General features: G+C 68.9%; 46 protein-coding genes and 2 pseudogenes (1 of these 48 running past the window's edge). 23 read left to right on the plus strand and 25 right to left on the minus strand.

The window, feature by feature from the left end; translation table 11 throughout:
* The 3 genes in view from cobT to cobC are tightly spaced (each overlapping or abutting the next) and all read left to right on the plus strand, a layout consistent with a single transcriptional unit that may run on beyond the window.
* Positions 1–589, plus strand: partial view of a nicotinate-nucleotide--dimethylbenzimidazole phosphoribosyltransferase gene (gene cobT / locus ACV22Z_RS16935; protein WP_448077439.1) — the 3' portion only. The gene continues 464 nt to the left of window position 1, outside the view; the window shows 589 of its 1053 coding nt (coding positions 465–1053); its start codon lies beyond the left edge, outside the window; its stop codon occupies positions 587–589.
* Positions 579–1355 (plus strand): adenosylcobinamide-GDP ribazoletransferase, encoded by a 777-nt coding sequence (locus tag ACV22Z_RS16940; protein ID WP_448077440.1) that lies wholly within the window; start codon positions 579–581, stop codon positions 1353–1355. The genes cobT and ACV22Z_RS16940 overlap by 11 nt, the downstream gene beginning before the upstream one ends.
* The gene (cobC, locus tag ACV22Z_RS16945; RefSeq protein ID WP_448077441.1) at positions 1340–1942 is read left to right on the plus strand and encodes an alpha-ribazole phosphatase; all 603 of its coding nucleotides are present in this window, start codon (positions 1340–1342) and stop codon (positions 1940–1942) included. Before ACV22Z_RS16940 ends, cobC begins: the two co-directional genes overlap by 16 nt.
* A 40-nt stretch (positions 1943–1982) precedes the next feature.
* Here cobC and ACV22Z_RS16950 read toward each other — a convergent pair whose 3' ends face one another.
* From ACV22Z_RS16950 to cobU, 4 genes are read right to left on the minus strand one after another with little or no spacing between them, the layout of a single operon-like run.
* Entirely contained in the window at positions 1983–2903 is a 921-nt protein-coding gene (locus tag ACV22Z_RS16950) for a cobalamin-binding protein (protein ID WP_448077627.1), read from the minus strand.
* Between the two features lie 2 nt (positions 2904–2905).
* Positions 2906–3925, minus strand: a complete 1020-nt coding sequence (cobD, locus tag ACV22Z_RS16955; RefSeq protein WP_448077442.1) for a threonine-phosphate decarboxylase CobD — start codon at positions 3923–3925, stop codon at positions 2906–2908.
* Entirely contained in the window at positions 3918–4862 is a 945-nt protein-coding gene (cbiB, locus tag ACV22Z_RS16960; protein WP_448077443.1) for an adenosylcobinamide-phosphate synthase CbiB, read from the minus strand. The genes cobD and cbiB overlap by 8 nt, the downstream gene beginning before the upstream one ends.
* The gene (gene cobU, locus ACV22Z_RS16965; RefSeq protein WP_448077444.1) at positions 4856–5410 is read right to left on the minus strand and encodes a bifunctional adenosylcobinamide kinase/adenosylcobinamide-phosphate guanylyltransferase; all 555 of its coding nucleotides are present in this window, start codon (positions 5408–5410) and stop codon (positions 4856–4858) included. Before cobU ends, cbiB begins: the two co-directional genes overlap by 7 nt.
* A 60-nt stretch (positions 5411–5470) precedes the next feature.
* Between cobU and ACV22Z_RS16970 the strand changes: the two genes are divergently transcribed.
* The 4 genes from ACV22Z_RS16970 (at position 5471) to ACV22Z_RS16985 (ending at position 8596) form a co-directional block, all read left to right on the plus strand.
* Positions 5471–6988: a cobyric acid synthase gene (locus ACV22Z_RS16970; protein WP_448077445.1), complete on the plus strand. Its 1518-nt coding sequence runs from the start codon at positions 5471–5473 to the stop codon at positions 6986–6988.
* Between the two features lie 113 nt (positions 6989–7101).
* Positions 7102–7236, plus strand: coding sequence for a hypothetical protein (locus tag ACV22Z_RS16975; RefSeq protein ID WP_448077446.1), 135 nt, complete (start codon positions 7102–7104; stop codon positions 7234–7236).
* 161 nt (positions 7237–7397) lie between these two features.
* Positions 7398–7811 (plus strand): DoxX family protein, encoded by a 414-nt coding sequence (locus ACV22Z_RS16980; RefSeq protein WP_448077447.1) that lies wholly within the window; start codon positions 7398–7400, stop codon positions 7809–7811.
* Positions 7812–7945: 134 nt separating this feature from the next.
* The gene (locus ACV22Z_RS16985; RefSeq protein ID WP_448077448.1) at positions 7946–8596 is read left to right on the plus strand and encodes a ParA family protein; all 651 of its coding nucleotides are present in this window, start codon (positions 7946–7948) and stop codon (positions 8594–8596) included.
* A 203-nt stretch (positions 8597–8799) separates the two neighbouring features.
* Here ACV22Z_RS16985 and panD read toward each other — a convergent pair whose 3' ends face one another.
* The 4 genes from panD to ACV22Z_RS17005 form a co-directional block, all read right to left on the minus strand.
* Entirely contained in the window at positions 8800–9192 is a 393-nt protein-coding gene (gene panD, locus ACV22Z_RS16990) for an aspartate 1-decarboxylase (protein ID WP_448077449.1), read from the minus strand.
* 44 nt (positions 9193–9236) lie between these two features.
* A complete protein-coding gene (panC, locus tag ACV22Z_RS16995) occupies positions 9237–10076 on the minus strand; it encodes a pantoate--beta-alanine ligase (RefSeq protein WP_448077450.1) in 840 nt (279 codons plus the stop codon).
* Positions 10077–10322: 246 nt separating this feature from the next.
* Complete coding sequence (locus ACV22Z_RS17000) at positions 10323–11240, minus strand: segregation and condensation protein A (protein ID WP_448077451.1); 918 nt, start codon at positions 11238–11240, stop codon at positions 10323–10325.
* Between the two features lie 4 nt (positions 11241–11244).
* Positions 11245–11433, minus strand: coding sequence for a DUF3460 family protein (locus tag ACV22Z_RS17005; RefSeq protein WP_448077452.1), 189 nt, complete (start codon positions 11431–11433; stop codon positions 11245–11247).
* A 256-nt stretch (positions 11434–11689) separates the two neighbouring features.
* Here ACV22Z_RS17005 and ACV22Z_RS17010 point away from each other — a divergent pair, with 256 nt between their 5' ends.
* Together ACV22Z_RS17010 and ACV22Z_RS17015 are read left to right on the plus strand one after the other, a co-directional pair.
* Positions 11690–13507, plus strand: coding sequence for an autotransporter assembly complex protein TamA (locus tag ACV22Z_RS17010; protein WP_448077453.1), 1818 nt, complete (start codon positions 11690–11692; stop codon positions 13505–13507).
* A 23-nt stretch (positions 13508–13530) separates the two neighbouring features.
* Complete coding sequence (locus tag ACV22Z_RS17015) at positions 13531–17604, plus strand: translocation/assembly module TamB domain-containing protein (RefSeq protein ID WP_448077454.1); 4074 nt, start codon at positions 13531–13533, stop codon at positions 17602–17604.
* A gap of 158 nt (positions 17605–17762) precedes the next feature.
* On the opposite strand, the gene metG is transcribed toward ACV22Z_RS17015, so the two are convergent.
* Complete coding sequence (gene metG, locus ACV22Z_RS17020; RefSeq protein ID WP_448077455.1) at positions 17763–19934, minus strand: methionine--tRNA ligase; 2172 nt, start codon at positions 19932–19934, stop codon at positions 17763–17765.
* A gap of 390 nt (positions 19935–20324) precedes the next feature.
* Positions 20325–20972 (minus strand): OmpA family protein, encoded by a 648-nt coding sequence (locus ACV22Z_RS17025; RefSeq protein WP_448077456.1) that lies wholly within the window; start codon positions 20970–20972, stop codon positions 20325–20327.
* A gap of 357 nt (positions 20973–21329) precedes the next feature.
* On the opposite strand from ACV22Z_RS17025, the gene apbC reads away from it, so the two are divergent.
* The 5 genes from apbC (at position 21330) to ACV22Z_RS17050 (ending at position 27089) form a co-directional block, all read left to right on the plus strand.
* Positions 21330–22421 carry an iron-sulfur cluster carrier protein ApbC gene (gene apbC, locus ACV22Z_RS17030; RefSeq protein ID WP_448077457.1) on the plus strand — a complete coding sequence of 364 codons (1092 nt, stop codon included), beginning with the start codon at positions 21330–21332 and terminating at the stop codon, positions 22419–22421.
* 131 nt (positions 22422–22552) lie between these two features.
* The gene (locus tag ACV22Z_RS17035; RefSeq protein WP_448077458.1) at positions 22553–23089 is read left to right on the plus strand and encodes a superoxide dismutase family protein; all 537 of its coding nucleotides are present in this window, start codon (positions 22553–22555) and stop codon (positions 23087–23089) included.
* A 190-nt stretch (positions 23090–23279) separates the two neighbouring features.
* Positions 23280–23849 carry a dCTP deaminase gene (gene dcd / locus ACV22Z_RS17040; protein ID WP_124597744.1) on the plus strand — a complete coding sequence of 190 codons (570 nt, stop codon included), beginning with the start codon at positions 23280–23282 and terminating at the stop codon, positions 23847–23849.
* Positions 23850–23937: 88 nt separating this feature from the next.
* A complete protein-coding gene (locus ACV22Z_RS17045; RefSeq protein WP_448077459.1) occupies positions 23938–26217 on the plus strand; it encodes an Orn/Lys/Arg family decarboxylase in 2280 nt (759 codons plus the stop codon).
* Between the two features lie 26 nt (positions 26218–26243).
* Positions 26244–27089, plus strand: coding sequence for a lysozyme inhibitor LprI family protein (locus tag ACV22Z_RS17050; RefSeq protein ID WP_448077628.1), 846 nt, complete (start codon positions 26244–26246; stop codon positions 27087–27089).
* Between the two features lie 169 nt (positions 27090–27258).
* On the opposite strand, the gene ACV22Z_RS17055 is transcribed toward ACV22Z_RS17050, so the two are convergent.
* The 3 genes from ACV22Z_RS17055 to ACV22Z_RS17065 all read right to left on the minus strand — a co-directional run bounded on the left by ACV22Z_RS17055 (position 27259) and on the right by ACV22Z_RS17065 (position 30502).
* A complete protein-coding gene (locus ACV22Z_RS17055; RefSeq protein WP_448077460.1) occupies positions 27259–27939 on the minus strand; it encodes an HAD family hydrolase in 681 nt (226 codons plus the stop codon).
* Between the two features lie 108 nt (positions 27940–28047).
* Positions 28048–29457 (minus strand): argininosuccinate lyase, encoded by a 1410-nt coding sequence (argH, locus tag ACV22Z_RS17060; RefSeq protein WP_448077461.1) that lies wholly within the window; start codon positions 29455–29457, stop codon positions 28048–28050.
* A gap of 235 nt (positions 29458–29692) precedes the next feature.
* Positions 29693–30502, minus strand: a complete 810-nt coding sequence (locus ACV22Z_RS17065) for a helix-turn-helix transcriptional regulator (RefSeq protein WP_448077462.1) — start codon at positions 30500–30502, stop codon at positions 29693–29695.
* Positions 30503–30696: 194 nt separating this feature from the next.
* Between ACV22Z_RS17065 and ACV22Z_RS17070 the strand changes: the two genes are divergently transcribed.
* Entirely contained in the window at positions 30697–31449 is a 753-nt protein-coding gene (locus ACV22Z_RS17070) for a class I SAM-dependent methyltransferase (protein ID WP_448077463.1), read from the plus strand.
* Positions 31450–31708: 259 nt separating this feature from the next.
* Here ACV22Z_RS17070 and ppc read toward each other — a convergent pair whose 3' ends face one another.
* On the minus strand, positions 31709–34732 hold the full coding sequence (gene ppc, locus ACV22Z_RS17075) for a phosphoenolpyruvate carboxylase (protein ID WP_448077464.1): 3024 nt from the start codon (positions 34730–34732) through the stop codon (positions 31709–31711).
* A gap of 209 nt (positions 34733–34941) precedes the next feature.
* On the opposite strand from ppc, the gene hemC reads away from it, so the two are divergent.
* From hemC to ACV22Z_RS17090, 3 genes are read left to right on the plus strand one after another with little or no spacing between them, the layout of a single operon-like run.
* Complete coding sequence (gene hemC, locus ACV22Z_RS17080) at positions 34942–35928, plus strand: hydroxymethylbilane synthase (RefSeq protein WP_448077465.1); 987 nt, start codon at positions 34942–34944, stop codon at positions 35926–35928.
* Positions 35928–37922: a fused uroporphyrinogen-III synthase HemD/membrane protein HemX gene (hemDX, locus tag ACV22Z_RS17085; protein WP_448077466.1), complete on the plus strand. Its 1995-nt coding sequence runs from the start codon at positions 35928–35930 to the stop codon at positions 37920–37922. Before hemC ends, hemDX begins: the two co-directional genes overlap by 1 nt.
* A 2-nt stretch (positions 37923–37924) precedes the next feature.
* A complete protein-coding gene (locus ACV22Z_RS17090) occupies positions 37925–39112 on the plus strand; it encodes a heme biosynthesis HemY N-terminal domain-containing protein (RefSeq protein WP_448077467.1) in 1188 nt (395 codons plus the stop codon).
* A gap of 212 nt (positions 39113–39324) precedes the next feature.
* On the opposite strand, the gene ACV22Z_RS17095 is transcribed toward ACV22Z_RS17090, so the two are convergent.
* The 3 genes from ACV22Z_RS17095 to ACV22Z_RS17105 all read right to left on the minus strand — a co-directional run bounded on the left by ACV22Z_RS17095 (position 39325) and on the right by ACV22Z_RS17105 (position 43011).
* Positions 39325–40629, minus strand: a complete 1305-nt coding sequence (locus tag ACV22Z_RS17095; RefSeq protein ID WP_448077468.1) for an MFS transporter — start codon at positions 40627–40629, stop codon at positions 39325–39327.
* Positions 40630–40716: 87 nt separating this feature from the next.
* A complete protein-coding gene (locus ACV22Z_RS17100) occupies positions 40717–41475 on the minus strand; it encodes an SDR family oxidoreductase (protein WP_448077469.1) in 759 nt (252 codons plus the stop codon).
* A gap of 96 nt (positions 41476–41571) precedes the next feature.
* Entirely contained in the window at positions 41572–43011 is a 1440-nt protein-coding gene (locus ACV22Z_RS17105) for an aldehyde dehydrogenase family protein (protein ID WP_448077470.1), read from the minus strand.
* A gap of 276 nt (positions 43012–43287) precedes the next feature.
* Between ACV22Z_RS17105 and ppa the strand changes: the two genes are divergently transcribed.
* Positions 43288–43815, plus strand: coding sequence for an inorganic diphosphatase (ppa, locus tag ACV22Z_RS17110; RefSeq protein ID WP_010091037.1), 528 nt, complete (start codon positions 43288–43290; stop codon positions 43813–43815).
* Positions 43816–43873: 58 nt separating this feature from the next.
* On the opposite strand, the gene ACV22Z_RS17115 is transcribed toward ppa, so the two are convergent.
* Positions 43874–44731 (minus strand): GIY-YIG nuclease family protein, encoded by an 858-nt coding sequence (locus ACV22Z_RS17115; protein WP_448077629.1) that lies wholly within the window; start codon positions 44729–44731, stop codon positions 43874–43876.
* Between the two features lie 62 nt (positions 44732–44793).
* Positions 44794–45825, minus strand: a complete 1032-nt coding sequence (locus ACV22Z_RS17120) for a helix-turn-helix domain-containing protein (RefSeq protein ID WP_448077471.1) — start codon at positions 45823–45825, stop codon at positions 44794–44796.
* A 208-nt stretch (positions 45826–46033) separates the two neighbouring features.
* On the opposite strand from ACV22Z_RS17120, the gene ACV22Z_RS17125 reads away from it, so the two are divergent.
* On the plus strand, positions 46034–48292 hold the full coding sequence (locus ACV22Z_RS17125; protein WP_448077472.1) for a glycoside hydrolase family 3 C-terminal domain-containing protein: 2259 nt from the start codon (positions 46034–46036) through the stop codon (positions 48290–48292).
* 119 nt (positions 48293–48411) lie between these two features.
* Here ACV22Z_RS17125 and ACV22Z_RS17130 read toward each other — a convergent pair whose 3' ends face one another.
* Positions 48412–49590, minus strand: coding sequence for a GNAT family N-acetyltransferase (locus tag ACV22Z_RS17130; RefSeq protein WP_448077473.1), 1179 nt, complete (start codon positions 49588–49590; stop codon positions 48412–48414).
* Positions 49591–49714: 124 nt separating this feature from the next.
* Between ACV22Z_RS17130 and ACV22Z_RS17135 the strand changes: the two genes are divergently transcribed.
* Positions 49715–51433: an NAD+ synthase gene (locus ACV22Z_RS17135; protein ID WP_448077474.1), complete on the plus strand. Its 1719-nt coding sequence runs from the start codon at positions 49715–49717 to the stop codon at positions 51431–51433.
* A 65-nt stretch (positions 51434–51498) separates the two neighbouring features.
* On the plus strand, positions 51499–51837 hold the full coding sequence (locus tag ACV22Z_RS17140; protein ID WP_448077475.1) for a P-II family nitrogen regulator: 339 nt from the start codon (positions 51499–51501) through the stop codon (positions 51835–51837).
* 218 nt (positions 51838–52055) lie between these two features.
* Here ACV22Z_RS17140 and ACV22Z_RS17145 read toward each other — a convergent pair whose 3' ends face one another.
* On the minus strand, positions 52056–53129 hold the full coding sequence (locus tag ACV22Z_RS17145; protein ID WP_448077476.1) for a porin: 1074 nt from the start codon (positions 53127–53129) through the stop codon (positions 52056–52058).
* 536 nt (positions 53130–53665) lie between these two features.
* Positions 53666–54394: pseudogene (locus ACV22Z_RS17150) on the minus strand (LysR substrate-binding domain-containing protein); the annotation flags it as partial.
* Between ACV22Z_RS17150 and ACV22Z_RS17155 the strand changes: the two are divergent.
* A pseudogene (locus tag ACV22Z_RS17155) lies at positions 54380–54724 on the plus strand (N-acetyltransferase family protein); the annotation flags it as partial. The pseudogenes ACV22Z_RS17150 and ACV22Z_RS17155 sit on opposite strands and share 15 nt — an antisense overlap.
* Before the next feature lie 79 nt (positions 54725–54803).
* Here the strand turns inward: ACV22Z_RS17155 and ACV22Z_RS17160 are convergent.
* The 3 genes from ACV22Z_RS17160 to ACV22Z_RS17170 are packed head-to-tail and all read right to left on the minus strand — an operon-like array spanning position 54804 to position 57001.
* Entirely contained in the window at positions 54804–55583 is a 780-nt protein-coding gene (locus ACV22Z_RS17160; protein WP_448077477.1) for an ABC transporter ATP-binding protein, read from the minus strand.
* An 18-nt stretch (positions 55584–55601) separates the two neighbouring features.
* Positions 55602–56315, minus strand: coding sequence for an ABC transporter permease (locus ACV22Z_RS17165; RefSeq protein WP_448077478.1), 714 nt, complete (start codon positions 56313–56315; stop codon positions 55602–55604).
* Positions 56312–57001 carry an ABC transporter permease gene (locus ACV22Z_RS17170; RefSeq protein ID WP_448077479.1) on the minus strand — a complete coding sequence of 230 codons (690 nt, stop codon included), beginning with the start codon at positions 56999–57001 and terminating at the stop codon, positions 56312–56314. Before ACV22Z_RS17170 ends, ACV22Z_RS17165 begins: the two co-directional genes overlap by 4 nt.
* Positions 57002–57135: the final 134 nt, after the last annotated feature.

Genomic DNA, 57135 nt, shown 5'->3' on the forward strand with positions numbered 1-57135 from the left:
CGCCGCCCGCGTGCGCCATCACGCGGCGCTCGGCACCAACGTGATCGGCTTCGGCGAGATGGGAATCGCGAACACGTCGTCGGCCGCCTGCCTGATGAGCCGCCTGCTCGACGTGCCGATCGACGCATGCGTCGGACGCGGCACGGGGCTTGACGATCAGGGGCTCGCGCACAAGCGCGCGGTGCTCGGGCGTGCGCTCGCGCGGCATTCGCACGCGATCGAGCCGCTCGATGTACTCGCGACGTTCGGCGGCTTCGAGATCGCGATGATGACGGGCGCGTTTCTGGCGGCGGCGAGCGAGCGCATGACGATCCTCGTCGACGGCTTCATCGCCACCTCGGCGTTGCTCGTCGCGGAGCGGCTCGCGCCGGCCGTGCGCGATTACTGCGTGTTCTCGCACACGTCGAACGAAGCGGGGCATCGCCGCATGCTCGAGCATTTCGGCGCGAAGCCGCTGCTCGCGCTCGACCTGCGGCTCGGCGAAGGCACGGGCGCGGCGCTCGCGCTGCCGCTCGTGCGCGCAGCGGCCGCGTTCATGACCGAGATGGCGAGCTTCGATTCCGCCGGCGTCGACAATCGTGACGCCTGAGCGCGCGCGCGGCCTGCGCGCCGAGCTGCGCTACTTCTTCGTCGCGCTCGGCTATTTCACGCGCGTGCCCGTGCCGCGCGCGATCGGTTACGCCTCCGGCGATCTCGACCAGGCCGCGCGCTACTTTCCGCTCGTCGGCGCGTGCGTCGGCGCGTGGGGCGCGCTCGTCTACCTCGCGGCGCTGCGCATGCTGCCGGCGTCGATCGCGGCGGGCCTGTCGATCGCCGCGACGCTGCTCGCAACCGGCGCGTTCCACGAGGACGGGCTCGCCGACAGTTGCGATGCGTTCGGCGGCGGCTACACGCGCGACGACGTGCTGCGGATCATGCACGACTCGCGGATCGGCACGTTCGGCGCGGTCGCGCTCGTGATCGCGCTCGGCCTGAAATGGCAGGCGCTTGCCGCGCTGCCGCCGCTGCGCGCTGCGTGGACGATGGTTGCCGCGCACGCCGCGAGCCGCGCGATGGCGGTGAGCCTGCTGATGTCGCTCGATTACGTGCGCGCCGAAGGCAAGGCGAAGCCGGTCGCGCAGCGGATGGGGCCGCGTGCGGCGCTCGTCGCGGCGGCGTTCGGCCTGCCCTGGCTGTTCTGGCCGGACTGGCGAGCTGGCGTGGCCGCGTTCGCGGCGCTCGTGCTGCTGCGCGCATGGCTCGCGCGCTATCTGGTGCGGCGCATCGGCGGCTACACGGGCGACTGCCTCGGCTTCGCGCAGCAGTTGGGTGAACTGACGATCTATCTCGTGGTGCTCGGATGGACGTCGTCCTGATCCGGCATCCGGCGGTCGATGTCGATGCGGGCGTGTGCTACGGGCGCAGCGACGTGCCGCTCGCGGCGCCGGCGGAGGCCGGCGCGCAGGCCGTGCATGCGCGTGTCGCGGCGTTGCGTGCGCCGCTGCCGGAACGTATCGGGTGCAGCCCGCTGACACGTTGCGCGTCGGTTGCGGAATGCCTCGCGCATGCGCTCGGCGTGCCGCTGCAGCGCGACGCGCGCTGGCAGGAGATGGATTTCGGCGCATGGGAGATGCAGCGCTGGGACGACATCGACCGCGCGGCGCTCGATGCGTGGGCGGCGGACCTGATGCATGCATGCGAGCACGGCGGCGAGAGCGTCGCACGTTTCGCTGCGCGGGTTGCGCAGATGGTCGACACGGTCGCGCAGAACGGCGCGCCGCAATGGGTGATCACGCATGCAGGCGTGATCCGTGTGTTTGCGTCGCAGGTGTTACGGATGCCGCTCGACTCGCTGTTGTCGCGGCCGGTGCCGTATGGCGGCATTGTGTGGCTGCGCAGGTGCGATGCATCCGGTGCGTGGGAGATGGTGCACTGGGACGATCAGGGCCCGCTATTGACGTGAACAGGCGTTGACGTGAACCGGCCCTGCGCGCGCGCTTGCGTCAGCGCGCAGGCCGCCGCTTGCGTGCAAGGTCGAGATCCTCGCAGAGTGCCGCTGCGCCTTGCGCGATGCGCGGCGACGCGCGCGTCAGCAAGTCGCCGTCGATCGCGAACAGGTTGTCGCGCGCGACGGCCGTCAGCGCCGGCCACGCGCGCCAGCGCGCGAGGCTCGGTAGCGGCTCGCGCGACGCCGTTGCGCCGGCGCTTGTCGTCACGATCGCTTCCGGATTGGCCGCGAGCACGGCTTCGTCCGTGACCGTCGGCACGAGCGGCTTCTGCGACGCGAACACGTTGCGGCCGCCGCACAGCGCGATCACGTCGCTGATCAGATGCGTGCCGTTGAGCGTCATCAGCGGCCGGTCCCACACCTGGAAGAACACCGTGACGGGCGCGCGCGCCGCATAGCGTGCACGCAGCGCGTCGACGTCGCGCGTGAACGCCGCAGCGGCCGTGTCGGCCACGGGCTGCGTGCCAAGCAACGCACCGAGCTGGCGCAGCGATGACGCGATGTCGTCGAGATGCTGCGGCTCGCTGAAGAACAGCGGAATGTGCAGCGCGCGCAGCGCGTCGGTCTGCCGCTCCGCATTGCCGTGTCGCCAGATGACGATCAGGTCGGGCTTCAGCGCGGCGATCCGTTCGAGATCGAGCGCCTTGTTGTCGCCGACGCGCGGCACGGCTTTCGCGGCGCCCGGATAGTCGCTGTACGTGACGGTGCCGACGAGCTTCGCGCCGCCGCCGGCCGCGTAGATCAGCTCGGTTGCGTGCGGCGCGAGGCTGACGACGCGTTGCGCGGGCGCGGGCAGCGTAACCGCGTTGCCTGCATCGTCGCGTGCGCTGACGTCCGCGCGCGCAGGCGGCGCGCTGCCGAGCGCGAGCAGCGCGAACAGGGCGGTTACCGGCAGCAGGCGCGCGAGCGGACGCATCGTCAAAGCGCTGTTCCATCCAGTCCGGGAGCGCATCGTGCGAGCGCGTCTGCGAGGCGCTGCCATTCCGCTTCGTTGCCCGGCAAGCCCACGCGCATGCTCGACGGTTGCGCGAAGTGCCGCGTCCAGATGCCGTGCCGTGCAAGCGCCGCATGCAACGCCCCGGCGCGCGGATCGGCGGTCCAGCTGAACAGCGGCGTTGCGTGCACGACGTAGCCGTGTCCGCGCAGCAGCGCGGCGAGCCGTTCGCCGTCGGCGGCGAGCCGCTCGCGGGCCGCCGTCTGCCACGCGCGGTCGGCGAATGCGGCCGTGACCGCGTGACGGGCGGGGCCGCTGACGGTCCACGCGCCGAGCGTGTCGCGCAGCGCGGCGATCAGTTCGGGATGCGCGAGCACGAAACCGGCACGGATGCCCGCCAGCCCGAAGAACTTGCCGACCGAGCGCAGCACGACGAGACCCGGACGATCGACGCAGGCGGCAAGCGAGCCGGCCGTGCCCGTGTCGGCGAATGCCTCGTCGACGATCAGCGTGCCGCCGCGCGCCGACAGCTGCGCATGCCAGCCGAGCAGGCGCTCGGCGGCGACGCGCTCGGCGGTCGGGTTGTTCGGATTCCCGACGATGACGTGACGCAGCGTCACCGGCAGCGTGTCCGTGCCGATGTCGAGCGGTTCGATGCGGTGGCCGTGGCGCGCGAACGCGGGCCCGTATTCGCCGTACGCGAGCGCGGCGACGCCTGCCGCGCCGTGCGGCAGCAGCGCGGGCAGCGCGCGGATCGCGGCCTGGCTGCCGGCGACCGGCAGCACGTGCGCGGCGTGCGGGGCGCCGTAGTAGCGGGCTGCGCCCGCGGCGAGCCCGTCGCCGTCGTCGGGCAGCCGGCGCCACGCGTCGGCGGGGACGGGCGGCACCGGGTAGCCGGCCGGATTGATGCCGGTCGACAGGTCGAGCCACGCGTCGTACGGGATGCCGTGGCGGCGTGCGGCTTCGTGCAGGTTGCCGCCGTGCGTGATGCGGGTGTCAGACATGCTGGGTGCCCATGACGAGTGCGGCGCTCGCGACGAGCAGCGCGAGCCACAGCGCGAGGGTGCGCATGACGAGCGACAGCGCGGCGACGATGTGCGCGGCGCTCGCGGGCGCGCCGCTGCCGAGTTGCGGACGGTTTTCGATTTCACCGTGATACACGGCCGGGCCGCCGAGCTGCACGTTCAGGCTGCCCGCGCCCGCGGCCATCACCGGGCCCGCGTTCGGGCTGTCCCAGTGGCGCGCCTGCGTGCGCCAGCAGCGCCATGCGTTCGCGGTGTCGCCGAGCAGCGCATAGCTCGCGGCCGTGAGGCGCGCGGGAAGCCAGTTCAGCGCGTCGTCGATCCGTGCGGCGGCCCAGCCGAACGTCAGGAAGCGCGGCGTGCGGTAGCCCCACATCGCGTCGAGCGTGTTCGCGAGCCGGAACATCAGTGCGCCGGGGCCGCCCGCGACGACGAACCAGAAGAGGGCGCCGAAGATCGCGTCGTTGCCGTTCTCGAGCGCCGATTCGACGGCCGCGCGCGACAGCGCGCCCTCGTCCGCGTCGCTCGTGTCGCGCGACACGATCCGCGCGGTCAGCGTGCGCGCGCCGGGCAGGTCGTGCCGCAGCAGCGCGGCGGCGATCGGCGCGAGATGGTCGGCGAGACTCTTCGCGCCGAGCGCGAACCACAGCAGCGCGACGTGCAGCGCGGCCGCGAGCGGGCCCGGCAGCGCGGCGGTCAGCGACGCGGCGAGCACGACCGGCGGCGCGACGGCCGCAAGCCATGCGGCGATGCCCGCGAGGCGGCCGCGCCGGCCGGTGTTCAGCGCGGCTTCGATCCGCGCGGCAAGCCGCCCGAATGCGACGAGCGGATGCGCGGCCGACGGCTCGCCGAGCACGCGATCGACGATCACGGCGACGATCGCGAGCAGCGCGAGCGCGGGCAACGACAGCATCAGCATGACGCGGGCTCCGTCTTGATTGCGACCGGCAGCCCGGCGACGAGCAGCGTGACGCGCGTGGCGAGCGCGGCCACGCGCTGGTTGAGGCGGCCGAGCTCGTCGACGTAGCGGCGCGTGATCGAGCCGAGCGGCACGACGCCGAGCCCGATCTCGTTGCTGACGACGATCACCTTCGCGCGCGCGTTGCGCAGCGCCGCGTCGAGCGCCGCGACGCGCGCCGCGTACTGCGCGTCGTCGAGCGGTTCGCCTTCGGCCGGACACAGCAGGTTCGTGAGCCACAGCGTCAGGCAGTCGACGAGCAGGCACGCATCGGGATCGTCGAGCCGCGCGACGGTTTCGGCGAGCGCGACGGGGGCGTCGGCGAATCCCCAGCTCGCCGGCCGGCGCGCGCGATGATGCGCGATCCGTTGCGCGAATTCGGCATCGCCCGCATACGCGGTCGCGATATAGGTGACGGCGCGGCCGCTGTCGGCCGCGAGCCGCTCGGCGTACGCGCTCTTGCCCGAGCGCGCGCCGCCGAGGACGAAGGTGAGATCGTGCGGAATCATCGCGTGATTGTAACGGCGCAGGCGATAATGCGGCCTTCGTTTCGCCACGCCTTTGACCCGATGAATGCAACCGAGATGCGGCCGCGCGGCTCGCTGATGATCCAGGGCACGACGTCCGACGCGGGCAAGAGCACGCTCGTCGCGGGCCTGTGCCGGCTCGCGCGCCGCGCCGGCGCGCGCGTCGCGCCGTTCAAGCCGCAGAACATGGCGCTGAACAGCGCGGTGACGGCCGACGGCGGCGAGATCGGCCGCGCGCAGGCGCTGCAGGCGCTGGCCGCGGGCGTCGCGCCGCATACCGACTTCAATCCCGTGCTGCTGAAGCCGACGAGCGACCGCGGCGCGCAGGTGATCATCCACGGCAAGGCGCGCGCGAACCTGAACGCGCGGGCATACCACGACTACAAGCCGGTCGCGTTCGACGCGGTGCTCGAATCGTACGCGCGGCTGCGCGCCGGTTACGACACCGTGATCGTCGAGGGCGCGGGCAGTCCCGCCGAAATCAACCTGCGCGAAGGCGACATCGCGAACATGGGCTTTGCCGAGCGTGTGGACTGCCCGGTCGTGCTCGTCGCCGACATCGACCGCGGCGGCGTGTTCGCGCACCTGGTCGGCACGCTCGCGTGCCTGTCGGACAGCGAGCGCGCGCGCGTGCGCGGCTTCGTGATCAACCGGTTTCGCGGCGATTTCAAGCTGCTCGAACCGGGCCTCGACTGGCTGCGCGCGCAGACCGGCAAGCCGGTGTTCGGTGTGCTGCCGTACCTGCACGGCCTCACGCTCGACGCGGAGGACATGCTGCCCGCGCAGGCACGCAGCGGCGCCGCGCGCGACGGTGCGGGCGTGCTGCGGGTCGTCGTGCCGGCGCTGCCGCGCATCAGCAACCACACCGATTTCGATCCGCTGCGCGCGCATCCGCAGGTCGACTTCACGTACTGGAAGAGCGGGCCCGTGCCGGCCGCCGACTTGCTGATCCTGCCCGGCTCGAAGAGCGTGCAGCGCGACCTCGCATGGCTGCGCGACGCCGGCTGGGATGCGGTGATCCGCCGCCATCTGCGCTACGGCGGCAAGCTGATCGGCATCTGCGGCGGGATGCAGATGCTCGGCCGCACGCTCGACGATCCGCACGGCCTCGAAGGCGCGCCGGGCAGCGTGCCGGGGCTCGGGCTGCTCGATTACGACACGACGCTGCTGCCGGACAAGACGCTGAAGAACGTGACGGGGCAGCTTGTGCTGCCGGGCGGCGCGGCGGTGCGCGGCTACGAGATCCACATGGGCGAGACGCGCGGGCCCGCGCTCGCGGCGCCGGCGCTCGCGCTGGCGGACGACGATTCCGGTGGCCCTCAAGGCCCGCAAGACACGCGCACCGACGGCGCGCTGTCGGCCGACGGTCAGATCCTCGCGACCTACGTGCACGGCCTGTTCGACGCGCCGGATGCGTGCGCGGCGCTGCTCGCGTGGGCGGGCCTCGATGCGGCCGAGCGGATCGACTATCCGGCGCTGCGCGAAGCATCGCTGGAACGGCTCGCGGACACGTTCGCTGCGCATCTCGACCTCCCCGCGCTGGTCGCGGAATTCCGCTGACGCCTGCTGATATCGGCTGGCATCGGCCGATCCGTCTGGCGGTTCGTCTTCGCTTTTTTTGCCGCGTGGCATACAACAAAGGAGGGCGGATACCCGTCCGGAGGAGCGCGACGATGAAGGCTCGAAGGTGGTGGTGCGCAGTGCTGTTGGGGTTGCTGATGGCGTCGACTTGGGCGCAGGCGTGCGATTCGTATTCGCCGGACGGCGGCCAGTCCAGCGGATCCTCGCAAGGCAAGGGCGGCTACTGAAGAATCTGAATGGCGAATCGCAGGGGCATGGCAGTCATGCCCCTTTTTCACGTCGTATTAATTCCAATCGAGAAATAATCTAAGCGTGTTCGCCTGTTTATCGGCAAAACGGGTTCGAATAGAGTGCGTTCCATTCTCATCCACACACGAAGGAACCCGACATGAACCCGAACCGGCTGAACGACTTCGCCGCGACGCTGCTGCGCGTCGCGCTCGGGGTGCTGTATCTCGCGCACGTCGCGCAGAAGGTATTCGTCTTCACGCTGCCCGGCACCGCGCAGTTCTTCGCGTCGATCGGCCTGCCCGCGTGGCTCGCGTATGTGACGACCGTTGTCGAACTGGCTGGCGGCGTCGCACTCCTCGCCGGCTTCCAGGTCCGTATCGCCGCACTGGTGCTGCTGCCGTTCATGCTCGGCGCGACCGCCGCGCATCTGCCGAACGGCTGGAGCTTCGCGTCGCCGCACGGCGGCTGGGAATACCCGGCGTTCTGGGCCGTGACGCTCGCCGTGCAGGCGCTGCTGGGCGGCGGCGCGTTTGCATTCGGTTCGCAACGGGCGGCCGCGCAGCGCGCGTGAGCGCGGTCCGGAGAACCTGCGCCGACTGACAGGTTCCGGTGACGCCCCATTTGCCGATATCATCGCTCCCTGCATCCGTAATCGTGCGGCGCCCGCCTGTCTGCGGGCGCCGCGCGGCTTCCTCGGGAGAATTCATGACGGTCATCGTGGTGGCGAATCCGAAAGGCGGCGTGGGGAAGAGCACGCTGTCCACCAATCTCGCGGGTTATTTCGCGGCACAGGGCGCCTGGGTCGCACTCGCCGATCTCGACCGGCAGCAGTCCGCGCATGCGTGGCTCGACCTGCGCCCGGCCGGGCTGCCGGCGATCGAGGCGTGGGGGCTCGACCCCGATGCGCCGTCGAAGCCGCCGCGCGGCCTCGAATACGCGGTGATCGACACGCCGGCCGGCCTGCACGGCAACCGGCTGAACATCGCGCTGCAGCTCGCCGACAAGGTGATCGTGCCGTTGCAGCCGTCGATGTTCGACATCCTCGCGACCCAGCATTTCCTTGAACGCCTCGCGAACGAGAAGGCGGTGCGCAAGGGCAGCGTCGAGGTCGGGATCGTCGGGATGCGGGTCGATGCGCGCACGCGCTCGTCCGAGCAGCTGCATCGCTTCGTCGAGGGCCTGAAGCTGCCGGTGCTCGGCTACGTGCGCGACACGCAGAACTACGTGCAGCTCGCCGCGCACGGGCTCACGCTGTGGGACGTCGCGAAAAGCCGTGTCGACAAGGATCTCGAGCAATGGCGGCCGATCGTCGAGTGGGCGCAAGACAAGCCCGCGAAGGTCGCGAAGGCGTCGTGACGGGCTGAGCGCGGTGTGCGCCGGGCGTGCCGGGGGCCGCAGCGGCGCGAGCCGGAACACATGACAAGGGCCGGATTCCGTACGAGACGGAATCCGGCCCTTTGTTCATCCGGCGGTGTGAACCGGATCAGCGGCCGTCCGGAGCCGGAACCGCGCCCGGGCCGGCCGCCGCTTCGCGCATCGGCCGCGCGCGTCGTGCCCGATTACGTCCAGTTCTGGGTCGGCACGTGATCGCGGCTGCCCTTGATCTTGTTGCCTTCGTCCGCGTCGACGAAGACCAGGTCGGGCTTCCAGCCGGCCTTCAGCTCGGCTTCGTCGACCGTGGCGAACGCCGCGATGATCACGAGGTCGCCGAGCTGCGCGCGGCGCGCGGCCGAGCCGTTCAGCGAGATCATCCCGCTGCCGCGCTCGCCCTTGATCGCGTACGTCGAGAAGCGCTCGCCGTTGTTGATGTTCCAGATGTCGATCCGCTCGTTTTCGACGATGTTCGCGGCTTCGAGCAGATCTTCGTCGATCGCGCACGAGCCTTCGTAGTGCAGCTCGCAGTGCGTGACGGCCGCGCGGTGGATCTTCGATTTGAGCATATGGCGCTGCATGGTGCCTCCTTGATGCGTCGTAATGCGCTGGCGGACGAAAGCCGTCAGATTTCCAGGTTGTCGATAAGGCGGGTCGCGCCGAGCTTCGCGGCGGCGAGCACGACGAGCGGCTCGCCGGCCTCGAGTTCGGCGGCACTCGGCGCGATCAGGTTCGCGCGCCGGCGGATCGAGATGTAGTCGGGCGCCCAGCCGCGGCCGGCGAGGTGCGCATGCGCGTGCTGTTCGAGCTTCGCGAGGTCGCGCTCGCCGCCGAGCACGGACTCACGCACGCGCTGCAGCGTCTTCGCGAGCTCCGGCGCTTCCTGGCGCTCGGCCGGCGCGAGATAGCGGTTGCGCGACGACAGCGCGAGGCCGTCGGTGTCGCGCACGGTCTCGGCCGCGACGATGTCGACCGGCAGCGCGAGCTGCTGGCACATGCTGCGCACGATCATCAGCTGCTGGTAATCCTTCTTGCCGAACACGGCGACGCGCGGCTGCACGCATGACATCAGCTTCGTGACGACGGTGCATACGCCGGTGAAGAAGCCGGGCCGGAACTCGCCCTCGAGAATTCCGCCGAGGTCGTTCGGCGGCTGCACGCGGTATTCCTGCGGCTCCGGATACATGTCGCGCTCGGTCGGCGCGAACAGCACGTAGACGTTCTCCTTCTGCAGCTTCTCGATGTCGTCCTGCATCGTGCGCGGATACTTGTCGAAATCCTCGTTCGGGCCGAACTGCAGCCGGTTCACGAAGATGCTCGCCACGACCGGGTCGCCGTGCTGGCGCGCGAGCCGCATCAACGACAGGTGCCCTTCGTGCAGGTTGCCCATCGTCGGCACGAAGGCGGTGCGGTTCTGTCCGCGCAACTGGTCGCGCAGTTCCTGGATCGAGCTGATGACTTTCATGATCGGGTAGCGGGTTCCTCGCGCTGGCGCGCGTTGGCGCCGCGGTGCGCGGCGTCGGGGTCGAAGCGGCAAACGTGCCCGCGCGCAAGCGGCGCGTCGGGCGTCGGCGGATTGTAGAGGATTTGTCCGCGGGACGCACCGATAAGTGCACGGTCGTTCACTTCTGTCGGGAATACCGCCGCGCGGGCACAAACGGGCCCCAATAACGCGCGTTTGTTCGGGGAGGGCGGCGGTGATGCCGACGGCTTATGCGGGGAGGTACGCGAGGCGGACGTAGATCGGCGCGAACGGTTCGGCCTGGGTGATCTCGACGAGCGATTCGCGCGAGAGTTCGAGCATCGCGATGAAGTTCACGACGACGACGGGCACGCCGCGCGACGTGTCGAACAGATCGGCGAACTCCATGAAGCGCGCGTTCTGCAGCTTGCGCAGGATCAGGCTCATGTGCTCGCGCACCGACAGCTCCTCGCGGGAGATCTTGTGGTGCTGGACGAGCTTCGCGCGCTTCAGCACGTCGGCCCACGCGGCGCGCAGGTCGTCCGAATTCACGTCGGGGAAGCGCGGCGTGACGCTTTGCTCGATGTAGACCTCGGCGCGCAGGAAGTCGCGGCCGAGCTGCGGCAGCTGGTCGAGGCGCTGCGCGGCGAGCTTCATCTGCTCGTATTCGAGCAGGCGGCGCACGAGTTCGGCGCGCGGATCCTCCGCTTCCTCGCCCGTGTCGGCCTTCTTGACCGGCAGCAGCATCCGCGACTTGATCTCGATCAGCATCGCGGCCATCAGCAGGTATTCGGCCGCGAGCTCGAGGTTCGACGTGCGGATCTGGTCGACATAGCCGAGGTATTGCGCGGTGACCTGCGCCATCGGGATGTCGAGCACGTTGAAGTTCTGCTTGCGGATCAGGTACAGCAGCAGGTCGAGCGGGCCTTCGAACGCTTCGAGGAAGATCTCGAGCGCGTCGGGCGGGATGTAGAGATCCTGCGGCAGCTTGAAGAGCGGCTCGCCGTACAGGCGTGCGAATGCCGCGACGCCGTCGACCGTGTCGGGCGTCGAATCGGCGCCCGCGGGCGCGGCGACCGCGTCTTCCGGCCGGGCCACGTCGGGCCGGGCCGCGTCAGGCCTGACCGCGTCCGGCTGGGCGGCGCTGGCCTCGTCGGCGGCGCTCACGACGTCAGAAGTTCTGGTAGTAGACGTAGGACGTCTGCTTCACGCGCGATTCCTGTTGGTCGGCACGCTCGTCGAGGTCGATCGGCTGCTTGTCCCACAGCAGCGCGCGGCCCTTGCGCTGTTCTTCTTCGAGCGTCGGCTTCTGCTGCTTGAGCTGGTTCAGGAATTGCGTGACGTCGGACTGGTACGGCATGGCTTGGCTTTCCGTTTCGGGCGGCGCGCGCGGCGCCGGAATGTGGGATGGCGGGATTTTACCGCATCGCGGGGAACAGCCGGTGTCAAACGCGCGTCGAAAGCGCGGGCCGGAGCCGCACGTGGTCCGCGACTGGTCCGGGCGCCGTTGCGTGCAAGCGTCAGTGGCGCGCGTGAGCGTGCGGGCTCGGCGGCGTCCGTGTGGTCAAATACAGGGTTTTCCACCAATTCGAACATCACTGAGGGCGAGGTCATATTTGGCGGGTCACGCGAACCAGCAACGAAACGCGGCCGGGCGGCAGGCAGTCTGCGGCGGCGCCCGGCGCGGCGACGGCAGCGGGGCGGCCCGGGCCGCGCGCGTGGTCCTCGCCTGCATCGCCGCGCTCGCCGCAATGCCCGCGCAGGCCAGGTACGACGTCGAGATCGACGCGCCGCGCGCGATCCGCAAGCTCCTCAAGTCCCACCTCGACATCGCGCGCTTCGGCAAGCGCGACGACGTGAGCGACGACCAGTTCGACTTCCTCGTCACCGCGACGCCGCAGCAGGTGCGCGACCTGACCGCGACCGAAGGCTATTTCTCGCCCGTCGTGCGTACCGACGTGCGTACGCGCAACGGCAAGCGCGACGTGAAAGTGTCGGTCGATCCGGGGCCGCAGACGGTCGTGTCGTCGGTCGCGCTGAACTTCAACGGGCCGGTCGGTTCGGAAGACCCGAAGCAGGAAACCGCGACCCGTTTCGCGTTCTCGCTGAAGGACGGCGATCCGTTCACACAGGCGGGTTGGGACAGCGCGAAGGGCGCCGCGCTGAGGCAGCTGCAGTCGCACCGCTATCTCGGCGCGAAGATCACCGCATCCGAGGCGCGCATCGATCCGCGTACGCAACACGCGGCGCTCACGGTCACGTTCGACAGTGGCCCGACCTTCACGATCGGCAAGGTCGACGTCGAAGGCGTGCGCCGCTACCCGGAGAAGATCGCCACGAACGTCAATCCGCTGTCGGAAGGCGAGATCTACGACGTGCAGCGGATTGCCGAGCTGCAGCGGCAGCTGCAGAACACGCCGTACTACGCGAGCGTCGCGATCGACGTCGGCGACGACACGGCGAAGCCCGACAGGACGCCCGTGCACGTGAAGGTCAGCGAGTATCCGTACAACAGCGTGCGCGGCGGGATCGGCTACGCGACCGACACGGGCCCGCATATCCAGGGCTCGTACACGTACCTCGATACCTTCGGCGCGGCCTGGCCGCTCACCGTGTCGGGCCGGGTCGACCAGATCCAGCAGTACGGCCAGGTCCAGCTGTCGATGCCGCCGGGGCCGCGCGCGTGGACCAACAGCGTGCTCGCGTCGTACACGAACACCAACGTGTCGGACACGCGCATCTACAGCACGCGGATCGGCGTGCAGCGCACGCGCACCGGGCAGTTCATCGACTACGCGTATTCGCTGATGTTCTACCAGGACCGGCTCGACCAGAACGGCGCGGGGCCGACCACGAGCCGCGCGCTCGTGCCGCAGTGGGCGTGGACGCGCCGCAACGTCGACGATCCGCTGTTCCCGCGCTCGGGCAACCTGATCCATGCGGAAGCCGGCTTCGCGGTGAAGGGCGTGCTGACCGACCAGACCTTCATCCGCGGCTACGCGCGCGGCCAGCAGTATTTGCCGATCGGCAAGCGCGACCTGTTCGTGTTCCGTGCGGAACTGGGCGGCGTGTTCACGAGCGGCAGCTCGTCGGGCGTGCCGGCGTCGCTGCTGTTCCGCGCGGGCGGCTCGAACTCGGTGCGCGGCTATGGCTACCAGAGCATCGGCAACAGCGTCGACGGCTCGGTGCTGCCGACCAAGTACCTGATGACGGGCACCGCCGAGTACCAGCACTGGTTCAACCGCGACTGGGGCGCCGCGACGTTCTTCGACATCGGCACCGCGACTGACGCGTGGGGCGAGAAGGTGTTCTATCCGGGCGTCGGCATCGGCGCGCGCTGGCGCAGCCCGGTCGGGCCGGTGAATTTCGACGTCGCGTACGGGCTGCGCAACCGCAGCGTGCGACCTTACCTGACGCTCGGCGTCGCATTCTGACACTCTGAACGAACTCTCCCCGCATGACGAAGGACGCCAACGACCCACCGCCCAACGATCTGCCGCCTCACGATCCGGATTCGCCCGACGACCGGCGCGCAGATGCGCCCCGCGCGCCGCGCCGGCCGCGGCTCGTGCGCGCGCTCGCGTGGACGCTCGCCGGTGTCGTGCTGGTCGTCGTGCTGGCGGCGGCGCTCGTGCTCGCCGCGGCCACGACCGAGCGCGGCACGCGGCTCGCGTGGCAGGCGGCGGTGCGCGTGCTGGGCGGCCGGCTCGCCGGCACGCTCGACGGCGGTGCGCTCGCCACCGGCGTGCGCGTGACGTCGTTCGCGTGGACGAGCCCGGACGGCAAGGGCACCGAAGTGCGGATCGACCGCCTCGACGGCCGCTGGTCGCTGACCCGCGCGCCGCTGCGCGTGACGGTCGCGTATCTGCGCGCGGGCACGATCGACGTGCGGGTGGCGCCGAGCCCGCCGACGCCGACCTTGATGCCGCAGGACCTGCGTCTGCCGCTGCAGCTGCGCATCGACGACCTGCGCTTCGACCATCTGGCGATCCACGAAGGCGCGTCGACGACCGCGCTCGACCATCTGGTGCTGAGCGGCCGCAGCGACGGCCGCCTGCACGAACTCGCGCTCGATCGGCTCGACACGCCGTTCGGCGCGCTGGCTGCGCGCGTGAAGCTCGACGGCGTGCGGCCGTTCGCGCTGACGGGCGACGCGACCTACGCGGGCAAGGTGTCCGACGAGCCGGTCGACGCGCGTGCGCGCGTGTCGGGCTCGCTCGAAGCGCTCGTCGCCGACGTCGACGCGAGCGGCCTGAAGCTGAACGGGCGCGCGCACGTCGAGGCGGCGCCGTTCGGCGCGGTGCCGCTCACGCGCGCGTCGCTCGCGTTCGATCACGTGAACCCGCAGGCGCTGTCGCCGGGCGCGCCGGCCGCGGATCTCGCGGTGCGTGCGGCGCTCGCGCCCGCGCCGGCCGATCCCGCGCATCCGCACGCGTTCGCGGTGACGGGCCCCGTGACGATCGTCAACGCGAAGCCGGGCACGCTCGGCGATCACCTGCTGCCGGTCGTCGATGCGAAGGCGATCGTGCGGCTCGACGCGCACGCGCAGCGGATCGACGGCCTCGCGCTGAAGCTGATCCGCGACGGCAGCGTGACGGGCAGCGGTGCGCTGGCAGGCGGCAAGGGCCGTTTCGACCTGAAGGTCGCCAATCTCGACCTGAACGCGTTCGTTGCCGAGCTGCGCCCGATGCGGCTCGGCGGGCCGGTCGGCGTGACGCTCGCCGAAGGGGCGCAGATCGTCGACTTCGACCTGAACGACCCGAAGCTCGCGCTCGGCGCCCGCGCGAAGGTCGCGCTGACGCCGCAGCAGACGGTGCTGACCAACGCCCGCGTGACTGCGGCCAAGGGGCGCGTCGACCTGACGGGCGTGTTCCGCCACGACGCGCACGCGAGCTATGACGCGAAGGCGACGCTCGTCGACTTCGATCCGCTGCTGCTCGCGGCGATGGGCGCGCCGCAGGGCGGCGCCCGCAAGGCGGGTGCCAAGGCTGCCGCCGAGGCCGCAAACGCCAGCAAGGCCACGCCTGCCAAGCGCGGCGAGACGCGCGTGAACGGCACGCTGACAGCGTCCGGCGCGTTCGCGCCGCAGGTGTCGACTAAGGCGACCTTCAAGCTCGGCGACAGCGTATACGACGGCCTGCCGCTGACCGGGGCGGGCGTCGTGCAGCTCGCCGGCTCACGCATCCTGCCGAGCAACGCGAGCCTGTCGATCGCGGGCAACCGCGTCGACTTGCACGGCAGCTTCGGCGCGCCCGGTGACCGGCTGCGCTTCGCGATCGATGCGCCGCAGCTCGACCGTCTCGGCTTCGGCGTCGCGGGGCTCGTCGAGGCGCAGGGCGACCTGACGGGCAGCTTCGCGCACCCGAACGTGACCGCGACCTACAAGGCCGAACGCGTCGTCGTCGGTTCGAACCGGATCGGCGCCGCGCAGGGCCGCGCCGACATCCGCGACGGTGCGCACGGCGCGCTGGTGTTCACGGTCGACGCGAGCAACGTCGCGCTCGGCTCGCTGCAACTGAAGACGCTGCGCGCGAACCTCGACGGCACACGCGCGAAGCACACGCTCGACGCGTCGGCGATCGGGGTGGCCGGCGGCCGCGTGATCGACCTGACGTTCGCGGCGAACGGCGGCGTCGTCGAAAGCCGCGACGGGATGCGCTGGGACGGCACCGTCACGCGCCTCGCGAACCGCGGCACGCCGTCCGTCGCGCTGGAGACGCCGCTTGCCGTATCGGCGGGCGCCGGCCGCGTGACGCTCGGTGCGGCGCGCCTGAGGCTCGAAAGCGCGGCGATCAACCTGAAATCGTTCGCGTTCGACCACGGCCAGCTGCGCTCGGCGGGCGCGGTGAGCGGCGCGTCGGTCGCGCGTTTCCTCGAGATCCGCCAGGAGCTGACGGGGGCCCGCCCGCCGGTGCGGACCGACGTCGTGCTCGACGCAGACTGGGATTTCTCGGTCGGCGCGACCGCGACCGGCTATCTGCAGGTGAAGCGGAGAAGCGGCGACGTGACGATCGAGACCGGCCGCGGCATTGCGTCGCTCGGGCTGACCGACCTGCAGGCGCGCGCCGCGTTCGGCGCGGGCAACCGGCTGAACGTGACGGCGCAGGGCAAGGCGAACCGGATCGGCACGTTCGACGCGAACGTCGCGGTGCCGTTCGCGCCGCGCGACGGCGTGCTCGCGGTCGCCGACGACGGCGCGCTGTCGGGCCGCATCGACGCCGACATCCCGTCGCTGAAGGCCACCGGCAACCTGTTCGGGCCGAGCTACCTGCTCGGCGGGCGCGCGGCGCTGAAGCTGACGGTGGCCGGCACGCCGGCGAAGCCGAGCCTGTCGGGGATGCTGACGGGCGACGAGCTGTCCGCGACGCTCGTCGACCAGGGCGTGCAGCTGAAGGACGGCATCGTGCGCATCAGGCTGTCGGAGAACCTCGTCGAATTCCAGCAGGTCGAGTTCCACGGCGGCGACGGCACGCTGCGCGCGATCGGCCGCGTGCGTCTCGACAACGAGGCGCCTGACCTGACCGCGAGCATCGTCGCGGACAAGCTCGAGCTGTTCGCGGCGCCGGACCGCAAGCTGTCGCTGTCGGGCAAGGCGACGGTCGCGAACGAGGGGCCGCACGGCGGGCTCGTGATCGACGGCAAGTTCACGGTCGACCGCGCGCTGTTCGATCTGCCGGAACAGGCGGCGCCGCACCTGTCCGACGACGTCGTGATCGTGCGGCCGGACGGCACGGTGCGCGGCGAGACGCCGACCGGCACCGCGATCGCAAAGCCGCAGCCGGCCACGGACAAGCCGGCGCCGTCGCTTGCACCGCGCGCGAACGTCGACATCAACCTCGGCAACAACTTCCGCTTCAAGGGCCACGGCGCGGACCTCGGGCTGCGCGGCACGATCACCGTGACGAGCGCGCCCGGCGTGCCGCTGCGCGCGGTCGGCAACGTGCGCGTGTCCGAAGGCTCGACGTACACGTCGTTCGGCCGCAAGCTCGCGATCGAGAACGGGTTCTTCACATTCAACGGCCCGGTGTCGAACCCGGGCGTCAACATCCTCGCGATGCGGCGCAACCAGGAGGTCGAGGCCGGCGTGCAGGTGACGGGCACGATCCAGTATCCGACGGTGAAGCTCGTGTCGGAGCCGAACGTCACCGACAACGAGAAGCTGTCGTGGCTGCTGTTCGGGCACGGAACCGACCAGGGCAACAACGTCGGCCAGCAGAACACGATGACGGCCGCGCTCGCGCTGCTCGGCAGCGCGACCGGCAAGCGTGTCGCGCAGTCCTTCGGCCTCGACGAGTTCTCGATCGGGCGCAGCGACGTCGGCCTGACCGACCCGCAGGTCGTGCAGATGGCGAAGGCGATCAACGAGCGCTTCGTGCTCGGCTACGAGCAGGGGCTGCAGTCCGCGAGCAATGCGTTCAAGGGCACGATCAACCTGACGCGCTTCTGGTCGGTGTCCGCGTATGGCGGCACGTTCCAGGGCGTCGACCTGAACTACACGCGGCGCTTCGACCGGTGGTTCGGCGGGCGGTGACCCGATGACGACGATGGCACCCGACACCCGACACCCGGCATCCGGCATCCGGCATCCGTTGCGCGGACCGGACGATAAAAAAACCCCGCGCGGTCGGCTGACCGGGCGGGGTTTCCTGTTGCAGCGGGGCCGGCGGCGACGCGCCGCCCCGATATGCGTTACTTCACGCGCATACCGGGCTTCGCGCCGCTGTGCGGCTCGAGGATGTAGAGACCCGGCTCGGCCTTCTCGTCGGTCGCCGACGCCGCGAGCACCATCCCTTCGGACAGGCCGAACTTCATCTTGCGCGGCGCGAGGTTCGCGACCATCACCGTCAGCTTGCCGACGAGCTGCTCCGGCTGGTACGCGGACTTGATCCCGGAGAACACGTTGCGGGTCTTCTCCTCGCCGACGTCGAGCGTGAGCTGCAGCAGCTTGTCCGACCCTTCGACAGCCTGGCACGCGACGATCTTCGCGATGCGCAGGTCGATCTTCGCGAAATCGTCGATCGAGATGGGCGCGGCGTCATCATCCGCGCCGTTCGCGCCGCCAATGGGCTTCGCGCTCGCTTTCGCGTCGGCCTTCGCGGCTTTCGCAGCCTTCGCGCTGCCGGCCGCGTCCGCCGCTGCGCCGGCTCCGCCCTGCAGCGAATCGCGGTTCGCTGCGAGCAGCGCGTCGATCTGCTTCACGTCGACGCGGGTCATCAGGTGCTGGTAAGCCTTGATCGGCTGTTCCGACGACAGCGGCTTGGCGGCGTCGGCCCACACGAGCGGCGCGATGCCGAAGAACGCCTCGACCGCATCGGCCACGCGCGGCATCACCGGCTTCAGCGCGAGCGACAGCAGGCGGAACGCCTCGAGGCTCACGCTGCAGGTTTCGTGCAGCGCGACCGCGTTGGCCGGATCCTTCGCGAGTTCCCACGGCTTCGCGCCGTCGACGTACGCGTTCACTTCGTCCGCGAGCTCCATCGTGTGGCGCAGCGCGCGGCCGTATTCGCGCGCCTCGTAGTGCGCGGCGATCCCGGGAATCGCGTCGCGCAGCTTCGTGACGAGCGGATGGTTCATCGCGCTGTCCTGCACGCGGCCGTCGAAGCGCTTGATCAGGAAGCCCGCCGCGCGGCTCGCGATGTTCACGTACTTGCCGACGAGATCGCTATTCACGCGCGCCTGGAAGTCCTCGAGGTTCAGGTCGATGTCTTCCATCGTCGCGTTCAGCTTCGCCGCGAAGTAGTAGCGCAGCCACTCGGGGTTCAGGCCCGTGTCGATGTAGCTCTGCGCGGTGATGAACGTGCCGCGCGACTTCGACATCTTCGCGCCGTCGACCGTCAGGAAGCCGTGCGCGAACACGTTGGTCGGCGTGCGGTGGCCCGAAAACTCGAGCATCGCGGGCCAGAACAGCGTGTGGAAGTACAGGATGTCCTTGCCGATGAAGTGATACTGCTCGGCGGTCGAGCCCCGGCGGATCCACGCGTCGAAATCGATGCCGCGCTGGTCGCACAGGTTCTTGAAGCTCGCGTAGTAGCCGACCGGCGCGTCGAGCCACACGTAGAAATACTTGCCGGGCGCGCCCGGGATCTCGAAGCCGAAGTACGGCGCGTCGCGCGAGATGTCCCAGTCGGCGAGCTTCGCTTCGCCGGCGTCGCCGAGCCATTCGCGCATCTTGTTGGTCGCTTCCGGCTGCGCAAGACCGCTCACCCAGTCGCGCAGGAAGGTTTCGCAGCGCGGGTCGGACAGGCGGAAGAAGTAGTGCTTCGACGTCTTGCGCACCGGCGTCGCGCCGGACACGACCGAATACGGGTTCAGCAGCTCGGTCGGCAGGTAGGTCGAGCCGCACACTTCGCAGCTGTCGCCGTACTGGTCCTTGGCGTGGCACTTCGGGCACTCGCCCTTGATGAAGCGGTCCGGCAGGAACATTTCCTTGACGGGGTCGTACGCCTGCTCGATCTCGCGCTCGGCGATCAGGCCGTTGTCCTTCAGCGCCAGGTAGACCTGTTCGCTCAGCACGCGGTTCTCGTCCGAATCGGTCGAGTAGAAGTTGTCGAACGACACGCCGAAGCTGTCGAAGTCGCGCTTGTGCTCGTTCCACACGCGGTCGATCAGCTGCTTCGGCGTCAGGCCTTCCTTCTCCGCGCGCAGCATGACCGGCGTGCCGTGTGTGTCGTCGGCGCCGATGTAGTAGACCTCGTGGCCGTGCATTCGCAGCGTCCGCACCCAGATGTCGGTCTGGATGTACTCGACCATGTGACCGATGTGGATCTGGCCGTTGGCATACGGCAGCGCGGACGTGACGAGGATCTGGCGGCGGCCTTGCGGCGCGCCGGCCGGCACGGAAGTGAGGTCGGATGCGGACATAGGGTCTGTAGAAGGACTGCGGGAAAGCTTCGGGAAACTGCGATTCTAGCAGGGGCGCGGGCCGCGCAGGCAGGCGGCCGCTGCAGGCGGGGCGGGGAGGCGGGAGGCCGGTTCAGACCAGGTGCCCGGGCGGCGCTTGTTGCGGTGCAGCGTGATTCGCGTGGGCAAAATTCGCGCGGGCAAAAAAAACCGGGGCGGATACGGCCCCGGAGCAACAACGACAAGAGGAGAATGGTGACGCGCCGGCAAAACCAGCCGCGTACCGTAGAGAGAGACCACGGATTGCGACGGAAGTTCGAAATTTTTTTCGATTTGTTACTTGCCCCGCCGGAAGCCTTGTCCGGCGGGGCAGTGCGGACGGCGCGCCCGCGCATTCCCCGCGACGCGTGCTTACTGCTGCTGCGCAGCGCGCAGGTAGATCTCGACGCGGCGGTTCTGTGCGCGGCCGGCTTCGGTCGCGTTGTCGGCGATCGGGTTCGATGCACCCATGCCCTGTGCCGACAGGCGGCCGGCGTTGACGCCGCGCTGCGACAGCGCGTTGACGACGCTCTGCGCACGGTTCTGCGACAGCGTCTGGTTCAGCGAAGCCGAGCCCGTGCTGTCGGTGTAGCCGACGACCGACGCGGTGACTTGCGGGTTCTGGTTCAGCGTCGTGGCCAGGTCGTTCAGCAGCGGCGTGAACGCCGGCGTGATCGCGTACTGGTTCGTCGCGAACGTCACCGAGCTCGGCACGTTCAGCTTCAGCGAGCCGTCCGGCTGCTCGGTCACCTGCGTGCCCGTCTTGGCCGCCGACGGCGCGAGCTTGTTCTTGATCGCTTGCCAGTTATAGCCCGTCACGCCACCGACCAGCGCGCCGACGCCTGCGCCGATCGCCGCGCCCTTGCCGCCGCCTGCCAGCGCGCCGATGCCGGCGCCCAGTGCGGCGCCCGCGCCCGTGCCGACGGCCGTGTTGGTGCCTTGCGGCGACGTCGCGCAGCCGGCGAGAACCGCACCGGCCAATACGAAGACAGACAGGCGAGTCGCGATTTTCATGTTCATGCTGGATTCCTCTCTTGCTCTCTTGGTTGAACGAGTCGACAACGACAACTGGTACGGCTCCCCAGGCAGGTCCGTCCGGAAAAAGGGGGAACGGGCCCGCACGCGCGGTGGCCGCTGCGGCGACCGCATGCCCTGCCCGGCAGCGTGGCTGTTCGGGCAGCGCGACGCGTCAGCCTCTACAATATAGGCGGTACGAGGCCGATTTGGCCCCATAGCGTGCCGCACGCGAAGATTGCGCCGGCTCGCGCGTTCGCGCAATGGCATGCAACAGATTCTTTCACTTTTCCTGATTTTCGCCGCGTTATTTGATGTTTTTTGACGTTTGAGCGCGAAAACAACGTTTTTCACGGAGTTTCGATGAGCATTGACCGGGCCCTCGTCGACGCCGCGCTCGCGGCTGTCGCTGATCCCAACACGGGCCGCCCGTACGCAACCGGCAAAGGGGTACGCAACGTGGCGATCGACGGCGACGCCGTGAGCGTCGACGTCGTGCTCGGCTATCCGGCGAAGAGCCAGTACGACGACGTGCGCGCGCGCATCGCCGCCGCGCTGAAGACTGTGCCGGGCGTGCGCGACACGCGCGTGAACGTGTCGCAGGAGATCGTTGCGCACACCGTGCAGCGCGGCGTGAAGCTGCTGCCGAACGTGAAGAACATCGTCGCGGTCGCGTCAGGCAAGGGCGGCGTCGGCAAGAGCACGACGGCCGTCAACCTCGCGCTCGCGCTCGCCGCGGAAGGCGCGTCGGTCGGCATCCTCGACGCGGACATCTACGGCCCGTCGCTGCCGACGATGCTCGGCATCCACGGCCAGCGGCCCGAGTCGCCGGACAACCAGTCGATGAACCCGCTCGTCGGCCACGGCCTGCAGGCGAACTCGATCGGCTTCCTGATCGACGAGGACAACCCGATGGTGTGGCGCGGCCCGATGGCGACGTCGGCGCTCGAGCAGCTGCTGCGCCAGACCAACTGGCGCGACCTCGACTACCTGATCGTCGACATGCCGCCGGGCACCGGCGACATCCAGCTGACGCTCGCGCAGCGCGTGCCGGTCACCGGTGCGGTGATCGTCACGACGCCGCAGGACATCGCGCTGCTCGATGCGAAAAAGGGTTTGAAGATGTTCGAGAAAGTCGGCATCCCGATTCTCGGCATCGTCGAGAACATGAGCATCCACATCTGCTCGAACTGCGGCCACGAGGAACACATCTTCGGCGCGGGCGGCGCCGAGCGGATGTCGAAGGACTACGGCGTGAACGTGCTCGGCAGCCTGCCGCTCGACATCGCGATCCGCGAGCGGGCGGACAGCGGCGCGCCGACGGTCGCGGCCGATCCGGACGGCGCGCTCGCGCAGCGCTATCGCGAGATCGCGCGCGGCGTCGCGCTCGCGATTGCCGAGCGTGCGCGCGACATGACGTCGAAGTTCCCGACCATCGTTGTTCAAAATACGTAAAACCCTTGCGGGACGGGGCCGGACGCTGTTTACGGCGCCGCGAGGCGCGGTATCATGGCGCTTTTCCAGGGTCCCTTTACCCCGCCCGGCGGGCGCCGTGTCAGACGGCCGCCTGCCGGCATGAGGATCGCATGAATCAACGACATCACGGCGCGCGCGCCGGCAGCGCGTGTCACGCGCTGCTGGCCGCCGCCGCGCTGGCCTTGCTGGCCGGCTGTACTTCCTTTTCGTCGACGCACGAGAAGCGCGCCAACGCGCAGCTGCAGCCGACGGTCGGCTCGCAGACGCGCGGCACGGTGACGCTCGTCGAGCGTCCTGACGGCGTGCAGGTCACCTACAACCTGGAGGGCCTGCCGGCGAACAGCGACCACGCGCTGCAGGTGCACGAGCGCGGCGACTGCAACGCGGGCGACGGCTCGAGCGCCGGCCAGGTGTTCGCGCCGGCCGCCGACCGGCTGCGCGCGGGCGCCCGCGTCGCCGGCGACCTCGGCAACATCCACGCGGATGCGAACGGCGTCGCGGCGGGCTTCATCGTCGCGCCCGATCTGGCCCTCGATGGCGTGCGCTCGGCAATGAACCGCTCGGCGCTCGTGCATCGCGAGCCGAGCGATCCCGCGTTCCCGCAGCACGGCGCGGGGCCCGCGCTCGCCTGCGGCGTGATCCGATGATGCGGCGCCGCGTACGCACGCCGATCATCGCGTAAAATGTGCGCCTTTCCCGGCCGCCGCCTTGCGCGGGTGGCCTTCGTCTACCGTCACGCAGCGTTTTCTGGCGCCCAGATATGAAACGACCCCAACGCTCACTTTGTTCGCCCGGGGGGGCGCAGCTTCTCCGTCCTCGCTGTGCGCGGAGGCTGGCATGAGCATCAAGTCCGACAAGTGGATCCGGCGTATGGCCGAAGAGCACAAGATGATCGAGCCGTTCGAGCCCGGTCAGGTGCGCGCGTCCGAGGACGGCCGCCGGATCGTCAGCTACGGCACTTCGAGCTACGGCTACGACATCCGCTGCGCGGACGAATTCAAGATCTTCACGAACATCAACTCGACGATCGTCGATCCGAAGAACTTCGACGAGGGTTCGTTTGTCGATTTCAAGGGTGACGTGTGCATCATCCCGCCGAACTCGTTCGCGCTGGCCCGCACCGTCGAATATTTCCGCATCCCGCGCACCGTGCTGACGGTCTGCCTCGGCAAGTCGACCTACGCGCGCTGCGGGATCATCGTCAACGTGACGCCGTTCGAGCCCGAATGGGAAGGCTACGTCACGCTGGAGTTCTCGAACACCACGCCGTTGCCCGCCAAGATCTACGCGAACGAAGGCGTCGCCCAAGTGCTCTTCTTCGAGAGCGACGAGGTGTGCGACGTGTCGTACGCGGATCGCGGCGGCAAGTATCAGGGGCAACGGGGTGTCACGCTACCGAAAACCTGATCTGGTTGCATATCAGCTGAACACCGACCGGTTATCAGGTGACCGCTGCGCGTGACGCGCCGCGGTCGTTCTTTTTGGAGATTCGCCCATGAAGTTTCGTTTCCCCGTCGTCATCATCGACGAAGATTTCCGCTCCGAGAACATCTCGGGCTCCGGCATCCGGGCGCTGGCCGAAGCGATCGAGAAAGAGGGCGTCGAAGTCCTCGGCCTCACGAGCTACGGCGATCTGACGTCATTCGCGCAGCAGTCGAGCCGCGCGTCGTGCTTCATCCTGTCGATCGACGACGACGAACTCATGCTCGGCGAAACCGGGCCGGACGGCGAGCTGCCCGAGCTTGCCACCGCGATCATCGAGTTGCGCGCGTTCGTGGCCGAAGTGCGCCGCCGCAACGCGGACATCCCGATCTTCCTGTACGGCGAGACGCGCACGTCGCGCCACCTGCCGAATGACATCCTGCGCGAACTGCACGGCTTCATCCACATGTTCGAGGACACGCCGGAGTTCGTCGCGCGCCACATCATCCGCGAGGCGAAGGTCTATCTCGACTCGCTCGCGCCGCCGTTCTTCAAGGAACTCGTCAAGTACGCGGACGAAGGCTCGTACTCGTGGCACTGCCCCGGCCACTCGGGCGGCGTCGCGTTCCTGAAGAACCCGCTCGGCCAGATGTTCCACCAGTTCTTCGGCGAGAACATGCTGCGCGCGGACGTCTGCAACGCCGTCGACGAACTCGGCCAGCTGCTCGACCACACGGGCCCGGTGGCCGCATCGGAGCGCAATGCCGCGCGCATCTTCAGCGCCGATCACCTGTTCTTCGTGACCAACGGCACGTCGACGTCGAACAAGATCGTCTGGCATGCGACGGTCGCGCCGGGCGACATCGTGCTGGTCGACCGCAACTGCCACAAGTCGATCCTGCACGCGATCACGATGACGGGCGCGATTCCCGTGTTCCTCACGCCGACGCGCAACCACTTCGGCATCATCGGCCCGATTCCGCGCGACGAGTTCAAGCCGGAGAACATCCGCCGCAAGATCGAGGCGAACCCGTTCGCGCGCGAAGCGATGCGCCAGAACCCGGACATGAAGCCGCGCATCCTGACGATCACGCAGAGCACGTACGACGGCGTCGTCTACAACGTCGAGATGATCAAGGACCTGCTCGGCGACCTGCTCGACACGCTGCACTTCGACGAAGCGTGGCTGCCGCATGCGACCTTCCACGACTTCTACCGTGACATGCATGCGATCGGCGACGGCCGGCCGCGCACCGGCGCGCTGGTGTTCGCGACGCACTCGACGCACAAGCTGCTCGCCGGCATCTCGCAGGCGTCGCAGATCGTCGTGCAGGATTCGGAGAACCGCACGTTCGACAAGCACCGCTTCAACGAGGCGTACCTGATGCACACGTCGACGAGCCCGCAGTACGCGATCATCGCGTCGTGCGACGTCGCCGCCGCGATGATGGAGCCGCCGGGCGGCACCGCGCTCGTCGAGGAGTCGATCGCCGAGGCGATCGACTTCCGCCGCGCGATGCGCAAGGTGGACGCCGAGTACGGCGACGACTGGTTCTTCAGCGTGTGGGGGCCGGAAGACCTCGCACAGGAAGGCATCGGCTCGCGCGAAGACTGGATGCTGAAGCCGAACGACCGCTGGCACGGCTTCGGTCCGCTCGCGGAAGGCTTCAACATGCTCGACCCGATCAAGGCGACGATCATCACGCCGGGGCTCGACGTCGACGGCGAATTCGGCGAGACCGGCATTCCGGCCGCGATCGTCACGAAGTACCTCGCCGAGCACGGGATCATCGTCGAGAAGACGGGCCTGTACTCGTTCTTCATCATGTTCACGATCGGCATCACGAAGGGCCGCTGGAACTCGATGGTGACCGAGCTGCAGCAGTTCAAGGACGACTACGACAACAACCAGCCGCTGTGGCGCGTGCTGCCGGAATTCGTCGCGCAGCATCCGCGCTACGAGCGCGTCGGCCTGCGCGACCTGTGCACGCAGATCCACGACGTCTACCGCGCGAACGACATCGCTCGCCTGACGACCGAGATGTACCTGTCGGACATGGAGCCGGCGATGAAGCCGTCGGACGCATTCGCGAAGCTCGCGCACCGCAAGATCGACCGCGTGCCGCTCGACGAGCTCGAAGGCCGCGTGACGAGCATCCTGCTGACGCCGTATCCGCCGGGCATTCCGCTGCTGATTCCGGGCGAGCGTTTCAACAAGACGATCGTCAATTACCTGCGGTTCGCGCGCGACTTCAACGAGCGCTTCCCGGGCTTCCACACCGACATCCACGGCCTCGTCGCGGAAGAGGTGAACGGGCGCGTCGAGTACTTCGTCGACTGCGTGCGCGATTGACGATGGCGCGGACTCGAATCGGGACGATGCGCGCGGCCACGGCTGCGCTCGTCGCCTGGGCAGCCTGGTCGGGCGCGGCGCACGCGGAAGTCGCGGCGGCCGACCCGAACGACGTGGCGATGCGGCAGTGTCTCGCGCAGCGCGACCGCTCGTCGACGGCAGGGCAGATCCAGTGCATGGGCGAAGCGCAGCAGCAGTGGCAGGCGGTGATGGACGGCGCGTACAAGCGCCTGCTGAACGATGCGCCCGACGACGCGAAGCGCGGCTGGCAGGAGAGCCAGCGGCGCTGGGTGGCATGGCGCAAGGACGAAGTGCAACTGCTGAAGGCCGTGTACGACACGACGCGCGGCACGATGTACACGATGGCGAGCGCCGACATGCAGCTGCAGCCGGTGCGCGACCGCGCGCTTGCGCTGCGGGCGGCCGCCGATCGCTACGCGCCGCCGCCGGCCCCCGCGCCGAACGGCGGGTCGCAGCCGGCGGCGGCCAATGCCGGCGGTGCGTCGAATGGTACGGCGAACGGTATGGCGAATGCCGGGACGACCGGCACGCAGAACGGCGCATCGAATAGTGCCCCGAATAGCGGATCAAGCAGCGCATCAAGCAGCGCGCGCGACCCTGCGCGCCGCATCCGGCCATGCGAGCAGGACGCTGCGTGCGAGCACGCGCTGTTCGACCTGAACCGCTATTACCAGAAACTGCGGCGCAAGATGCCCGCGCATTCGGCCGCGACGCTCGTGCATGCGCAGCGTGCGTGGATCGCGTACCGCGACGCGACGGCGCCGCTCGTCGGCGAGGACGGGCGCATCGACATCATCGGCGCGCGCATCGCGACGATGAAGCGTTTGTCGGAGACGGCCGGCAACAAATGAGCGCCGCGCGCGTGCCGCATCCAGACATGCGGGTTCGCACGACGGAAATGCAGAACTGGGACCGCTACGGGCACCGCGAGGTGCCCGTTTGCGTTTGGGGGGATACGTCGGTGAAGCGGGTACGAGGCCGCCCGCGCAGTGGACCCCGCCGCGGGAGACCGCGGTCCGGTCACGGATGTCGAGCGTCGCGCGGGCCGAACCAGGCGGGCATCAGCGCAAGCGCGTCGTCGAGCGACGCAAGCACGTGCAGGCTCAGCGCGACGATCTCGGGCGTCGGTGCCTTCAGGTCGGGCACCGTGACGACCGCCGCGCCCGCGCCTGCCGCGGCCTGCGCGCCGAAGTCGCTGTCCTCGAACGCGACGCATGCATGGGCCGGCACGCCGAGCCGTTCGGCCGCGAGCCGATAGACGGCCGGATCGGGCTTGCCGCGCATGACTTCGTCGCCGCCCGCGATCGCGTGGAAGAACGGCAGCGCGCCGACCGCGTCGAGCCGCGCGCGGATCACGTCGCGCGCGGACGACGACGCGACCGCGCACGGGATGCCGGCCTGCGCGAGCGCGGACAGCAGCGCGTGCGCGCCGGGCTTCAGCGGAAACTTCGGATGGGGCTCCGGCGCGGCGAGCCGTTCGCGCACGCGCGTGCGCACCGACTCGAACGTGTCGGGCTCGCCGATGAGGCCCGCGAGGATCGTCTGGCCTTCCGCGAACGAGCGGCCGACGATCTGCAGATAGTCGGCGACGGTCAGCGCGACGCCGTGCGCGCCTGCGACGTCGATCCAGGTGTTCATGATGGTCCGCTCGGAGTCGATGAGCAGGCCGTCCATGTCGAAGATCGCAGCGGAAAACGTCATGGGGAAGATCCGGGAGTCGGGGGCGGGGAAGGGCGCAGCGCACGCAACCAGCATGGCCGCACAAACAAAAAACGGACGCCGCAGGGGCGTCCGTCCGGTGCTGCCGGCTTACTTGCCGAGCGCGGCGCGCGCGGCCTTCGCTGCGGCGCGCACCTGGTCCGGCGCGGTGCCGCCCGGGTGGTTGCGGCTTGCGACCGAACCCTCGAGCGTCAGGTAGCCGAACACGTCGTCGCCGATCAGGTGCGCGACGTTCGGCAGCTCCTGCTTCATCTCGTCGAGCGTCAGGTCGGCGAGATCGATGCCGCGGTCATCGCAGATCCGCACCGCGTGCGCGACGGCTTCGTGCGCATCGCGGAACGGCAGGCCGCGCTTCACGAGGTAGTCGGCGAGGTCGGTGGCGGTCGAGAAGCCCTGCAGCGCCGCCGCGCGCATTGCGTCCGGCTTCACGGTGATGCCCGCGACCATTTCGGCGAAGATCCGCAGCGTGTCGGCGACGGTGTCGACCGTGTCGAACAGCGGCTCCTTGTCTTCCTGGTTGTCCTTGTTGTACGCGAGCGGCTGGCCCTTCATCAGCGTGAGGAGCGCCATCAGGTGGCCGTTCACGCGGCCCGTCTTGCCGCGCGCGAGCTCGGGCACGTCCGGGTTCTTCTTCTGCGGCATGATCGAGCTGCCGGTGCAGAAGCGGTCGGCGATGTCGATGAAGCCGACGCGCGGGCTCATCCACAGCACGAGCTCTTCCGAGAAGCGCGACACGTGCGTCATCACGAGTGCGGACGCGGCCGTGAATTCGATCGCGAAGTCGCGATCCGACACCGCGTCGAGCGAGTTCGCGCAGATGCCGTCGAAGCCGAGCGTCTTCGCGACCGCGTGGCGGTCGATCGGGTAGCTCGTGCCGGCGAGCGCCGCCGCGCCGAGCGGCAGGCGGTTCACGCGCGTGCGGCAGTCGCGCATGCGTTCTGCGTCGCGCGAGAACATCTCGACGTAGGCGAGCAGGTGATGGCCGAACGTGACCGGCTGCGCGACCTGCAGGTGCGTGAAGCCCGGCATGATCGTGTCGGCGTTCTGCTCGGCGAGGTCGATCAGCGCGCCGCGCAGGTCGTTCAGCAGGCCGCCGATCCGGTCGATCTCGCCGCGCAGCCACAGGCGGATGTCGGTCGCGACCTGGTCGTTGCGCGAGCGGCCCGTGTGCAGGCGCTTGCCGGCATCGCCGATCAGCGCGGTCAGGCGCGCCTCGATGTTCAGGTGGACGTCCTCGAGGTCGAGCTGCCATTCGAATTCGCCGCGCTCGATCTCGCCCTGGATCTGCGCCATCCCGCGTTCGATCGCCGCCAGGTCGTCGGCGCTGATGATCTTCTGCGCGGCGAGCATCTTCGCGTGCGCGAGCGAACCGGCGATGTCGACGAGCGCGAGGCGCTTGTCGAAAAACACCGACGACGTGTAGCGCTTGACCAGCTCGGACATCGGTTCCGAGAAGCGGGCCGACCAGGCCTCGCCCTTTTTGTGCAGTTGGGACGTCATGGCGATTCTTCGAAGGGGTGTTGGGCGGCGTGCGCCGCGAGGAATCCGGGGATTCTAACATTCGCGGGCGCGCGCGCCGTGGCCCGGGCGGCCCGCCCGCCGCGCCGCCCGGGCCGCCGAGGCGCGCCGCAGGCGGGCGTCGGAACCGTGCGCGCGCGTGGCGTCCGGCGGCTCGCCGCAGGCCCGCTGCGGGCACTCGCGGGCGTCGCGCGGAGCCGTATGGGCGCGATCGTGGTTATTCGCGCACCAGCACGACGAGCTTCAGATCCTCGCGGTGCGCGGGCTTCAGCGTGATCTGCTGGTACACGAGCCGGCCGTCGGCCGGATGGTCGAACTCGCGCAGGCCGCCTTCGCGCTCGAACACGTCCTGCGACGCCCAGTACTGCGCGAACGCGTCGCTGCCGGCCGTCAGCGCGTCGATCAGCGCGCGGGTCGGCGCGTCGTTCAGGTGACGGATCGAATCGGCGCGAAATTCGGCTGCGAGCCGGCGCGCGCGGGTGTCCCAGTCGACGATCAGCGCGCGCGCGGCCGGCGACATGAACGTGAAGCGCAGCAGGTTGCGGTCGTGATCGCCGTCGAGCCAGCCGGCAAACAGCGCAGCCGCGGGCGGGTTCCACGCGAGCGCGTTCCATTGCCGGTCGAGCACGTAGGCGGGCGTCGCGATCGCGGCGACGGTCGCGGCGAGCGTCGGCGGCAGGTCGCCGGCCGCGACATCCGGCTCGGCCGGGTCGCGCTGCGCGGCCAGTTCGAACAGGTACGCGCGCTCGGCCTTCGACAGCTGCAGCGCGACCGCGATCCGCGCGAGCGCGTCGGCCGACGCGGACACCGGGCGGCCTTGCTCGATCCACGTGTACCAGGTCGGGCTGACACCGCACAATTGCGCGACTTCCTCGCGCCGCAGTCCGGGCGTGCGGCGGCGCGGGCCAGGCGGCAGGCCGACGGCCTGCGGTGTCAGGCGCTCGCGGTGCGCGCGGATGAAGTCGCCGAGCGCGCGGGCAGGCGTGGTGTCGAGTGGCGGGGTGGGGGCGGCGGGCGGAAGGTTCATGCGTAAAACGTGCGTCAAACGTCAGACAGGTGGATCGAATACCAGAATAACTTGTTGTCTTGTACTGGTACAGGAGCGAGCGCTATTGTAGCGGCTCACGCGTCCGCCCGCAGCGGTGCGGACGGTCCCAAACAAGCTTTGCATGGGGCCGGAGTAAGCGCTGAAACGCCAGCTCCGGCCGACAGGAGAGTGCAATGAAACATCACGACCAGGTTGCCGATGCGTTCGGCTCGACGGCCGCCGCCTATCTGACGAGCACCGTGCATGCGACGGGCGCCGACCTGCAGGCGCTCGCGGACGCGGTGCGCGCGACGCCGGGCGCCGCGGTGCTCGACCTGGGGTGCGGCGCGGGCCATGCGAGCTTCGCGGTCGCGCCGCACGCGCGCGAAGTCGTCGCGTACGACCTCGCGCCGCAGATGCTCGCGACCGTCGATGCGGCCGCGCGCGAGCGCGGTCTCGCGAACATCCGCACCTGTCAGGGGCCGGCCGAGCGGCTGCCGTTCGAGGCGGCGACGTTCGACTGGGTCGTGAGCCGGATGAGCGCGCACCACTGGCACGACGTGCGTGCCGCGCTCGCCGAGATGCGCCGGGTGCTGAAGCCGGGCGGTCGGGTGCTGATGATCGACATCGCCGGCCACGCTCATCCGCTTCTCGACACTTACCTGCAGGCGGCGGAAGTGTTGCGCGACGCGTCGCACGTGCGCGATTACCGGGCCGACGAATGGCTCGCGATGTTTCGCGACGCGGGCTTCGACGCGCAGGTGGCGAGCCGCTGGCGCCTGCCGATCGATTTCGACACGTGGGTCGCGCGGATCCGCACGCCGGCCGACAGCGTGACGGGCATCCGCGCGCTGTGGGCGCACGCGCCCGACGAGGTGCGCGGTTACTACGCCGTGCAGCCGGACGGCTCGTTCGAGCACGATGCGTTGATGATCGACGCACGCTGATCGCGGCGAAGGCCCGCACAAAGTCGCAGCAACGGCGGCCACGACGGATCGCTGGGGCGTGCGGCGGTGTGCGGGGTGTGCGGCGATGCGCTCGTCGTGCCGGAACGCCCGGTCGCGACCGGGCGTTCCCGCGTGCGATTGCCGATGAAACGGGGTGCGGCAGTGGAAACGAAAAGGCCGCGACACCGGAAACCCGTATCGCGGCCTGTGCCGTTGCGGCGCGGCACGCGCGCCGCGCGTGCAGCATCCGTTTTGCGGATCAGCCCGTGTTGCGCAGGCCGGCCGCGATCCCGTTGATGGTCAGGTGAATCCCGCGCCGCAGCCGCGCGTTGGTGTCGCCCGCGCGGTGCCGCTTGATCAGCTCGACCTGCAGGTGGTTCAGCGGATCGAGGTACGGGAAGCGGTTCTTGATCGAACGCGCGAGCAGCGGGTTCGTCGCGAGCCGGCTGTCGTGGCCGGTGATCTCGGCCAGCGCCTGCGACGTGCGCTCCCACTCGCCGACGATCCGGTCGAACACGTGCTTGCGCAGCTTCTTGTCCGCGACGAGCTGCGCATAGCGCGACGCGACCGCGAGATCCGTCTTCGCGAGCACCATGTCCATGTTCGACAGCAGGTTCGAGAAGAACGGCCAGGTCTTGTGCATCTTCTTCAGCAGCGCAAGACGCTTGCTGCGCTCGGCGTCGTCCTTCGCGCCGTCGAGGTAGGCGGCCACCGCGCTGCCGAAACCGTACCAGCCGGTCAGCAACAGGCGGCACTGGCCCCACGAGAAGCCCCACGGAATCGCACGCAGATCCTCGATCTTCCGGTGCTTCGGGTCCTGCAGCTTGCGCGACGCGGGACGGCTGCCGATGTTCAGCTCGGCGATCTCGCTGATCGGCGTCGACGAGAAGAAGTAGTCGGTGAAGCCGGGCGTCTCGTAGACGAGCGCGCGGTACGCGGCCATCGCGCTGTCGGACAGCGTCTGCATGGCGGCTTCGAACGCGGGCAGCTGCGCGGGCGCATTCGACTGCGGCAGCAGCGACGCTTCGAGCGTCGCGGCGACGACCGTCTCGAGGTTGCGCCGGCCGATCTCCGGGTTCGCGAACTTGCTCGCGATCACCTCGCCCTGTTCGGTCAGGCGAATCTGGCCGTTCACGGTGCCGGGCGGCTGCGACAGGATCGCCTGGTAGGTCGGGCCGCCGCCGCGGCCGACCGTGCCGCCGCGGCCGTGGAACAGCCGCAGCGTGATGCCGCGCTCGCGGAACAGGTCGACGAGCGCAAGCTCGGCGCGGTACAGCTCCCAGTTCGACGTCAGGAAGCCGCCGTCCTTGTTGCTGTCCGAATAGCCGAGCATCACTTCCTGCTCGCCGCCCTGGTGCGCGACCAGCGCGTCGACGCCCGGCAGCGCGAAGTACTCGCGCATGATCCGCGACGCGTCGCGCAGGTCGGGGATCGTCTCGAACAGCGGGATCACCATCAGGCCGTTCCGCGCGCCGCCGTGCTTCGCGCCGAGCGAGCCTTCGAGCAGGCCCGTCTCCTTCTGCAGCAGCAGCACTTCGACGAGGTCGCTGACCGTCTCGGTGTGCGAAATGATGTAGTTGCGCACCGCGCGCGGCCCGAACTGCGCGCGCACCGCACGCGCCTTCTCGAATACGCCGAGCTCGCTCTGCGCGAGCGCCGAGTATTCGAAGTACGGTGAGCGCAGCGGCCGCGGATCGGCGAGCGCGGCGAGCAGCACGCGCAGCTTGTCTTCCTCGGCGAGCGCCGCGTAGTCGGCCTCGACGCCGGCGCGCGCGAACAGCTCGGCCACGACGGCCTCGTGAATGTCGGAGCTTTGCCGCAGGTCGATGCTCGCGAGATGGAAGCCGAACACTTCGGCCGCGCGTGCGAGCGGTGCGAGGCGCGGCGCGGCGAGCGACGCGCCGTGATGCTCGGCGAGCGACTCCATCAGCACCTTCAGGTCGCGCACGAATTCCTCGGAATCCGCATACGGCGTCGCGCGCACGGGCGGTGCGCCGCGTCCGGCGCTGCGCACGGGCACCGTGCCTTCGCCGAGCCGCACGCGCGAGCTCGCGGCGAGCCGCGTGTAGATGCCGATCAGCGCGCGGCGGTACGGTTCGTCGACGCGGTGCGGCGACTGGTCGGGCGAGGCGGCGGCGAGCGCCTTCACCGCGTCGTTCGCGCCGACGAGCAGGTTCGACACCGACAGCTCGGCGCCGAGTTTGTGCACCTGTTCCAGGTAGTGCTCGAGGATCACCGCGGACTGGCGGTTGATCGCCTCGTCGAGCGTCGTCGCGGTGACGTTCGGGTTGCCGTCACGGTCGCCGCCGATCCAGCTGCCCATCTGGAAGAATGCCGGCACGCGGGCGGGCAGGCCGTGCTCCGCGAGCGCAGCCTCGATATCGCCGTACAGCGCGGGCAGCTCGTCGAGGAACGTCGCGCGGTAGTAAGACAGCGCGTTCTCGATCTCGTCGCCGACGGTGAGGCGCGCATCGCGCAGCATCCGCGTCTGCCACAGCGCCGTCACGCGTGCGCGCAGCATCGCCTCGTTGTGCGCGCGTTCGCGCGTCGTCAGCGGCTGGTCGCGCTCGGCCAGCAGGCGCGCGATGTCGTGCTGCGCGTCGAGAATGCTCTTGCGCTGCACCTCGGTCGGGTGCGCGGTGAGCACGGGCACGATCAGCGCGTCGTCGAAGAAGCGCTGCAGCACGCCCTTCGATGCGCCGCCCGTCTGCTTCAGCTGATCGAGCGCGAATGCGACCGTGCCCGGCTGCGGCGTCGAGCCGGCAAGCGCGTGGATGCGGCGGCGACGGTTGTGGTGGCGGTCCTCTGCGATGTTCGCGAGGTGCGAGAAATAGCTGAACGCGCGCACGACGCTCACCGTCTGCTCGGGCGTCAGCTTGCGCAGCTTCTTCTCGAGCGTCTGCGCGGCTTCGCGGTCGTCCTCGCGGCGGAATTTCACGGCCGTCTGGCGGATCGTCTCGACGACGTCGAACACCGCGTCACCCTCCTGCTCGCGCACGACGTCGCCGAGCAGGCGGCCGAGGAAGCGGATGTCCTCGAAGAGCGGACGGTCCTTGTCCTCGCGGGTGCGCGCGTTCGGCTTCGGCGTGCTCGCTGCCGCGCCGCCATCGGCGGCTTTTACCGCGCGTTTTGTCTGACGTATCGGGTCTTTCGGTTTCGTTGCCGGTTTCGTTGCCGATGTCGCGCGGCCGTTCGCAGCGGCGGCGATGGAGCCCGTCTGGGCGTCGGAGGAGGGCAAGGCAGCATTGCGGCGCGCCGTACGCGCCGATCCGGAAGACTTCACGATGGGTTTCCTTGGGAAAGCTCGAGTCAAAAGGAACTGCGGAAACTGCGGGAACTGCGGTCAAGCGACAAGCTGGGGCTGCGGCACATCCGCGCATCGCCGCGACGGCCCGCGCCAGGCGGCGTCGGGCCGGTTCCGCGCCCGGGCGGGCGAGGGCGTGCGTGCTACCATTGTTCGATCTTCAATCCCGTCCTTCGATTGTTCCTGCAATGAATTCCGAGACCTTATCGGCACAGCCGCCGGCGACGCTGACGATTGCTTCGCGCGAGAGCCGCCTGGCGATGTGGCAAGCCGAACATGTGCGTGATGCGCTGCGCAAATTATATCCAGCTTGTGACGTGAAAATCCTCGGGATGACGACCCGCGGCGATCAAATTCTCGATCGCACGCTGTCGAAGGTCGGCGGCAAGGGCCTGTTCGTCAAGGAGCTGGAAAACGCGCTCGCCGACGGCCGCGCCGATCTCGCCGTGCATTCGCTGAAGGACGTGCCGATGGCGCTGCCCGACGGCTTCTCGCTCACGGCTGTCATGAGCCGCGAAGATCCGCGCGATGCGTTCGTGTCGAACGACCACGCATCGCTCGACGCGCTGCCGGCCGGCGCCGTCGTCGGCACGTCGAGCCTGCGCCGCGAGGCGATGCTGCGCGCGCGCTACCCGCACCTGCAGGTACAGCCGCTGCGCGGCAACCTCGACACGCGCCTCGCGAAGCTCGATCGCGGCGACTACGCGGCGATCATCCTCGCGGCGGCCGGGCTGAAGCGCCTGGGCCTCGAAGCACGGATCCGCGCGCTCATCGACGTCGAGGACAGCCCGCCGGCAGCGGGCCAGGGCGCGCTCGGCATCGAGATCGCATCGCACCGCACCGACGTCGCCGCGTGGCTCGCGCCGCTGCACGACCGCGAGACCGCGCTCGCGGTCGAGGCCGAGCGGATGGTGTCGCGCGCGCTCGGCGGCAGCTGCGAGGTGCCGCTCGCCGCGCATGCGGTATGGCGAGCGGGCGAGCTGTACCTGACGGGCCGCGTGTCGACGACCGACGGCAAGCGCGTGCTGACGGCCGAGGAATGCTCGGCGGTGATGAGCGCCGCCGACGCGCTGGCGCTCGGCCGTGCGGTGGCCGACGAACTCGAGGCGCAGGGCGCGCTCGACATCGTCCATGCGCTGCTCGCCGGCTCGCAGGCCGGCAAGGGCGACGCCTGATGGCGGGCGGCGCGCGCGCGTTCACCGCCGTCCTCACGCGCCCGGACGGACAGTCGGCCGGGCTGGCCGCGCAACTGGCCAGCGCCGGTTGCGACGTCCTCGATTTTCCGCTGATCGACATCGCGCCGCTCGACGATCCGGCGCCGCTCGACGCTGCGTTCGCGGCGCTTGCCGACTATGCGCTCGTGATCTTCGTGTCGCCGAACGCAATCGACCGCGCGCTCGCGCAGTACGGCGCGATCTGGCCGAACGCGCTGCCGGTCGGCGTCGTCGGGCCGGGCAGCGTCGCCGCGCTCGAGCGGCACGGCATTGCCGCGCCCGCGTATCGCGTGATCGCGCCGCAGGCGCCCGCCGACGGCAGCGCCCCGAATTACGATTCCGAAAGCCTGTTCGCGTGCATCGAAGCCGCATTCGGCGGCGCGGCGGCGCTCGCCGGCAAGCGCGTGCTGATCGTGCGCGGCGACGGCGGCCGCGAATGGCTGGCCGACCGGCTGCGCGAAGCGGGCGCCGACGTGCAGCTCGTCGCCGCGTACCGGCGCGTCGTGCCGGAGCCGCGCATCGGCACCTGGGAGCGCGTGCACGCGCTGCTCGGCGGCGAGCCGCACGCGTGGCTCGTCACGAGCTCGGAAGGCGTGCGCAACCTGCACGAGCTCGCGCACGCGCACCTGAACGAGGCCGAGATCGACGCGCTGAAGCATGCGCCGCTCGTGACGCCGCATCCGCGGATCGAGCAGACCGCGCGCGCATTGGGTTTTGATAGGATTACGCTGACCGGCGCGGGCGATGAGCGCATCGTCCGCGCGTTTCGAACGATGGCCGACGAGGCCGTCCAACCGGCGACAGCCGCACCGGTGACAAAACGCATGACTGATACCAACGATTCCAAAAGCGTCTCTTCCCAGCCGGCCGCTGCACCTGCGACGCCGTCCAGCCCGCCGTACATGGCGTCCCAGCCGCCCGCGCGCCGTGGCGGCAGCGCCGTGCTGTGGCTCGTCGTCGTCGTGCTCGGCTGCGCGGCGGGCGTCGGCGGCTATGCGCTGAACCGCAAGGTCGACCGGCTCGACACTACGCTGGCCGCACGCCAGAAGGCGCTCGACGCGCAGGCGGCCGACACGCGCACGAAGACCGAGCAGGCGCTCGCGAGCACGCACCAGGTCGATACGCAGCTCGCGCAGCTCGACGGCAAGCTCGCCGATGCGCAGAACGCGCAGCAGGCGCTGCAGCAGCAGTACCAGGATCTCGCGCGCAACCGCGACCAGTGGATGCTCGAGGAAGTCGACCAGATGCTGTCGAGCGCGAGCCAGCAATTGCAGCTCACCGGCAACACGCAGCTCGCGCTGATCGCGCTGCAGAACGCCGACGCGCGTCTCGCGACGTCGCAGAGCCCGCAGGCGGTTGCGGTGCGCAAGGCGCTTGCGCAGGACGTGGAGAAGCTGAAGGCCGCGCCGTCCGCGGATCTCACGGGCCTCGCGATCAAGCTCGACGACGCGATCGCGAAGATCGACGCGCTGCCGCTCTCCGGCGAGGCGATCGTGCCGCACGCGGCGCCGAAGGCCGATGCGCCGGCGGATGCCGCGAAGACGGCCGCAGCGGCCGCAGCGGCTGCCGCGGCCGGCGAGCCGCGCTGGAAAATCTGGTGGCATGACTTCTCGGCCGGCCTCGGCCAGCAGTTGAAGGGCCTCGTGCAGGTGCGCCGGATCGACAACGCGGACGCGATGCTCGCGTCGCCCGAACAGGGCTACTTCGTGCGCGAGAACGTGAAGCTGCGCCTGCTGACGGCCCGGCTGTCGCTGCTCGCGCGCAACGAGCCGGCGATGAAGGCCGACCTGCACGCCGCGCAGGCGTCGCTCGCGAAGTATTTCGACCAGGCATCGAAGGACACGCAGACCGTCGAGGATCTGCTGAAGCAGGTCGACGGCGCGTCGCTGACGGTTGCGCTGCCGAGCCTGAACACCAGCCTGAACGCCGTTCAGCAGTTCAAGAGCCGGGGGTAACGATGACGCTTCGAGGAATCGTTTGGCTCGCAATCCTGTTCGCGATTGCCACGGCGCTGGCGACCGTCGGCCGCTTCGATACGGGCCAGGTGCTGCTCGTCTATCCGCCGTACCGGGTCGACCTGTCGCTGAACCTGTTCGTGATCGGCATCGTCGTGCTGTTCATCGTCGTCTACGCGCTGTTGCGCGTCGTGCGCAACATCTGGCGCATGCCGCAGCGGGTCGCCGCATATCGCGCCCGCGCGCGCAACGAGAAGGCGCAGGCTTCGCTGCGCGACGCGATCTCGAACCTGTACGCGGGCCGCTTCTCGCGCGCCGAGAAGGCCGCGCGCGACGCGCTGTCGATCGACGCGAACCAGGGCGCGGCGAGCCTCGTCGCGGCCACTGCCGCGCACCGGATGCATGAGTACACGCGCCGCGACGACTGGCTGTCGAAGGTCGGCGCGCCGGAATGGCAGGACGCGCGCCTGCTCGCCGCGGCCGACATGCGCGCGGATGCGCGCGATGCCGACGGCGCGCTCGCCGCGCTCGCCGAGATGCAGGCGGGCGGCAAGCGCATCCATGCGCAGCAGGTCGCGCTGCGTGCGCAGCAGCAGCTGAAGAACTGGGCCGAAGTGCTGAAGCTCGCGAAGGCGCTCGAGAAGCGCGAGGCGCTGCATCCGGCCGCGGCCGTGCGGCTGCGCCAGCAGGCGGCCGAGAACCTGCTGCGCGAACGCCGCCACGATCCGGATGCGCTGCTCGAGGTGTGGCAGTCGCTGTCGGCGACGGAGCGGCAGTCGCCGCGCCTTGCCGATCTCGCGGCCGAACTGCTCGCGTCGCTCGAGCGCCGGCCCGAAGCGCGCCGCATCGTCGAGGAGGCGCTCGCGCACAACTGGGACGCGCGGCTTCTCCGCCGCTACCCGGACACGGCCGGTGCGGACGCGCTGCCGCTGATCCAGAAGGCGGAAGGGTGGAAGAAGGATCATCCGGAAGACCCCGACCTGCTGTTCGCACTCGGCCGGCTCTGCCAGCAGCAGCAGCTGTGGGGCAAGGCGCAGTCGTTCCTCGAGGCGGCGCTCAAGCTCGCCGACAACGAGGCGCTCAAGGTGCGCACGCATCGTGCGCTCGCGCGCCTGTTCGAGCATCTCGGCGAGACCGACAAGGCGGCGAAGCACTACCGCGAAAGCGCACTCGCGATCTCGGTGGTCTGACGCGGCCGGCGCGGGCGCATCGAGCGGCCCGGGATTCGCGCAAAAAGCCCCGAATGCCAGATGGCTTTCGGGGCTTTTTGTTGTCTGCTGCGGAATTTCTGCGATCCGTGCGACGCGGTACCGACCAACGGAGCGTTTCGGGGCGGTGCGGCTTCGCCAAGGCCCGAAGAGGGAAACGGGCCGTCAGCCGACCTGCCTGCGCGCGCGGTCCGTCACCTGTCGACGAGCCGCTTCGGCACCGACAGCGCGAGCAGGCCGCCGAGCACGAGGAACGCGGCGAGCATGTACATGCCCGTGTCGTTCACGCCCGTTGCCTGCTTGAGCCAGCCCATCATGTACGGGCTCAGGAAGCCCGCGAGGTTGCCGATCGAGTTGATCATCGCGATGCCCGCCGCGGCCGCGGTGCCGCCGAGGAACGCGGTCGGCAGGCTCCAGAACAGCGGCAGCGTCGTCAAGATGCCCATCGTCGCGAGCGTGAGGCCGATCATCGCAAGCGCGGTTTCGTGCGCCCAGATGACCGACAGCACGAGCCCGAGCGCACCGAACGCGGCCGGAATCGCGAGGTGCCAGCGGCGTTCGCGGCGCTTGTCGGCGCTGCGCGCGACCAGGATCATCGCGACGACCGCGGCCGCATACGGAACCGCCGACAGCAGGCCGATCGCGAACGTGTCGGTCACGCCGGTCGCCTTGATGATCGTCGGCAGCCAGAAGCCGACGCCGTAGAGCCCCATCACGAACGAGAAGTAGATGAGCGCCATCAGCCATACGCGCGGGCTCGACAGCACGGTGCCGAGCGACGGGTCTTCCTTCACCGCTTCCTCGGCATCGACATTGCGCGTGAGCAGCGCCTTTTCCTCGTCGGTCAGCCAGTGCGCCTTCGCGATCCGCTCGTCGAGCGCGAAGAACACGACCACGCCCGCCAGCACCGACGGGATGCCTTCGAGCAGGAACAGCCATTGCCAGCCATGCCAGCCGCTCAGTCCGTCGAACGTCTTCAGGATGAAGCCCGAGATCGGTCCGCCGATCACGCCGGACAAGGCGACTGCCGTCATGAAGAACGTCGTCATCCGGCCGCGCCGGTGGGCGGGATACCAGTAGGTCAGGTAGAGGATCACGCCGGGGAAGAAGCCGGCTTCGGCGAGGCCGAGCAGGAAGCGCATCACGTAGAACATCGTCGGCGTCGTGACGAACATCGTCAGTATCGAGATCACGCCCCACGTCGCCATGATGCGCGCGATCCACAAGCGTGCGCCGACCTTGTGCAGGATGATGTTGCTCGGGATTTCGAACAGGAAGTAGCCGACGAAGAAGATCCCCGCGCCGAGCCCGTAGACGGTGTCGCTCAGGTGCAGGTCGCTCGCCATCTGCAGCTTCGCGAACCCGACGTTCACGCGATCGAGATACGCGACCACGTAGCACAGCAGCAGCAGGGGCGTGAGTCGCCACGAGACCTTGCGGTACGTTGCTTCCTCGAATGCGCCGGACGAACCCGGCAGCGAATGCGTCGATGTCGCCATGTTGTCTCCTGTCGTTCGTCGTTCGTGTGATGCGGGCCGGCGGGCGGGCCCGGTGCGGCAAGGGCCCGTCATTGGCGTGAACAGGCCCTAGATGCAGCGCCCGCCGTCTACCTCGAGGCAGACGCCGGTGATGAACTCCGCTTCGTCCGATGCGAGGTACAGCGCCGCGTTCGCGATGTCCTGCGGTGTCGAGAAGCGGCCGAGCGGAATTGTCGCGAGAAAGCGCTGGCGGTTTTCCGGGGTGTCTTCGCACCCCATGAACTCGGTCATCAGGCCGGTTTCGCCGAGCACGGGGTTGATGCAGTTCACGCGGATGCGGTCCGCGCCGAGCTCGGCGGCGAGCGACTTGCTCGCGGTGATCATCGCGCCCTTCGTGCTGTTGTACCAGACGAGGCCCGGGCGAGGCCGCACGCCGGCCGTCGATGCGACGTTCACGAACACGCCGCCGCCCTGCGTGCGGAAGTACGGGACGAGCGTCTGAACGCACCAGTAGAGGCTCTTCATGTTGACTGCGTACACGCGGTCGAACTCCGCTTCGGTCACGTCGAGCACCGGCTTGTTGCGGTGTGTGGTGCCGGCGTTGTTGACGACGATCTGCACCGTGTGGAAATCGTCGAGCGCAGCGTCGAGCAGCGTGCGCCAGTCGTCGCGTCGCGACACGTCGCCCGCGACCGCGATCGCCTTGCCGCCCGCGAGCGCGATCTCGCTCGCGACACGTTCGGCCGCCGCGCCGTTCAGGTCGTTGACGACGACGTTCGCGCCTTCGCGCGCGTACGTCTTCGCGATGCCTTCGCCGAAGCCCGAGCCGCCGCCCGTGACGATCGCCGTCTTGCCGCTCAAACGCATGGTGTGTCTCCTTGTTCGATGGACGTCATCGTATTTTGATGTGCTGCGTGCTGCGTGCTGCGTGCTGCGTGCTGCGTGCTGCGTGCTGCCGCGCATTCAGCCGTGCCGGATCGCGATGGTCTTCAGCACCGTGAAGCCGTACAGCGCCTCGAAGCCTTTCTCGCGGCCGTGGCCCGAGTGGCCGACGCCGCCGAACGGCAGTTCGACGCCGCCGCCCGCGCCGTAGTTGTTGACGAACACCTGGCCCGCGCGGATCTTTCGCGCGACGCGCAACTGGCGTGCGCCGTCGCGCGTCCAGATACCCGCGACGAGGCCGTACGGCGTGCCGTTTGCGAGCGCGATCGCTTCGTCCTCGTCGACAAAGCGCATCGCGGCGAGCACGGGGCCGAACACTTCCTCCTGCGCGAGCCGGTGCGCCGGCGGCACGTCGCGCAGCAGCGCCGGCGCCTGGTAGAAGCCGCTTTCGGGCGCCTCCGGGACGACCTGGCCATGCGCGGCCATCGGGATGCCGTCGTGCTGCGCGTCGGACAGGAAATCCCACACGCGCTGCTGCTGCTTCGCGTTGATCAGCGGGCCGCAGTCGAGATCCGCGCGGCTCGGGCCGACCCTGAGCCCGTTGAACGCGGTCGCGAGCCGTTCGACGAGCGGCTCGTACACTGCGCGGTCGATCAGCACGCGGCTGCCTGCCGAGCAGGTCTGTCCGCCGTTCTGCACGATCGCGTTGACGAGCACCGGCAGCGCGGCGTCGAGATCGGCATCCGCGAACACGATCTGCGGCGACTTGCCGCCGAGTTCGAGCGTGACGGGCACGTGGTTCTCGGCGGCCATCTGCGCGACGAGCTTGCCGGTCGCGGGCGAGCCCGTAAACGATATGTGGTCGATGCCCGGATGGCGGGCGAGTGCCGCGCCTGCCTCATGGCCGTAGCCGGTGACGATGTTCAGCGCGCCCGCCGGCAGTCCCGCCTCGGCGGCCAGCGCGGCGACGCGCAGCACCGACAGGCATGCGTCCTCGGCCGGCTTGACGACGCACGCGTTGCCGGCCGCGAGCGCCGCGCCGACGCTGCGCCCGAAGATCTGCATCGGGTAGTTCCACGGGACGATGTGGCCGGTGACGCCGTGCGGCTCGCGCACCGTCAGCACCATGTAGCCCGCCTGATAGGGCAGGGTTTCGCCGTGCAGCTTGTCGGCGGCGCCCGCGTAGAACTCGAAGTAGCGGGCGAGCGCGGCCGCGTCGGCGCGCGCCTGCTTCATTGGCTTGCCCGTGTCGCGCGCCTCGATGACGGCGAGTTCCTCGAGATGCGCCATGACGAGCGCCGACAGCCGCTGCAGCACCCGGCCGCGCTCGGCGGCGCTCGCCGCGCCCCACGCGCCCGAGAACGCGTCGCGGGCCGCGGCGACCGCGCGTTCGATGTCGGCGGCGGAGCCGCGCGCGATCGCGGCGAACGGCTGGCCGTCGGACGGATCGATGACCGGGATTGTCTCCAGCTGCGCGGGCAACGTCCATTCACCCGCGATGAAATGCTTTGCCTCTTCCATGCCTGCTCCTGTCGATCGGAGTTGGCGCTTCAGCGCTTAATCTGGTCCGATGCTTCGCGGTTGATCGGCGCCAGCGCTTCAACGCTGACGCCGGCCCCATGCAATGCTGCGCGTTGTTCGATGGCCGGACGCTCAGCGCGATTATCGCGCCGTTCGTCATCCGGACGCCATCGGTCGATTGGCTATAATGGCGCATTCTTTCCGGACATGCCGGCGGCGGTGCCTCAGCTGCGGCGTGCCCTGTCCCGAATTCCCTTCGACCAACAGAGAGCGCACATGAGCTTCAACCATGTTCCGGCCGGCAAGGACTTGCCGCAAGATTTCAACGTCATCATCGAGATTCCCGCGCAAAGCGATCCGGTGAAGTACGAGGCGGACAAGGAGCTGGGCCTCCTCGTCGTCGACCGCTTCATCGGCACGGGCATGCGCTACCCGGTGAACTACGGCTACATCCCGCAGACGCTGTCGGGCGACGGCGATCCGGTCGACGTGCTGGTGATCACGCCGTTCCCGCTGCTGGCCGGCTCGATCGTGCGTTCGCGCGCGCTCGGCATGCTGCAGATGACGGACGAGTCGGGCGTCGACGCGAAGCTGGTCGCGGTGCCGCACGACAAGGTCTGCCCGATGACGGCGAACCTGAAGTCGATCGACGACGTGCCCGAGTACCTGAAGGACCAGATCAAGCACTTCTTCGAACAGTACAAGGCGCTCGAGAAGGGCAAGTGGGTGAAGGTCGAGGGCTGGGCCGGCATCGACGCCGCGCACAAGGAAATCACCGACGGCGCTGCGAACTACAAGAAGTAAGCGGCGCGCCGGCCGCGACGGCCGGTTCGTACGGTGTTCAGAAACCGCGCGTGTCTCGTCAGGAGACCGCGCGGTTTTGTTTTGCGCGGGCGGTTTTCTTCGGTGCGGATGCGGGTGCTGCGCGGCCCGTGGAGCGGGACTTCGCTGCCGGGTTGGGGGGCGCCTTCGACTTCCTGGCGGCGGTGCGCCCGGTTGTTGGCGCCGTGATGCCCGGCTCCGCTGCGTCGAGCGTCGCGCCGGTGGCCGACGCTTTTTTCTTCGACGTCGAGCGCTGTGCCGACGCGACCTTGGTTGGCGAACCTCCACGGGCTGGTGAAGTCTTTGCCGGGGTGCGGCCACGTTTCCGGACGGCGGCGTTCGGATCGGACTCGTCGATTGCAGTGCCGGTGACTGACGCGGCCTCCTTCGGTGCTGCCTTCGCAACCGAGCCCGTGCGAGTCGGCGAAGTCCCGGCCACGCTGCGACTGCGTTTGCGCGCGCTGTCGTTCTTCCCGGCTGTATCGCTCACGGTGACAGCGGCAGTGTCCGTTGCCGTCATGTTGCCCTTCGGCGCCCGCCCGCGACGTACGCCAGCCGTCCGCTTGCGCGACTTGCCCGTTGCCGATTTCCCGCTGCCGTCACCCGCGCCCTCGTCGACCGCTGTCACGACAGGCAAAACCGATTCAAGCGTCCGCACGCCCGCCGCCAGCTCGCGCTTCTGCGCCGCAGTCAGCTGCTTGACCCGGTATTCGGCGCGCAACGCGCTCGACCGGTCGGCAAGCGGGAACGACGCGAGCACCGCGCGCGGCTTGCGCGAGCGCGTGTAGCGCGCGCCCTTGCCGGCCGCGTGTTCGTCGAAGCGCGCAGCCACGTCGGTCGTGATGCCGGTGTAGACGCTGCCGTCGGCGCATTCGATCAGATACAGGAACCAGGACATGACAGGGCGGCAAAATTCGGCGAAATGCGGCGAAGCCGCCAGTGTCTCAGAAAAGACGCGCGTCAACGGCGCGTTTCGGCATGGCCGTCGCGGAAGCGGCTCGGCGATGCGCCCAGCTCGCGCGTGAAAAAGCGCGTGAACGCGCTTGCCGACTGGAAGCCGACGCGCGCGCCGATCTCGCCGATCGGCAGGCGCGTGTTCACCAGCAGGTCGCGCGCTTCGCCAAGACGCGCCCGCGCGACGAGCGCGTTGAAGCCGAGCGATTCCTGGTGCAGCCGCCGGCGCAGCGTCCAGCGGGAAATCGAAAAGCGCGCACACACGTGCTGCATCAGCGTGTCGACTGGCGTATCGGTGTCCTCCGACGTATGCAGCCAGTCGCGCACGCATTGTTCGACCGTCGAACCGAATGTCGACCGCGCGAGCACGCGCTCGCGTGCGGTGTCGGCCGTGTGGCGCTGAATGTCCGCGAGCGGCGCGTTGAAGCGCTCGAACGGCGTATCGAGATGCGCGGAGCGCAGCACGATGCGGTTGCGTGCGGCGTCGAGCGTCAGCGGTGCGCCGAGCATGTCGCGCAGCGCGCCGGCGGGCGCGAACCCGGGGCCGGTAAATTCCGCCTGTTCGATTCGCAGGCTCGGGTCGTACAGCCGTGCGACCGACGCGATGAGCGCGAGGTTGCCGAGCGCGCAGCTCGACAGCCGGTCGTTGCCTTCGAGCACGTATTCGAGCGCGATCGCGTCGCCGGTTTCGCGCGCGAGCAGCCAGTCGACGTTGCCGATCAGGTCGCGATAGTGCAGGTAGCCGCGCAGTGCGTTGCGCAGTGTCTGCGCATTGCACGCGACGCCGGCGAGTTCCGGAAACGGCGTGAGCCATGGCACGACCCACGGCGGCCGGCGCCACGCAAGCCGCCAGCGGCTGGCGAGTTGCAGCGCGGCGACGTGCCGGTCGCCTGCGATGCGCCGCGTATCGTCGTCCAGGTCGGCAGGCCCGATGCCGAGCGCCGCGTAGAGCGGCGCGGCGTCGATCCCGCGCGCGCGTGCCTCATCGAACAGCCAGCGGTAGATCCGGATGGATACCGACTTCTGTTGCAACTTCATGCCTCTCCCTCATGTCTGGACCCGCGCTCGGCTCTTCCGACAGCCGGCGCAAGCCCGCTATTGGTGCAAGCACGCACGGGACCTTCGGGTTAGTCCCGGCTGCGAGAGGTCAAGCGATGCTCCTGCCGGTCAAGCGTGGTGACCGGTCGATTCTTAGACTGGCACGCTGGAGTGATGGCAAGTACAACAGAACGAGACTGGAGGATCAATGAAAACTTCGCTGTACCGATGCTCGACGATCGCGGCTGCATGCGCGCTGATGGTAATGCTCGCGTCATGCGGCGGCGACGACATCCACGCGGACCCGGCCACGCCAGCCGACGCGGACGCCGCAGCCGACCGGCGCGCGGCCGCGCTCGTCGCGCAACTGACGACCGACGAGAAACTGCAACTCGTGCATGGCACGGGCATGCCGATAGTCGGCCTCGGCGGGCCATTTCCCGCCGAGGCGCTGAACGGTTCGGGCTTCATCCCGGGCGTGCCGCGGCTTGGCATTCCGCCCGTCAACATGGCCGATTCGGCGGGCGGCGTCAACGTGCAGCAGGCGCGGGTCACCGCGCTGCCCGCGCCGGTCGCGCTCGCCGCGAGCTGGGACACGGCGCTCGCGGGCACTTACGGCACCCGCATTGCGCGCGAGTTGCGCACGCTCGGCTTCGCAGAAGGGCTCGGCGGCGGCGTCAATCTCGCACGCGAGCCGCGCAACGGCCGCACGTTCGAATATATGGGCGAGGACCCGGTGCTCGCGGGCACGTTGAGCGCCGCGCGCACGAACGCGACGCAGGCGCAGAAGGTGATCGCGACGATCAAGCATTTCGCGTTCAACGACGAGGAAACGAACCGATTTACCGTCAACTCGATCGTCGACGAACGCACGATGCGCGAGGGCGAACTGCTTGCATTCGAGATCGGCGTCAAGGACGGCCGGCCCGGCAGCGTGATGTGCGCGTACAACCGGCTCAACGGCGTCTATGCCTGCGAGAACCCATACCTGCTGACGACGGTGCTGAAGAACGAGTGGGGCTTCAAGGGCGTCGTTCAGTCGGACTGGGGCGCGACTCAGTCGACGGTTGCGGCGGTGCAGGCGGGGCTCGACGAGGAACAGCCGGGCGCGGCCGACGACAACAACGCGCCGCTCGGCTCGTTCTTCAACACCAAGCTGCGCGCGGCGCTGCAGGCGGGCAGCGTGTCGGTCGCGCGCCTGAACGACATGGTGCAGCGCAAGCTGCGCACGCTGATCCGCATCGGCGTGATGGACGATCCGCCGTTGCCGGGCGGCACGATCGACGAGGCCGCGGGCAATGCCGACGCGCTGGCGATCGCGCGACAGTCCGCGGTGCTGCTGAAGAACGCGGCCGCGCCCGGCGACGCGCAGCCGGTGCTGCCGCTCGCCGCGGGCGCGCTCAAGTCGGTCGTCGTGATCGGCGGCCATGCCGATGCGGGCGTGCTGTCAGGCGGCGGTTCGGGTGCGGTGCCCGCGATCGACGGCAACGCGGTGACGGGGTGCCAGCAGCCGCCCGACATGATGTTCGGCGGCTGTGCGACCTGGTACAAGTCCGCGCCGCTCGCGGCGATCCGCGCGAAGGCGCCGAGCGCGTCGGTCAGCTATCTCGACGGGACCGACGCGAACGCCGCCGCGACGGCGGCCGCGCAAGCCGACCTCGCGATCGTGTTCGCGACGCAATGGCAGACGGAAGGGCTCGACCTGACGAGCCTGTCGCTGCCGGACGCGACGATGGACCCGTACAACCAGCAATACGACCAGAACGCGCTGATTGCGGCGGTTGCGGCGAAGGCGAAGCGCGTGATCGTCGTGCTCGAGAACGGCAGCCCCGTACTGATGCCGTGGCTCGCGAACGTGCACGGCGTGCTCGAAGCGTGGTATCCGGGCGTGCAGGGCGGCCAGGCGATCGCGGACCTGCTGTTCGGCGACGCGAACCCGTCGGGCAAGCTGCCGCTGACGTTCCCGAGGCAGGAGACGGATCTGCCGCAGCAGACGATCGACCCGGCGAGCCAGCAATCGGTCTATGCGGAAGGGCTCGCGTACGGCTACCGCTGGTTCGACGCGAAGCAGATCGAGCCGCTGTTCCCGTTCGGCTACGGGCTCTCGTATACGACGTATGGGTACTCGGGGATGACCGCGCAGGCCGATGCCGCGGGCAACGTGACGGTCGGCGTCACCGTGACGAACAGCGGCGCGCGCGCCGGTGCGGAGGTCGTGCAGGTCTATGCGGCGTTGCCCGCGTCGCTCGGCGAGCCGCCGAAGCGGCTCGTCGGCTGGGCGAAGGTCGCGCTGCAGCCGGGCGAGTCGCGCACGGTCAGCATCGCGATTCCGTCGCAGCGCTTCGCGACCTGGGACGTGAACACGCATGCATGGCGGGTGAGCGCGGGCAGCTATACGCTCACGGCAGCCGCGTCGTCGCGCGATCCGCACGCGCTGTCGCAGGCGGTGTCGCTCGCGGCCCGCTGACCGGCCGCGTCGCGTGCCGGGCCGGCACGGCACTTTGCCCGCCGGCTTGTGCCGGTTGTGCGCGATGCGTGCCTGCACCGGCGCGCGCTGGCCGCGCAGGCACGTGCAGGCGTCCCGCGTTAATCGCCGGCGCGCTTGAACGGATTGTGGTCGCGCAGTTCGTCGACGTATGAATGGATGTGGTCCGTCTCGCGTTCGAGAAAGCGCGACACCGCGTCCGAAAACGCCGGATGCGCGAGCCAGTGCGCGGAATGCGTGACGGTCGGCAGGAAGCCGCGCGCGAGCTTGTGCTCGCCTTGCGCGCCGCCTTCGAACGTATCGAGCCCGGCATCGATGCAGAACTCGAGCAGCTGGTAGTACGCGGTTTCGAAATGCAGGCACGGCACGTGCTCGACCGCGCCCCAGTAGCGGCCGTACAGCGTGCCGCCGCCGTTCGCGTCGCGCTGGTAGACGGCGAGCGCGCTCGCGATCGGCTTGCCGTCGGCTTCCGCGATCACGAGCAGCAGGTTCTCCGGCATCGTCGCGCCGATCGTGCGGAAGAAGTCGAGGTTCAGGTACGGGCTCGAATAGTGGTCGCGATAGGTCTGCCGGTAGCAGCGCGAGAAGAACCGCCAGTCGGCATCGCCGATCGCGTCGCCGGTGAGGCGCCGGAACGTCACGCCCGCGTCGTGCACCTTGCGCCGTTCCGCGCGGATGTTCTTGCGCTTCTTCTGCTCGAGCGTGCCGAGAAAATCGTCGAAGTGGCGATAGCCGTCGTTGACCCAGTGGAACTGCACGCCCTGGCGCAGCATCATCCCCATCGAGTCGAACAGCTGCGCCTCGGTTTCGGTCGGGAACAGCACATGCAGCGACGACACGTCGCTCTGCTCGGCAAGCGCAAGCAGCGTCGCCGCGAGGCGGCGGCGCGCGTCGTCGTCGGCCGCGAGCACGCGCGTGCCCTGCACGGGCGTGAACGGCACCGCGCACAGCAGCTTCGGGTAATAGGGCACGCCATTGCGCTGGTACGCGTCCGCCCACGCCCAGTCGAACACGTATTCGCCGTACGAATGGCTCTTCAGGTAGACGGGGGCGGCGGCCGCGAGCCGGCCGGTGCGTTCGTCGGTCAGCGTGACGAAGCGAGGCGACCAGCCGGTCGCGTCCACCGCGCAGCGCGCGACGTGCAGCGCGTCGAGGAATTCGTGGCGCAGGAACGGCGTCGGCCGCGCGTCGCGGGCGAGCAGCGCGTTCCATTCGTCGGCGCTCACCTCGGCCGGGGACGACAGGATGCCCGTGCGATAATCGATGCGTTCGTGTTTCAACCGTGTCAACCGTTTGATTGCGTACCGTTGGATGTCGCCGGGGGCGCGCCGCCTGCCGCGGCATGCTCCCGGGACGATTTCGTCAGCCGTTCACTGCGCGCCGTTGGGCAGCGCCGATCCCGTCATGAAGACCCGTATCGCTCTCGCTCAAATCAACGTCACCGTCGGCGATTTCGCCGGCAACGTCGCGCGGATCGTCGCGGCCGCGCGCGCCGCGCACAACGATGGTGCGCAACTGATGATCGCGCCCGAACTCGCGCTGTCCGGCTATCCGCCCGAAGACCTGCTGCTGCGGCCCGCGTTCTACGCGGCGTCGGCGGCGGCGCTCGACACGCTCGCGGCGCAACTGAAGGCGTTCGACGGGCTCGCGGTGCTGGTCGGCCATCCGCTGCGTGCTGCCGGCGAAGGAACGGCGGGCGGCGAAGGCCTGTCAGGCGTCGATGGTAATGCAAACCGTCCGATCGAGCGCGGCGTGCCGCCGTCGGATACCTACAACGCGGTGTCGCTGATCGTCGGCGGCGAGATCGTCGGCACCTACCGCAAGCAGGATCTGCCGAACGCCGAGGTGTTCGACGAGAAGCGCTATTTCGCGACGGATGCCGAACCGCTCGTGTTCGAGCTGAACGGCGTGAAGTACGGCGTGATGATCTGCGAGGACGCGTGGCACGCGTCGGCCGCGCAGATCGCGAAGGCGGCCGGCGCGCAGGTGCTGCTGATCCCGAACGGCTCCCCGTATCACATGAACAAGGAAGCGGTGCGCATGGACATCCTGCGTGCGCGCATCCGCGAGACCGGGCTGCCGATGGTGTACGTGAACCTCGTCGGCGCGCAGGACGAGCTGGTGTTCGACGGCGGCTCGTTCGTGCTCGACGCGGCGGGCGAGCTGGTCGCGAAGATGCCGCAGTTCGAGGAAGGGCACGCGATCGTCGAGTTCGACGGCGCAACGCCGCTCGCCGCGGCAGTCGTGCCCGAGCTGCCGCTCGAGGCGCAGGTGTACCGCGCGCTCGTGATGGGCGTGCGCGACTACATCGGCAAGAACGGCTTCCCCGGCGCGATCATCGGCCTGTCGGGCGGCGTCGATTCCGCGCTGGTGCTCGCGATCGCGTGCGACGCGCTCGGGCCCGAGCGCGTGCGCGCGGTGATGATGCCGTCGCGCTTCACGGCCGACATTTCGACGACCGACGCGGCCGACATGGCGCGGCGCGTCGGCGTGCGCTACGACGAGATCGCGATCGCGCCGATGTTCGACGCGTTCCGCGCGGCGCTCGCGAGCGAATTTGCGGGCCGCGCCGAGGACGCGACCGAGGAGAACATCCAGGCGCGCATCCGCGGCACGCTGCTGATGGCGCTGTCGAACAAGTTCGGCTCGATCGTGCTGACGACAGGCAACAAGAGCGAGATGGCAGTCGGCTACTGCACGCTGTACGGCGACATGGCGGGCGGCTTCGCGGTGATCAAGGACATTGCGAAGACGCTCGTCTACCGGCTCTGCCGTTACCGCAACGCGGCAGCCGAATACGGCACGCGCGACATCATTCCGGAGCGGATCCTGACGCGCGCGCCGTCCGCGGAGCTGCGCGAGAACCAGACTGACCAGGACAGCCTGCCGCCGTACGACGTGCTCGACGCGATCATGCGGATGTACATGGAGGAGGACCGCCCGCTCGCCGAGATCGTCGCGGCCGGCTATGCCGAGGCCGACGTGCAGCGCGTCACGCGGCTCATCAAGATCAACGAGTACAAGCGGCGCCAGGCGCCGATCGGGATTCGCGTCACGCATCGCGCGTTCGGCCGCGACTGGCGCTACCCGATCACGTCGCGCTTTACCGAAAGCCTCGATTGAGCCGCGGGCGGCGTAGAATCGGGGCCACGTCTGTTCATCCAAACGAGCATTGAGGGACAACCATCATGAAACGCATCACCGCCATCATCAAGCCGTTCAAGCTGGACGAAGTCCGCGAAGCGCTCGCCGAAGTCGGCCTGACGGGCCTGACCGTGACCGAGGTGAAGGGCTTCGGCCGCCAGAAAGGGCACACCGAGCTTTATCGTGGCGCGGAGTACGTCGTCGATTTCCTGCCGAAGATGAAGATCGAGGTGGTCGTCGCGCAAGGGCAGGTCGACCAGGTGATCGACGCGGTGATCGGCGCCGCGCGCACCGGCAAGATCGGCGACGGCAAGATCTTCGTGTCGGACGTCGAACGCGTGATCCGCATCCGCACCGGCGAGGAGAACGAGGCGGCCGTCTGACGCTGCATGCCGGAACGGACGCGCCGGCGATGTCGGTGCGTCCGAACAAGCCGGGGCCGGCCTCGCGCCGCCGCCGACGGCTCGCCTGCCGCCGGCCCGTCCATATCGCCCGTCCCGAATAAAAAACGGTGCGATACCCTGTCGGGTACCGCACCGATACGCGCCTCTCGCAGCAGCGTGGAAAACTTGTCGATTCGATTCGTTGAGCCGGACGCGGATCAGAACAGGTGCTGGATGCCCGCGTAGACGCCGGTCTGGCTGCCGCCCTGGTGCGGATTGCCCGTCGACACGTCGGTGCCGGCGCCGTTCGCGTTCAGGCCGAAGTTGGCCGTCTTGCTGTTGCGGACCGTCGCGACCTGGATGTCGAACAGCGTGCGCTTCGAGATGTTGTACGAACCGCCGAGCGTGTAGATGTTCGCGTTGCCGCCGCCGTGGTTCGCGTTCACGTGGTAGACCGCCGCGATCAGCGCCGCCGCCGGCGTTGCCTGCCACGTCACGCCGCCCCACATCTGCTGCGTCGACGTGATGCCGCCATTGACGGCCGGGCCGCCGTTCGCGTGCGACGTCTGGTAGGCCGCCTGCAGCTTGAACGGGCCGAGGAACACGTTCGCGCCGGCGAAATATTCGCGCGAGTAGTTGAACACGTCGTCGAGCTGGCCGTTCGCCGGATTGCGCGCTTCGTCATAGAGGCCGCGGAGCTGGAACAGCGAGGTCGTGTACGTGACCTGCGCGCCGACGCTGCGGCCCTGGCTGGTCGTGCCGTTGCCGTTCCAGTTCGTGGCGTTCGACAGCGCGTACTGGCCGTAGAAGTCGAAGCCGTAGAGCTTCGGCGACTGGTACGAAATGTTGTTGCTCGTCTTGTTCCAGTTGCGGCCGCGCACCAGCGATGCGCTCGACCACGCCGACTGACCGAGCGGATCGAAGTCCCACACGCCGTTCGCGATCGCGAGTTCACGGCCGAGCAGCAGGGTACCGTACGTGTCGTTCGCAATGCCGACCGTCGCCCAGCGATTCCACAGGCTGCCGCCGCCCGGGCCTGCGCCGCTCATCGTGTCGAAGCTGCCTTCGAGCTGGAAGACCACCTTGTTGCCGGCGCCGATGTCTTCGGCCCCCTTCAGGCCCCACAGGCTCGTGCCCCAGTCGCCGCTTTCCGCGCGCCAGCGGGCGCCGTTCTGCATCCCGTTCAAGTATTCGATGCCGGCGTCCAGGCGGCCGTACAGCGTGACGCTGCTTTGCGCGTGAGCGGCGACTCCAGCAGCCATCAGCGCTGCGGCGACCAAAGCTTTCTTCATCATCTCCTCCATACCCTGTCAAAAAGTCAACCCAGTACTGCACGAGATGTCCGGCGCCCGAGCGCCGGACAAAAGCGGGATAACCAGGGAGACCTCGCGCGAAGCCGGTAGGCGCAGCGCGCGGGCAAGCAGACGGGATTGCCGTTGAGCGGGCCCGCGAAGCCGGGTCGGCCAGCGGGGTCTCCTTGTTGTGTTATGAAACTAAACTACATTTCATGAACTTCGTTTTGCTACTTTGGTTACTAATTTAGCAAAAATACAATTTTGTGGCGACGGAAATCGTTGTTTGACTAACACGTGTCGCCAAATTGCCATGCAACACGGCGCGCAACCCCATGCCGCGACCGGCCGGATTGCCACGAAAGCCTTATCCGGCAAGGGAGACACGGTTTGCGGGAAGTTGCGTCAAGGATTGCCACTATTGACGCTGGAAACGACGTCGCGTAAATGCGTCCTGCTGGCGTCGGTAAGGATTTCGTAATAACGGGCGCGAGGGGTGGCCGCTACATCCGGACGACGGCGCGCACATGGTCCGCCTACACGAGGTCGTCCGGCCGTGCGGCGAGCAGTTGCGCGCGAATCCAGCGATGCGCGTCGGTGCGCGCGTGCTTCGCGTGCGAGTAGACCTTCAGCGTATAGCGCGGGATCTCGAACGGCGCCGGGAAGATACGGATCGGCGCCGCGCGGCGCAGCACCTGCGCGGCGCGGTTCGGCACGGTCATCAGGAGTGCCGAATCCGCGATGATGAACGGGGCAGCGAGCACGGTCGGCAACTGGACGGCGACTTGCCGCGCGAGGCCGAGCCGGTCGAGTACGTAGTCGATGACGCCGCGCGTCTCGCTCCACGGCGTGACGACGACGTGGCGCGCTGCGAGGTACTGCTCGAGCGTCACGCGGCGGCGAATCTGCGGATGATCGGCGCTCGCGATCACGACGTAGTCGTCGGAGAACCAGTCGAAATCCTCGATGCCCGGCGTGTCGGCCGCCGATTCCTCGTGATAGCCGAGCGCGAAATCGATGCGGCCGGCCGCGAGTTCGTCGGTCGAGATCTTGCGGTCCGAATGAACGACCCGGATCCGCAGTTGCGGCGCGACGTGCTGGATCCGCGCGATGAACGCAGGCAGCACCGCGAACGCCGTGTAGTCGGTCGCCGCGAACACGAAGGTCCGCTCGCTGTGTGCGGGATCGAAGCGGCGGGCGCGCGCGAGCCCCTTTGACATTGCGTCGAGCGCGTCGCCGGCCCACATCGCGATGTCGTCGGCGAGCCGGCCGGTTTCGCCATCTATTTCTTTTCCTATTCGACGTGGCTCGGCCGGCAGGGGCTGTATCTCGAGGACCTGTACGTATCGCCGCGCTTTCGCGGCGCGGGGGCCGGCCTGCGCCTCCTGAAGACGCTCGCGCGGATCGCGGTCGATGCCGGCTGCGGGCGCTTCGAGTGGAGCGTGCTCGACTGGAACGAGCCGGCGATCCGCTTCTACGAAAGTGTCGGTGCGGCGCCGCAAAGCGAATGGGTGCGCTACCGGCTCGCCGGCGATGCGCTGCGCGCATTCGCCGACGCGGCGCCTGCGGACGCGGTCCCGGACAGCCGCACATGAACACGAACGTAAACGCAAACGGGCGCCACGCGGCGAACCGCGAGGCGCCCGGCGGCGCGGCGGGATCGGCGGTCCCGGCTTACTTGAGGCTGCCCGACAGGAACTGGCGCAGCCGTTCGCTCTTCGGATTCGCGAACACGTCGGCCGGCACGCCTTCTTCCTCGACGCGCCCCTGGTGCAGGAACATCACGTGGTTCGACACGTTGCGCGCGAAACCCATCTCGTGCGTGACGACGATCATCGTGCGGCCTTCCTCGGCGAGCTTCTGCATCACCTTCAGCACTTCGCCGACGAGTTCCGGATCGAGCGCGGACGTCGGCTCGTCGAACAGCATCACGTCCGGATGCATCGCGAGCGCGCGCGCGATTGCCACGCGCTGCTGCTGGCCGCCCGACAGGTGCGACGGATACTGCTTCTCGACGCGCGGCGGCAGGCCGACCTTCTCCAGATACTCGCGCGCGCGCTCCTCGGCTTCGCGCTTGCTCAGCTTCAGCACGTTGACGGGCGCTTCGATCACGTTCTCGAGCACGTTCATGTGCGACCACAGATTGAAGTGCTGGAACACCATCGAGAGCTTCGTGCGCACGCGCTGCAGCTGCTTCGGCTCGGCGGCGCGCAGCGCGCCCGTCTTGTCGGGCGTGGTGCGCACTTCCTCGCCGTCGACGACGATGCGGCCCGCGTTGGGCTGCTCGAGGAAGTTGATGCAGCGGAGCATCGTGCTCTTGCCGGAGCCGGACGAGCCGATCACGCTGATCACGTCGCCCGCGTTCGCCTTCAGCGACACGCCCTTGAGCACTTCATTGCTGCCGTACCGCTTGTGAAGATCGTCGACGAAAAGCTTTTGAGTCTGGGAGTTCATCAATAGTCCTGCGGAAACTTACTTGCCCTGCGGGCGCAGATACGCGAGCCAGCGGCGCTCGGCCTGGCGGAACAGCCACACGAGCGTGAACGAGATCACGAGATAGAGCAGCGCGGCGATGCCGAACGCGTGGAACGACATGTAGGTCGCCGAGTTGACGTCGCGGGCGATCTTCAGGATGTCCGGCACGGTTGCGGTGAACGCGACCGTCGTCGCGTGCAGCATCAGGATCACTTCGTTGCTGTACAGCGGCAGCGCGCGGCGCAGTGCCGACGGCAGGATCACGCGGCGGTACATCGTGAAGGACGACATCCCGTAAGCGCGCGCGGCCTCGATCTCGCCGTACGACGTCGCCTTGATCGCGCCCGCGAAGATCTCGGTCGTGTACGCGCAGGTGTTCAGCGTGAACGCGAGCAGCGTGCAGTTCATCCCTTCGCGGAAGAACGCGTCGAGCATCGGCGTGCCGCGCACGGCCTGCAGGCTGTAGAGGCCCGTATAGCAGAGCAGCAGCTGCACGTAGAGCGGCGTGCCGCGGAACACGTATGTGTAGAGCCATACCGCGCTCGACAGCCACCTCTTCTTCGACACGCGCGCGACCGCGAGCGGCACGGACAGGCAGAAGCCGAGCCCGATCGACACGACGAGCAGCCATAGCGTGATCGCGACGCCGGTGGTGCGGTAGCCGTCGGTGAAGAGATAGTTGCGCCAGTATTCTTGGATGAGTTCGATCATAGGTCTGCCTTGCGGACGCCGGTCGAGTAGCGCTTTTCAAGCCACATCAGCACGAAGTTCGAGACCGTCGTGATGGCCAGGTAGATCGCCCCCGCGATCAGCGTAAAGAAGAAGAACCGCAGCGTGCCCTTGCCGGCGTCCTGCGACGCCTTCACGACGTCGGCAAGCCCGATGATCGACACGAGCGCGGTGGACTTCACGAGCACCTGCCAGTTGTTGCCGATGCCCGGCAGCGCGAAGCGCATCATCTGCGGGAACATGATCCGCGCGAACACCTGCCAGCTCGTCATCCCGTACGCGCTGCCGGCCTCGAGCTGGCCGCGTGGCACCGACAGGAACGCGCCGCGGAACGTTTCGGTGAAGTACGCGCCGTAGATGAAGCCGAGCACGAGCACGCCGGCGAGGAACGGATCGATGTCGATCTGATCCCAGCCCGCGAGGTCGGTCAGCTGGTTCAGCCAGATCTGCAGGCTGTAGAACAGCAGCAGCATCAGCACGAGGTCCGGCACGCCGCGGATCAGCGTCGTGTAGACGGTGCCGGCGCCGTTCGTGAAGCGGTTGCGCGACAGCTTCGCAGCCGCGCCGAGGAGGCCCAGCAGGAACGACAGCGCGAGCGAAAGCACCGCCAGTTTGACGGTTTGCCAGGTGCCTGCGAGGATCAGCGGGCCGTAACCTTGAAGAAACATATGTGGTCCTTGACGGCGCACCGGGTGCGCCGCGAAAGACGCGCCCCGCATGCTGCGCGGAACGCCCCGTGCGTATCATGACCGTCCGCCCCGGCGGGGGCGCCGGGCCCGCACGCCGCGGGGGCGGCGGGCGA

Source organism: Burkholderia sp. PU8-34 (assembly GCF_053427725.1).

Coding starts and splice junctions, on each gene's coding strand:
- cobC (WP_448077441.1), top strand. CDS start 1,340: ATGGACGTCGTCCTGATCCGGCATCCGGCGGTCGATGTCGATGCGGGC.
- ACV22Z_RS16950 (WP_448077627.1), bottom strand. CDS start 2,903: ATGCGTCCGCTCGCGCGCCTGCTGCCGGTAACCGCCCTGTTCGCGCTG.
- cobD (WP_448077442.1), bottom strand. CDS start 3,925: ATGTCTGACACCCGCATCACGCACGGCGGCAACCTGCACGAAGCCGCA.
- cbiB (WP_448077443.1), bottom strand. CDS start 4,862: ATGCTGATGCTGTCGTTGCCCGCGCTCGCGCTGCTCGCGATCGTCGCC.
- cobU (WP_448077444.1), bottom strand. CDS start 5,410: ATGATTCCGCACGATCTCACCTTCGTCCTCGGCGGCGCGCGCTCGGGC.
- ACV22Z_RS16970 (WP_448077445.1), top strand. CDS start 5,471: ATGAATGCAACCGAGATGCGGCCGCGCGGCTCGCTGATGATCCAGGGC.
- ACV22Z_RS16975 (WP_448077446.1), top strand. CDS start 7,102: ATGAAGGCTCGAAGGTGGTGGTGCGCAGTGCTGTTGGGGTTGCTGATG.
- ACV22Z_RS16980 (WP_448077447.1), top strand. CDS start 7,398: ATGAACCCGAACCGGCTGAACGACTTCGCCGCGACGCTGCTGCGCGTC.
- ACV22Z_RS16985 (WP_448077448.1), top strand. CDS start 7,946: ATGACGGTCATCGTGGTGGCGAATCCGAAAGGCGGCGTGGGGAAGAGC.
- panD (WP_448077449.1), bottom strand. CDS start 9,192: ATGCAGCGCCATATGCTCAAATCGAAGATCCACCGCGCGGCCGTCACG.
- panC (WP_448077450.1), bottom strand. CDS start 10,076: ATGAAAGTCATCAGCTCGATCCAGGAACTGCGCGACCAGTTGCGCGGA.
- ACV22Z_RS17005 (WP_448077452.1), bottom strand. CDS start 11,433: ATGCCGTACCAGTCCGACGTCACGCAATTCCTGAACCAGCTCAAGCAG.
- ACV22Z_RS17015 (WP_448077454.1), top strand. CDS start 13,531: ATGACGAAGGACGCCAACGACCCACCGCCCAACGATCTGCCGCCTCAC.
- metG (WP_448077455.1), bottom strand. CDS start 19,934: ATGTCCGCATCCGACCTCACTTCCGTGCCGGCCGGCGCGCCGCAAGGC.
- ACV22Z_RS17025 (WP_448077456.1), bottom strand. CDS start 20,972: ATGAACATGAAAATCGCGACTCGCCTGTCTGTCTTCGTATTGGCCGGT.
- apbC (WP_448077457.1), top strand. CDS start 21,330: ATGAGCATTGACCGGGCCCTCGTCGACGCCGCGCTCGCGGCTGTCGCT.
- ACV22Z_RS17035 (WP_448077458.1), top strand. CDS start 22,553: ATGAATCAACGACATCACGGCGCGCGCGCCGGCAGCGCGTGTCACGCG.
- dcd (WP_124597744.1), top strand. CDS start 23,280: ATGAGCATCAAGTCCGACAAGTGGATCCGGCGTATGGCCGAAGAGCAC.
- ACV22Z_RS17045 (WP_448077459.1), top strand. CDS start 23,938: ATGAAGTTTCGTTTCCCCGTCGTCATCATCGACGAAGATTTCCGCTCC.
- ACV22Z_RS17050 (WP_448077628.1), top strand. CDS start 26,244: ATGCGCGCGGCCACGGCTGCGCTCGTCGCCTGGGCAGCCTGGTCGGGC.
- ACV22Z_RS17055 (WP_448077460.1), bottom strand. CDS start 27,939: ATGACGTTTTCCGCTGCGATCTTCGACATGGACGGCCTGCTCATCGAC.
- argH (WP_448077461.1), bottom strand. CDS start 29,457: ATGACGTCCCAACTGCACAAAAAGGGCGAGGCCTGGTCGGCCCGCTTC.
- ACV22Z_RS17065 (WP_448077462.1), bottom strand. CDS start 30,502: ATGAACCTTCCGCCCGCCGCCCCCACCCCGCCACTCGACACCACGCCT.
- ACV22Z_RS17070 (WP_448077463.1), top strand. CDS start 30,697: ATGAAACATCACGACCAGGTTGCCGATGCGTTCGGCTCGACGGCCGCC.
- hemC (WP_448077465.1), top strand. CDS start 34,942: ATGAATTCCGAGACCTTATCGGCACAGCCGCCGGCGACGCTGACGATT.
- hemDX (WP_448077466.1), top strand. CDS start 35,928: ATGGCGGGCGGCGCGCGCGCGTTCACCGCCGTCCTCACGCGCCCGGAC.
- ACV22Z_RS17090 (WP_448077467.1), top strand. CDS start 37,925: ATGACGCTTCGAGGAATCGTTTGGCTCGCAATCCTGTTCGCGATTGCC.
- ACV22Z_RS17095 (WP_448077468.1), bottom strand. CDS start 40,629: ATGGCGACATCGACGCATTCGCTGCCGGGTTCGTCCGGCGCATTCGAG.
- ACV22Z_RS17100 (WP_448077469.1), bottom strand. CDS start 41,475: ATGCGTTTGAGCGGCAAGACGGCGATCGTCACGGGCGGCGGCTCGGGC.
- ACV22Z_RS17105 (WP_448077470.1), bottom strand. CDS start 43,011: ATGGAAGAGGCAAAGCATTTCATCGCGGGTGAATGGACGTTGCCCGCG.
- ppa (WP_010091037.1), top strand. CDS start 43,288: ATGAGCTTCAACCATGTTCCGGCCGGCAAGGACTTGCCGCAAGATTTC.
- ACV22Z_RS17115 (WP_448077629.1), bottom strand. CDS start 44,731: ATGTCCTGGTTCCTGTATCTGATCGAATGCGCCGACGGCAGCGTCTAC.
- ACV22Z_RS17120 (WP_448077471.1), bottom strand. CDS start 45,825: ATGAAGTTGCAACAGAAGTCGGTATCCATCCGGATCTACCGCTGGCTG.
- ACV22Z_RS17125 (WP_448077472.1), top strand. CDS start 46,034: ATGAAAACTTCGCTGTACCGATGCTCGACGATCGCGGCTGCATGCGCG.
- ACV22Z_RS17135 (WP_448077474.1), top strand. CDS start 49,715: ATGAAGACCCGTATCGCTCTCGCTCAAATCAACGTCACCGTCGGCGAT.
- ACV22Z_RS17140 (WP_448077475.1), top strand. CDS start 51,499: ATGAAACGCATCACCGCCATCATCAAGCCGTTCAAGCTGGACGAAGTC.
- ACV22Z_RS17145 (WP_448077476.1), bottom strand. CDS start 53,129: ATGAAGAAAGCTTTGGTCGCCGCAGCGCTGATGGCTGCTGGAGTCGCC.
- ACV22Z_RS17160 (WP_448077477.1), bottom strand. CDS start 55,583: ATGAACTCCCAGACTCAAAAGCTTTTCGTCGACGATCTTCACAAGCGG.
- ACV22Z_RS17165 (WP_448077478.1), bottom strand. CDS start 56,315: ATGATCGAACTCATCCAAGAATACTGGCGCAACTATCTCTTCACCGAC.
- ACV22Z_RS17170 (WP_448077479.1), bottom strand. CDS start 57,001: ATGTTTCTTCAAGGTTACGGCCCGCTGATCCTCGCAGGCACCTGGCAA.